47 protein-coding genes and 3 riboswitches (2 of these 50 running past the window's edge) are annotated in these 57282 nt (G+C 61.4%); of the genes, 15 read left to right on the top strand and 32 right to left on the bottom strand.

The features are described 5' to 3' along the window. The 18 genes from ABCS64_RS11415 to ABCS64_RS11330 form a co-directional block, all read right to left on the bottom strand. Positions 1 to 20: the 5' portion of a hypothetical protein gene (locus ABCS64_RS11415; protein ID WP_418892019.1), read on the bottom strand. The gene continues 238 nt to the left of window position 1, outside the view; only the first 20 of its 258 coding nucleotides appear in the window; its start codon is at positions 18 to 20; the stop codon falls past the left edge of the window. Beyond that, complete coding sequence (locus tag ABCS64_RS11410; protein WP_418892018.1) at positions 17 to 385, bottom strand: helix-hairpin-helix domain-containing protein; 369 nt, start codon at positions 383 to 385, stop codon at positions 17 to 19. The genes ABCS64_RS11415 and ABCS64_RS11410 overlap by 4 nt, the downstream gene beginning before the upstream one ends. Positions 386 to 387: 2 nt before the next feature. Continuing rightward, entirely contained in the window at positions 388 to 1707 is a 1320-nt protein-coding gene (gene cbiE, locus ABCS64_RS11405) for a precorrin-6y C5,15-methyltransferase (decarboxylating) subunit CbiE (protein WP_418892017.1), read from the bottom strand. Next, on the bottom strand, positions 1704 to 2876 hold the full coding sequence (locus tag ABCS64_RS11400) for a cobalt-precorrin-5B (C(1))-methyltransferase (protein WP_418892016.1): 1173 nt from the start codon (positions 2874 to 2876) through the stop codon (positions 1704 to 1706). The genes cbiE and ABCS64_RS11400 overlap by 4 nt, the downstream gene beginning before the upstream one ends. Beyond that, positions 2873 to 3553: a precorrin-8X methylmutase gene (locus ABCS64_RS11395; RefSeq protein ID WP_418892015.1), complete on the bottom strand. Its 681-nt coding sequence runs from the start codon at positions 3551 to 3553 to the stop codon at positions 2873 to 2875. Before ABCS64_RS11395 ends, ABCS64_RS11400 begins: the two co-directional genes overlap by 4 nt. Positions 3554 to 3569: 16 nt before the next feature. Then, positions 3570 to 4559, bottom strand: a complete 990-nt coding sequence (locus ABCS64_RS11390; protein ID WP_418892219.1) for a sirohydrochlorin chelatase — start codon at positions 4557 to 4559, stop codon at positions 3570 to 3572. Between the two features lie 202 nt (positions 4560 to 4761). Next, on the bottom strand, positions 4762 to 5541 hold the full coding sequence (gene cobM, locus ABCS64_RS11385; RefSeq protein ID WP_418892014.1) for a precorrin-4 C(11)-methyltransferase: 780 nt from the start codon (positions 5539 to 5541) through the stop codon (positions 4762 to 4764). A gap of 374 nt (positions 5542 to 5915) precedes the next feature. Further along, positions 5916 to 6123, bottom strand: a riboswitch (cobalamin riboswitch). Between the two features lie 359 nt (positions 6124 to 6482). Beyond that, positions 6483 to 7769, bottom strand: a complete 1287-nt coding sequence (pncB, locus tag ABCS64_RS11380; RefSeq protein ID WP_418892013.1) for a nicotinate phosphoribosyltransferase — start codon at positions 7767 to 7769, stop codon at positions 6483 to 6485. 41 nt (positions 7770 to 7810) lie between these two features. Then, a complete protein-coding gene (gene cobT / locus ABCS64_RS11375) occupies positions 7811 to 8851 on the bottom strand; it encodes a nicotinate-nucleotide--dimethylbenzimidazole phosphoribosyltransferase (RefSeq protein WP_418892218.1) in 1041 nt (346 codons plus the stop codon). Positions 8852 to 9166: 315 nt separating this feature from the next. Continuing rightward, a riboswitch (cobalamin riboswitch) is annotated at positions 9167 to 9361 on the bottom strand. Between the two features lie 732 nt (positions 9362 to 10093). After that, a complete protein-coding gene (locus tag ABCS64_RS11370; protein ID WP_418892012.1) occupies positions 10094 to 10903 on the bottom strand; it encodes an ABC transporter ATP-binding protein in 810 nt (269 codons plus the stop codon). A gap of 29 nt (positions 10904 to 10932) precedes the next feature. After that, a complete protein-coding gene (locus tag ABCS64_RS11365; protein WP_418892011.1) occupies positions 10933 to 11934 on the bottom strand; it encodes a FecCD family ABC transporter permease in 1002 nt (333 codons plus the stop codon). Between the two features lie 17 nt (positions 11935 to 11951). Beyond that, positions 11952 to 12854: a cobalamin-binding protein gene (locus ABCS64_RS11360; RefSeq protein ID WP_418892010.1), complete on the bottom strand. Its 903-nt coding sequence runs from the start codon at positions 12852 to 12854 to the stop codon at positions 11952 to 11954. 6 nt (positions 12855 to 12860) lie between these two features. Beyond that, positions 12861 to 13847, bottom strand: coding sequence for a threonine-phosphate decarboxylase CobD (gene cobD, locus ABCS64_RS11355; protein WP_418892009.1), 987 nt, complete (start codon positions 13845 to 13847; stop codon positions 12861 to 12863). Then, a complete protein-coding gene (cbiB, locus tag ABCS64_RS11350) occupies positions 13840 to 14865 on the bottom strand; it encodes an adenosylcobinamide-phosphate synthase CbiB (protein ID WP_418892008.1) in 1026 nt (341 codons plus the stop codon). The genes cobD and cbiB overlap by 8 nt, the downstream gene beginning before the upstream one ends. 452 nt (positions 14866 to 15317) lie before the next feature. Next, the gene (locus tag ABCS64_RS11345) at positions 15318 to 16325 is read right to left on the bottom strand and encodes an ABC transporter permease (protein ID WP_418892007.1); all 1008 of its coding nucleotides are present in this window, start codon (positions 16323 to 16325) and stop codon (positions 15318 to 15320) included. Continuing rightward, positions 16313 to 17923, bottom strand: coding sequence for a sugar ABC transporter ATP-binding protein (locus ABCS64_RS11340; protein ID WP_418892006.1), 1611 nt, complete (start codon positions 17921 to 17923; stop codon positions 16313 to 16315). Before ABCS64_RS11340 ends, ABCS64_RS11345 begins: the two co-directional genes overlap by 13 nt. A gap of 133 nt (positions 17924 to 18056) precedes the next feature. After that, positions 18057 to 19070, bottom strand: coding sequence for a substrate-binding domain-containing protein (locus ABCS64_RS11335; RefSeq protein WP_418892005.1), 1014 nt, complete (start codon positions 19068 to 19070; stop codon positions 18057 to 18059). Between the two features lie 35 nt (positions 19071 to 19105). Further along, positions 19106 to 20218, bottom strand: coding sequence for an ABC transporter permease (locus ABCS64_RS11330; protein ID WP_418892004.1), 1113 nt, complete (start codon positions 20216 to 20218; stop codon positions 19106 to 19108). Positions 20219 to 20458: 240 nt separating this feature from the next. Between ABCS64_RS11330 and ABCS64_RS11325 the strand changes: the two genes are divergently transcribed. Together ABCS64_RS11325 and ABCS64_RS11320 are read left to right on the top strand one after the other, a co-directional pair. Next, entirely contained in the window at positions 20459 to 21970 is a 1512-nt protein-coding gene (locus tag ABCS64_RS11325) for a cobyric acid synthase (RefSeq protein ID WP_418892003.1), read from the top strand. A gap of 254 nt (positions 21971 to 22224) precedes the next feature. Further along, on the top strand, positions 22225 to 22536 hold the full coding sequence (locus ABCS64_RS11320; protein ID WP_418892002.1) for an H-NS histone family protein: 312 nt from the start codon (positions 22225 to 22227) through the stop codon (positions 22534 to 22536). A gap of 489 nt (positions 22537 to 23025) precedes the next feature. Here the strand turns inward: ABCS64_RS11320 and ABCS64_RS11315 are convergent, their stop codons facing one another. Continuing rightward, positions 23026 to 23499 carry a hypothetical protein gene (locus ABCS64_RS11315; protein WP_418892001.1) on the bottom strand — a complete coding sequence of 158 codons (474 nt, stop codon included), beginning with the start codon at positions 23497 to 23499 and terminating at the stop codon, positions 23026 to 23028. Between the two features lie 118 nt (positions 23500 to 23617). Further along, complete coding sequence (cobU, locus tag ABCS64_RS11310; RefSeq protein ID WP_418892000.1) at positions 23618 to 24202, bottom strand: bifunctional adenosylcobinamide kinase/adenosylcobinamide-phosphate guanylyltransferase; 585 nt, start codon at positions 24200 to 24202, stop codon at positions 23618 to 23620. A gap of 225 nt (positions 24203 to 24427) precedes the next feature. On the opposite strand from cobU, the gene cobT (ABCS64_RS11305) reads away from it, so the two are divergent. Genes cobT (ABCS64_RS11305) through cobC form a run of 3 tightly spaced genes read left to right on the top strand, consistent with a single transcriptional unit; the run spans position 24428 to position 26744 of the window. Next, a complete protein-coding gene (gene cobT / locus ABCS64_RS11305; protein WP_418892217.1) occupies positions 24428 to 25474 on the top strand; it encodes a nicotinate-nucleotide--dimethylbenzimidazole phosphoribosyltransferase in 1047 nt (348 codons plus the stop codon). 17 nt (positions 25475 to 25491) lie between these two features. Beyond that, a complete protein-coding gene (locus ABCS64_RS11300; RefSeq protein ID WP_418891999.1) occupies positions 25492 to 26241 on the top strand; it encodes an adenosylcobinamide-GDP ribazoletransferase in 750 nt (249 codons plus the stop codon). After that, positions 26226 to 26744 (top strand): alpha-ribazole phosphatase family protein, encoded by a 519-nt coding sequence (cobC, locus tag ABCS64_RS11295; protein WP_418891998.1) that lies wholly within the window; start codon positions 26226 to 26228, stop codon positions 26742 to 26744. Before ABCS64_RS11300 ends, cobC begins: the two co-directional genes overlap by 16 nt. Positions 26745 to 27523: 779 nt before the next feature. Here the strand turns inward: cobC and ABCS64_RS11290 are convergent. The 3 genes from ABCS64_RS11290 to ABCS64_RS11280 all read right to left on the bottom strand — a co-directional run bounded on the left by ABCS64_RS11290 (position 27524) and on the right by ABCS64_RS11280 (position 31877). Beyond that, positions 27524 to 28570: a YeiH family protein gene (locus ABCS64_RS11290; protein ID WP_418891997.1), complete on the bottom strand. Its 1047-nt coding sequence runs from the start codon at positions 28568 to 28570 to the stop codon at positions 27524 to 27526. Between the two features lie 11 nt (positions 28571 to 28581). Then, positions 28582 to 29814: a multifunctional CCA addition/repair protein gene (locus ABCS64_RS11285; RefSeq protein WP_418891996.1), complete on the bottom strand. Its 1233-nt coding sequence runs from the start codon at positions 29812 to 29814 to the stop codon at positions 28582 to 28584. A 128-nt stretch (positions 29815 to 29942) separates the two neighbouring features. After that, on the bottom strand, positions 29943 to 31877 hold the full coding sequence (locus tag ABCS64_RS11280) for a lytic transglycosylase domain-containing protein (RefSeq protein ID WP_418891995.1): 1935 nt from the start codon (positions 31875 to 31877) through the stop codon (positions 29943 to 29945). A gap of 199 nt (positions 31878 to 32076) precedes the next feature. Here ABCS64_RS11280 and ABCS64_RS11275 point away from each other — a divergent pair, with 199 nt between their 5' ends. Then, a complete protein-coding gene (locus ABCS64_RS11275) occupies positions 32077 to 32727 on the top strand; it encodes a 5-formyltetrahydrofolate cyclo-ligase (RefSeq protein WP_418891994.1) in 651 nt (216 codons plus the stop codon). On the opposite strand, the gene ABCS64_RS11270 is transcribed toward ABCS64_RS11275, so the two are convergent. The 3 genes from ABCS64_RS11270 to rpoH form a co-directional block, all read right to left on the bottom strand. Beyond that, positions 32687 to 33241 (bottom strand): hypothetical protein, encoded by a 555-nt coding sequence (locus tag ABCS64_RS11270; RefSeq protein WP_418891993.1) that lies wholly within the window; start codon positions 33239 to 33241, stop codon positions 32687 to 32689. The two genes, ABCS64_RS11275 and ABCS64_RS11270, sit on opposite strands and share 41 nt — an antisense overlap. A 37-nt stretch (positions 33242 to 33278) precedes the next feature. Further along, a complete protein-coding gene (gene gdhA / locus ABCS64_RS11265; RefSeq protein WP_418891992.1) occupies positions 33279 to 34616 on the bottom strand; it encodes an NADP-specific glutamate dehydrogenase in 1338 nt (445 codons plus the stop codon). Positions 34617 to 35639: 1023 nt separating this feature from the next. Beyond that, positions 35640 to 36491, bottom strand: coding sequence for an RNA polymerase sigma factor RpoH (gene rpoH / locus ABCS64_RS11260; RefSeq protein ID WP_418891991.1), 852 nt, complete (start codon positions 36489 to 36491; stop codon positions 35640 to 35642). A 352-nt stretch (positions 36492 to 36843) separates the two neighbouring features. Between rpoH and ABCS64_RS11255 the strand changes: the two genes are divergently transcribed. After that, positions 36844 to 37137 (top strand): sll1863 family stress response protein, encoded by a 294-nt coding sequence (locus tag ABCS64_RS11255; RefSeq protein WP_418891990.1) that lies wholly within the window; start codon positions 36844 to 36846, stop codon positions 37135 to 37137. A 547-nt stretch (positions 37138 to 37684) separates the two neighbouring features. On the opposite strand, the gene ABCS64_RS11250 is transcribed toward ABCS64_RS11255, so the two are convergent. Continuing rightward, positions 37685 to 38893 carry a multidrug effflux MFS transporter gene (locus ABCS64_RS11250; RefSeq protein WP_418891989.1) on the bottom strand — a complete coding sequence of 403 codons (1209 nt, stop codon included), beginning with the start codon at positions 38891 to 38893 and terminating at the stop codon, positions 37685 to 37687. Positions 38894 to 38916: 23 nt separating this feature from the next. Beyond that, positions 38917 to 40422: a YifB family Mg chelatase-like AAA ATPase gene (locus ABCS64_RS11245; RefSeq protein ID WP_418892216.1), complete on the bottom strand. Its 1506-nt coding sequence runs from the start codon at positions 40420 to 40422 to the stop codon at positions 38917 to 38919. Positions 40423 to 40563: 141 nt separating this feature from the next. Here ABCS64_RS11245 and ABCS64_RS11240 point away from each other — a divergent pair, with 141 nt between their 5' ends. From ABCS64_RS11240 to ABCS64_RS11230, 3 genes are all read left to right on the top strand, one after another. Next, entirely contained in the window at positions 40564 to 40851 is a 288-nt protein-coding gene (locus ABCS64_RS11240) for a hypothetical protein (RefSeq protein ID WP_418891988.1), read from the top strand. Between the two features lie 249 nt (positions 40852 to 41100). Next, on the top strand, positions 41101 to 42654 hold the full coding sequence (locus tag ABCS64_RS11235; RefSeq protein WP_418891987.1) for a hypothetical protein: 1554 nt from the start codon (positions 41101 to 41103) through the stop codon (positions 42652 to 42654). A 120-nt stretch (positions 42655 to 42774) separates the two neighbouring features. Beyond that, entirely contained in the window at positions 42775 to 43419 is a 645-nt protein-coding gene (locus ABCS64_RS11230) for a flavin reductase family protein (protein ID WP_418891986.1), read from the top strand. A 167-nt stretch (positions 43420 to 43586) separates the two neighbouring features. On the opposite strand, the gene ABCS64_RS11225 is transcribed toward ABCS64_RS11230, so the two are convergent. Beyond that, entirely contained in the window at positions 43587 to 43856 is a 270-nt protein-coding gene (locus ABCS64_RS11225; RefSeq protein WP_418891985.1) for an accessory factor UbiK family protein, read from the bottom strand. An 802-nt stretch (positions 43857 to 44658) separates the two neighbouring features. Between ABCS64_RS11225 and ABCS64_RS11220 the strand changes: the two genes are divergently transcribed. The 3 genes from ABCS64_RS11220 (at position 44659) to ABCS64_RS11210 (ending at position 46936) form a co-directional block, all read left to right on the top strand. After that, the gene (locus ABCS64_RS11220; RefSeq protein WP_418891984.1) at positions 44659 to 45324 is read left to right on the top strand and encodes a response regulator transcription factor; all 666 of its coding nucleotides are present in this window, start codon (positions 44659 to 44661) and stop codon (positions 45322 to 45324) included. Continuing rightward, entirely contained in the window at positions 45300 to 46631 is a 1332-nt protein-coding gene (locus ABCS64_RS11215; protein WP_418891983.1) for an ATP-binding protein, read from the top strand. Before ABCS64_RS11220 ends, ABCS64_RS11215 begins: the two co-directional genes overlap by 25 nt. A gap of 134 nt (positions 46632 to 46765) precedes the next feature. Then, entirely contained in the window at positions 46766 to 46936 is a 171-nt protein-coding gene (locus tag ABCS64_RS11210; protein ID WP_418891982.1) for a hypothetical protein, read from the top strand. Positions 46937 to 47000: 64 nt separating this feature from the next. On the opposite strand, the gene ABCS64_RS11205 is transcribed toward ABCS64_RS11210, so the two are convergent. The 3 genes from ABCS64_RS11205 to ABCS64_RS11195 form a co-directional block, all read right to left on the bottom strand. Next, the gene (locus ABCS64_RS11205; RefSeq protein ID WP_418891981.1) at positions 47001 to 47504 is read right to left on the bottom strand and encodes a C40 family peptidase; all 504 of its coding nucleotides are present in this window, start codon (positions 47502 to 47504) and stop codon (positions 47001 to 47003) included. Between the two features lie 1284 nt (positions 47505 to 48788). Then, positions 48789 to 50705, bottom strand: coding sequence for a phosphomethylpyrimidine synthase ThiC (gene thiC / locus ABCS64_RS11200; RefSeq protein WP_418891980.1), 1917 nt, complete (start codon positions 50703 to 50705; stop codon positions 48789 to 48791). Positions 50706 to 50836: 131 nt separating this feature from the next. Continuing rightward, positions 50837 to 50936: riboswitch (TPP riboswitch) on the bottom strand. Between the two features lie 1167 nt (positions 50937 to 52103). Continuing rightward, positions 52104 to 53048, bottom strand: coding sequence for a DUF4392 domain-containing protein (locus ABCS64_RS11195; RefSeq protein WP_418891979.1), 945 nt, complete (start codon positions 53046 to 53048; stop codon positions 52104 to 52106). Positions 53049 to 53823: 775 nt separating this feature from the next. On the opposite strand from ABCS64_RS11195, the gene ABCS64_RS11190 reads away from it, so the two are divergent. Together ABCS64_RS11190 and ABCS64_RS11185 are read left to right on the top strand one after the other, a co-directional pair. Then, positions 53824 to 54792 (top strand): TAXI family TRAP transporter solute-binding subunit, encoded by a 969-nt coding sequence (locus ABCS64_RS11190; protein ID WP_418891978.1) that lies wholly within the window; start codon positions 53824 to 53826, stop codon positions 54790 to 54792. Positions 54793 to 55102: 310 nt separating this feature from the next. Further along, positions 55103 to 57282 carry the 5' portion of a TRAP transporter permease gene (locus tag ABCS64_RS11185; protein WP_418891977.1) on the top strand. Its footprint extends 418 nt past the window's final position, so 2180 of the gene's 2598 nt are visible here — the first part of the coding sequence; its start codon is at positions 55103 to 55105; the stop codon falls past the right edge of the window.

Here is a 57282-nt window from a genome sequence, read left to right as displayed (position 1 = left end):
AATATGCGCGGTGTCGTCATGGCGCATTTCCTGCGGCATGCTGCATGTTGACGTGTGCATGCGGATTGTGCAGATCGCGCCGATCGAGCGGATCGTTCTGGGCGTGCAAATGGCGTTTACGTTCCGCCGTGTAAGCCCACCACGGCCGGGCGGCATCGCCTTCCATGAAGCGGGTAATGGCAATGAAGACGTCGATGACGCACGGGTCGTGGCGCCGGTTATCCAGTGCGCACAGCGTCTCGTAGAGCGCATAGGGGTCGCGTCCAAGCAGATCTTCCGGCGTGCGGATGCCCAAACGCAGCAGGTCGGCCGCACCGGCCGGGCCGATGTTCGGCAGATCGGTCAGTTGCCGCAGGCGGGCGCGGTCGACTTTGTCAGGATGCACGTTCAGCCTGCCTTCCGCGTGGTGACGATCCACACCGGGTTCTGCGCCGCCATGCGCTGCATATTGAGAATCGGCTGGCTGCGGCTGGCTTGCAGCTGCACGACATCCCACTGGATGCTCTGCTTGCGCTGCCGTTCTGCGTTGTCTTCCTGTGTGCTGGCCTGCTTCAGCGTGTCGATGGCAGTGGCCAGATTTTCCAGCGTTACGAAATTCATCACCAGCCGGCCGTGGGGCCTGAGGCGGGCAAGAATCAGCTGGATCAGCGCCGCCAGTTCGCCGCCCGAGCCGCCGATGAACACGGCGTCGGGATCCGGCCAGTCGGCCAGCCCGTCGGGCGCTTTGCCTTCGCTCAAGGTGTAGTTGACGAGGCGGAAGCGCTGCGCGTTGGCGCGGGCATTGGCGGCGTCGTCCGCATTTTTCTCGATCGCCCAGACATGGCCGAATGGCGCCAGCCGCGCCGCTTCGATGCCCATCGAGCCGGAACCGGCGCCGATGTCCCAGACGATGGCATCTGGCTTGAGCGCCAGTTTGGCGAGCGACAGCGCACGCGCTTCCTGTTTGGTAATCAGCCCTTTTTCCGGCGCGCGCTGAAGGTAATCGAGGTCATCAAGGCCGAAGGCCGGCGATCCGGCTTCGGCATCGCGTTCGACCAGTACGACATTGGGGTGCGGGAAACGCATGGTGGCCGCTTTTTCCGGCGGCAATTCCTGGTAGAGGGTCTCATCCGGCAAGCCCAGCCGACAAGCGACCGAGAGACGGGCTGCGCCGAAGCCGGCCGTCATCAGGGCGCGCGCCAGCCGCGCCGGGTCGTTTTCCGGCCCGGTGAAGGCGAAGACGCGGCGGTGCTGCGCAATGGCCTGCATCAGCGGATAAAGCCCGTGTGCGGGGGGCGCGCCGAATGTCCATTCGCCGGCGTCCTTGCTGTGACAGGAGGCGATGCGCACATCCTGCCACGGCTTTTTCCAGCGGGCAAAGGCTTGTTGTAGGGTCGAGGGCGCCGGCAGCGTTTCGATATCGTGTTTGACGTGAGACGCTTCCAGCTTGCCGATCAGCCAGGGCGCCAGGCCGTGGCAAAACGGGTCGCCGGTGGCGAGGATGACGACGGACTGCCCGGCCGCAAGCGCAGACCGTGTCCATTCCGGCACCTGAGCCAGCGCGCCGTCCATATCGAGCAGCCGGGCATCGGTGGCGTGGGGGCGCACGAGATCGAGCGTGCGGGCCGCACCGATGATGAGGCCGGCGTGCCGGATGCGGTCGCGCGCGCGCTCACCCAATTCGCTCCAGCCTTCATCGAGAATGCCGATCAGTGTGCACTGACTCATACCGCGTTCTCCCGAACCTCTTTTTCTGTTGCGGACGCTTCCGGGGCTTCGTCGACGCGGCAGATGAAACGTCCCTCGAAATCGCAGACCAATATCGTTAGCTGATAGTCGCCGGGATAGGAGGACTTGAGGCTGCGCAGGGCGCGCGTGCCTAGCGCACGATGAAAATCGACGGACAGGCCGAGCGCCTGTAGCCGTTCGGCGGCAAAGCGCGCCGTTTCGGCAGCGCGGATTGCTTCCACAAGATCGGGCGCGGCGCCGACTTCCTGCGCGCAGTCGGCGAGTAGATCCCGGTCGATTTCCGCCCGCCAGGCGTGCGTCACGGTCAGCCCCTGTGACATCTTGGTCAGCTTGCCGGCCATGGCGCCGACGTAAACGCGGGACATCCGCGTCTTGATGGCGGCGATGAAGGCGGCCTTGACGAAATCGCCCATCTGCACGAAGCAGGATTCGGTAAGTTCCGGCAACTGCTGCATGGCGAATTTTTCCGAGCGGCCGCCGGTCGTGAATACGACGCTGGTTTGTCCCTGGCGCGCGGCGACTTCGACCGCCTGGACGACGCTGGCGCGGAATGCCGCCGTTGAGTACGGGCGGACAATGCCCGTGGTGCCGAGAATCGAGATGCCGCCGAGAATGCCCAGGCGCGAATTGAGCGTTTTCTTCGCCATGTCCTCGCCGCCTGGCACGGAGATGGTAACTTCCAGTCCATCGACGGCCAGCAGATCGCCAGCGGCACTGCGTACGTTGTCGCGGATGTTGCGGCGCGGTACCGGATTGATTGCCGGGCCGCCGACTTCCAGCCCCAGCCCTTCCCGGGTGACGGTGCCGACGCCGGCGCCGCCCTTGAGTACGATTTCGCCGGCTTGCCCCGGCAGACGGCGCACTTCGGCCGTGATATGCGCGCCGTTGGTGGCGTCCGGATCGTCGCCCGCATCCTTGACGATGACGGCGCGCGCCGCGTCATCTGCCACGGCGCCTTCGAGTATGGCGAAATCAACATCGTGACCATTGGGCAGGTGTACGCATACAGACGCCGGCGTTTCCCCGCTCAGCAAGGCGAGTGTCGCCGCGCGCGCTGCCGCGGCCGAGCAGGCGCCTGTGGTAAATCCGGAGCGATTGCCGCGTTTACGCTTGCCGTCGCCCTTACGGATTTTTTCGCCGTCGCTCATGCTGCCCGCTTGTGTGCGGCTTCCGCGACGGCAAGCAAGGCGTGGATGGCGGCGACAACCAGGGTCGAGCCGCCTTTGCGCCCTTTGATGGCGATCCACGGCACTTCGTTGACGCCCATCAGTTCCTCTTTTGACTCGGCGGCGGAAACGAAACCTACCGGCATGCCGATGACCAGCGCCGGACGGGCGCCTTCTTCGCGGATCAGGCGAATGACTTCGAGTAGCGCCGTCGGCGCGTTGCCGATACCGACGATGGCGCCGTCGAGTTTGCCCATCCGGTGCGCCTTGCGCATGGCCTGCACGGCGCGCGTCGTATTTTCGGCGCGTGCCGCGTCAATGACGTCTTCGTCGGAAATGGTGTGCAGCGTCGTCATGCCAAAGTGCTCGAGGCGCGGGCGGGAAAGACCGACGCAGATCATTTCGACATCGGCGACGATGGGCGTGCCACCCTTGAGTACGGCGTCCAGGCCGGCGCGCATGGCGTCCGGATGGAAAACGGTCAGGCCGTTGAAGTCGAAGTCGGCATTGGCGTGAATCATGCGCCGCACCAACGGCCATTGCTCGTCCGTGTAACGGTCGTGGGGGCCGGCCTCGGCGTCGATGATGGCGAATGAGCCATGTTCAATGGCGCGGCCGGCTTCGGTCAGCTGTTCGGTGATGCTGTTGGTGTGTGTCATGGTCGAGTTCATAGTTTTAACTGTGATGTGAATGGGAGTGGTGAGAAAAATGGTGGGCATGCGCCCGATGGGCATGATGCGCATGATGGGACGGGCGGGCATGATCGTCGTGTTCGCCGCCGCAATCCGCTTCGTCGCCCTGAAGACGGTAGGCCCGGTAGGCGCGGTGTCGGCAGCTGTCGCATTCCAGCAGGGCGCCGATGCCCGCCATGCCGGCGCTGGTCAACTGGTCGACGAGGCGGAAGATTTCCGGCTCAAAGCCGAAATAATCGCCCAGCGCGAACGAAACCTGCGGGTATTGGCTTTGCAGGCGCTTGACTTGCGCCTTGATGCGCTCGATCAGCACGCCGGTGAATAAATACACCGGCAGGATGCAAATCTGCCGCATGCCCAGCCGAACCTGTCGTTGCACGATGGTTTCCAGCCGCGGCCAGGTAACGCCGGTGAAGGCGAGATCGACCAGTTCGTGATCGTTCTCCTCGTACAGCCAGCGCGCCATGCGCGCCAGTTCGCCGTTGGCCTCGGCGTCCGAAGAGCCGCGGCCGAGCAGGACGACGCCCGTCGTTTGCGGGTCGGGCGAATCGAGCGATTTCATGAGCTGCTTCAACTGCCGTTGCAGCACGGTGAACACGTCGCGGCACATGCCCAGATGCGGCACAACGATAAACTCAACGTCCGGATGGCGCTGGCGCGCTTCCTCGACGGCCTCCGGCAGTTCGATCTTGACATGCCCGGCGGCGTTGAGGATGAGCGGCAGCAGCACGACGCGGCGCGCCTGACTGGCCGCCTTGTCCAGCCCTTCCGGCACGAGCACGTCGGCATGTTCGATAAAACAGACTTCAATCTGCCAGTCGGGATGGCGGGTGCGCCATTGTGCGACGAATTTTTCGATCTCCTGGTTGCCCGCCCGGTTGGGCGAGCCATGCCCGGCGATCAACACAACGGTTTCTTTGACAAACTGCGCCATGCCGGCGTCGGCGTCTGTCCTGGTGCTTTCTTCTTTCATCTTCATCGACTTTCGAAACGGTAGCTTAAACGCTGCGTCCTATCGCAGCATGGCCTATGCCGGCGATTGCGCCGCCTCCTCTTTGCGCCAGCAAAAAGCCCAGGTATCGCCGCGCCCTGGCGATGCTGTCGAAAGCGGCGTATAGACTGGGGAAAGGCGCTTCCTGTGTCGCCACGGCGGCAAATTCCTGCACGGCTTGACCTCAGGCGCTTGCCTTGCGGAAGCGGTGCGCAAACCCTGGATCGTAGAGTTTGGAGCGCACGAGGCTTTCCCAGTCGGCGGCGCCCAGCGTCGGGCTGGCGACGATCATCGCCTGGCTGCCGATCTTGGCCTCCTGGCATTTGCGCTTGATATCGGCCAGCGTGCCGCGCACGATTTTTTCCTGCCCCGGCCAGCTCGCCTTTTGCACGACGAGTATCGGCGCATCCTCACACCAGCCAGCGGCGCGCAAGGCGGCTTGGACTTCATGCAGCAGCGTGATCGACAGGTAAATGCACAGCGTGCAGTGGTGTTGGGCGAGCGATTCCAGGTCTTCGCCTTCGGGCATCGGCGTGCGCCCCGCCACGCGCGTCAGGATCACCGTTTGCGTGACTTCCGGCAGGGTAAGCGATTCGCCGGCCGCCGCCATCGAGGCCATGGCCGAAGAAACGCCGGGAACGACCGACCATTCGATGCCCGCTGCGGTCAGCGGCCGCGTCATTTCGATCAATGCGCCGTAAAGGCCGGGGTCGCCGGTTTGCAGGCGGATAACGGTGGCGTGGCGGTGCGCCTGCTCGATCAGCCAGGCGACCATCGCCTCCAGCGTCATGTCTTTTGAATCACGGATGGCGCAGCCGGGCGGCGCGTAGCGGGTCGCCGTCTGATCGACAAGCGAGCCGGCAAACAGAATTGCACCGGCCTGTTCGATCAGGCCGCGTCCCTTGACGGTGATGAGATCGGGATCGCCGGGACCGGCGCCGACAAACCAGATCTTACCGGCCATAGCGCCTTCCTGTGCAAAGGGTATCAGCAATGAAGTTCATAGCTTGCTCAGATTAGGATTCGGATAAAACGTTCAATCTTCCTGGAATGTGGCATGCGGCGCTACGGCTGTGCGCACGCACGCAGGCGTTCCGGCTGCGGAGCCGGCGGAGACAGGCGTTTTCGTGATGTGTATCAAGTTCTCTCCTTTCACACAGCGCTGCAGATATGCGCGCTGGCAAACGTTAAAACACCGGGGCAGGCATCGGCAGAACCAGCACCGCCGCCAACAAGCGTGTGAAAGGGAGTCGAACCGGGGAAGCGCCGCAGGCAGTTCGGACAGATCGAAATGCCGGGCAACGAACCTTCGGAACCTCACCCCTCACCCCGAGGATTGGCGCCATAGGGTTTCAGGCCGGTCTTCTGACTCACCATCTTTCTCTTCCGGCGCCTTCCCCTACGAGCGGGTCGTACAGTGGCATTGAGGCCGGATTCGTCAGGCTTACAGCAGCGGGGGGCTGTGCCGGAATTCCGCAGGTGTGTGGTCACCGGCTTCCCGTTTCACCCGGCGTTGCCGCCAGGCACCTAAAACCGGGCGCTATTTTACGCCAAGGACGTTGTGTTGAGAATGCCGCGCAGTCAAGTGTCGCAAGGCGCTGCCCTCGCAACGCCGCCGCATCTGCAGCCCTCATAACGGTTTTTCCGAAGCACCGCTGAAGCCGGCGTAAACAGGGCGTCTCCGGCCACCCGCTCAGAAACCCGCGTGGATAGGGCGTTTCCGGGCAGGTGCCTCTGGAACCCTTATAAATAAAGGGCTTCAGGGCAGGGTGTCTGGAGGCGCCCTAAATACGCGGGCTGGCGGACAGTCTCTTTGAGGCGCCTCGTTGCACAAGGGGTGCCGGCATGGCGGGCGCGGCGGCGTTGATTACGCTGCCATCTTGCGCCGCGCGCCACATTCGCCGTTTAGCCGGGGTGGTTGAACACCTGGCGCAGATAGGCGAGAAAGGTTTGGTCCTCGCACAGCGTCTTGCCGGGGGAGTCGGACAGTTTGGCGACAGGCTGGCCGTTGCAGGCCGTCATTTTCATGACGATGTTGAGCGGCGGATGCGGCGTATCGTTGGTCAGGTTGGTGCCGATGCCAAAGCTGGTATGGATGCGCCCGCGAAAATGGCGGTAGAGCGCCAGCGCACGCGGGATGTCGAGCGCGTCGGAAAAGACAAGCCGCTTGGCGGAAGGGTCGATGCGCAGCGCGTGGTAGTGGGCGATGGCTTTTTCGCCCCAGGCGATCGGGTCGCCCGAATCGTGGCGCAGGCCGTCGAACAGCTTGGCGAAGTAGAGGTCGAAATCGCGCAGGAAAGCGTCCATGCCGACCACATCGGTCAGCGCGACGCCAAGGTCGCCGCGAAATTCCTGCACCCAGCCTTCGAGCGCCGCTTTCTGAAAATCGCGCAGCCGGAAACCGAACGCCTGATACGCCTGCATGTATTCGTGCGCCATCGTGCCGATCGGCGTGATGCCGAGCTTCTGGGCGAGATAGACGTTCGACGTGCCGCGAAAATGCGCCGGCGCGGCGGCGACCAGCGTGCGCAGCACTTCTTCCTGCCAGGCGCCGGAATAACGCCGGCGCAGGCCGAAATCGAACAACATGAAGGCGGACTCGTCATCGTCGGCAATGGCCGAGACGCCCGCTTCCAACAGCGCAATCTTGGCTTGCAGGCGGCGGCGCGCTTCGTCCAGCACGCCCTGCTGCGGCAGGCGGCGAAAATACAGTTCGTTGATGATGTAGAGGACGAAAATCTCAAACCCCATGACATGCACAAGCGGGCCGTTCGCCACGATGTCCAGCCGTCCGTCGGCATGCGCCTGCACGTCGATGAAGCGGCGCTGGAAGCGGAAGACGGACAGGAAATCGACAAAATCGCTTTTGATGAAGCGCAGCCCCGACAGGTAGTCGAGGTCATCCTGCGTGAAGTGCATCGAGCACAGGTGTTCCAGCTCGTGCTCGAAAGCCTCTTTTAGTTCGGCCAGCGGGAAGGCCGGCGTATTGCGGCAGACGAAGTGGTATTCGGCCTGCGCCCCCGGATTGCTGTGCAACAGCGCCTGCCACATGGTGAATTTGTACAGGTCGTTTTCCAGCAGGCTGGACACGACCGGTGCGGCCGGCTGTGTCGCTGTTTTTGCCATGCGCGGCGTTTCTTTCGTTCGCTTTCCCGAACGGCCGGCCTGCGCTCCCTTGTCGTTTTTCAACATTACCACCTCGTTTTTCGTCCGCCGCAATTTCGCATGCGGCCTTAGTGATCCGACACGCCGGCAGATTCAAAGCTCGCCATTTCATTGAGAAAATTGACGGCCGCCAATACCAGCGGGTACGCCAGCGCCGCGCCCGTGCCTTCGCCCAGACGCAGGCGCAGATCGATCAGCGGGTCGGCATTCATGGCGGCGAGCTGGATGCGGTGTCCAGGCTCGACGGAATGGTGACAGAAAATGCAGTACTCGGCAAAATGCGGCGCCAGGCGCGAGGCGACAAGCGCCGCTGAACCGGCGATGAAACCGTCGATCAGCAGGAGCACGCCTGCCTGCGCCGCGCCGAGCATGGCGCCGGCCATCATGGCGATTTCAAAGCCGCCGAATTCGGCCAGCACCGTCAGCGGCGCTCGTGGCTGGCCTGCTCGCGCCAAGGCCTGCGCCAGCAGCCGGCGCTTGCGTTGCAACCCGGCTTCGCCCAGTCCGGCGCCACGGCCGATGCATTCGTCGAGCGGCGCGCAGGTCAGGCAGTGCGTGATCAGCGAGGCCGACGAGCTGTTGCCGATGCCCATTTCGCCGAAGCCGATGACGTTGCTGCCCGCTGCGACGAGCGAGGCCACGATGTGCGCGCCGCGCTGCATGGCGAGCGCGCATTGCGCCGCCGTCATTGCCGGTTCGTCGACGTAATTGCGCGTTCCGGCCGCAATCTTGGCATCGACCAGCCCCGGCCGCGGGCCGAAATTGTGCGCCACGCCGGCATCGACAATGGTGATGCCCAGGCCGTTCTGGCGCACGAACACATTGATGCCGGCGCCGCCGGCGAGAAAATTTTCCACCATTTGCCAGGTGACTTCCTGCGAGGCGCTTGAAATGCCCAAACGGGTGGCGCCGTGGTCGCCGGCAAAGACGACAAAATGCGGTTGCTTAAATTGCGGCGTCAGCGTGCGCTGGATCAGGCCGATCTGCATCGCCATCGTTTCGATCTGGCCGAGCGCGCCGAGCGGCTTGGTTTTGCGGTCGATCTTGCGTTGTAGTGCGGCGGTCAACGTGCGGTCGAGCGCAGGCACGTTGAACAGGGTTTCATTCATATTCATTCAATGCTCCTGGAGTCGGGTCGGCATGAGGCGGCGGATTGGGTGAAGCCGGTTGGGTGTGCGTGGCACTGTTTCGACTGCCCTTTGCCGGCATGCCATATAGGTTCAGGGGAAGCGTGTTGCTAGCGCGGGCGTTGCGTTGAACACGGACGCGGAGGCGCGTCGGGCAAAAAAGGGGCAATGGGCAAAATGCGGCCGACCGGCCGCGGTGTCATGGTGACGCGCATGATCCGTTCCTCGGGATGAATGCCATCGAATTGCGCGGCTGCGGAAATGCCTGATAGTGCGTCGCCGGCAGATTCAATGCGTTGACAGCAACAGGGTTCGAGACGTCTTCTGGCTCCCGGATCGTCCGAACCGCCGCGCCTTCCCATCGGATGCCGACGGTGGCTCTCTTGCGATAGTGCGGCGTTCGTCCCCGGATACAGCGGCGGGCCCGCCACGGATTGGCACCGTGTTCCGTTTCATCGAACCGAACGAGGAGCCGATTATAGCTAACCTGCGCGCGCGCCTGTCAATTGCACCTTTCCGAAAGGGTGGCCGCAAACCCGCGTAAACAGGGCGTTTCCCGACACCTCCTCCGAAACCCGTGTGAATAGGGCATTTGCGGGCAGGCGCCTCTGGAACACTTGTAAATAAAGGGCTTCAGGGCAATGTGCCCGGAGATGCCTTGTTTACAAGGGCGCTAGAGCACCCACCTTGGAGATTCCCTACATAGTCAGGCTGGCGGGCAGCGCGCCCTGGAAATGCCTTATATCTACACGGTTCTACACGGTTGCTGAGCGTTGGTCGGGCGCAATGTTCCAGTTTATGTTTTTTGATGCCCTGAGGCCCACGTATTTAGGGGGCTTCAGGGCATTTTATGTTTTCTGCCCTGTTTTTATGGATTTCAGAGAGAACTCCGCAAGCGCAAATAGCGGCTCGACTTTGCCAAAAGACAAGGCGGCGAGCCGCAGGCAGTACGAGTAGTACGACAAGGCGAGCCAACGACGTATTTTGGCGAAGAAAGCCGCTATGGCTCGACGTTGCCAAAGACAAGGCGACAAGCCGCTGACAGTACGAGTAGTACGGCAAGGCGAGCCAACGGAGTATTTTGGCAAAGGAAGCCGCTATGGCTCGACGTTGCCAAAGACAAGGCGGCGAGCCGCAGGCAGTACAATTCAGTACGGCAAGGCCAGGCTAACACAGCGGCACCGTAATTTGGCAAGGGAAGTCGTTATTGAAGCCGCTTGCGCGTTACTGCGCGATGAAGCCGGCGTAGCCGCCGCATTCTGTGCGCGCCAGCGGATATTCGAACAGCGCGGATAAACGTTCGGCCGTCAGCATCTCGGCAATGCTGCCGGTATCGACGCATCCATCGCCATACATCAGCAGCGCCCGGTCGCAAAAACGCGCCGCCAGCGCCGGTTCGTGCAGCACCATGACAACGGCGGCCTGACGCTCGCGCGCTTCCCGCGCAAAAATTTCGAGCACGGCGATCTGGTGTTTCAGATCGAGGTAGGTCGAAGGTTCGTCAAGAAAAAACAGGCGCGGCGACTGCGCCAGCAGGGTGGCGACGGCCAGACGCTGTCGTTCGCCGCCGGAAAGCGTCTGCACGTCGCGCCGCTCCATGCCGTCCAGCCCGACGGCGGTCAGCGCTGTGCGGGCAATGCGCACGTCGTCCTCCGTTTCCCAGTTCCAGCGGTCAAGGTGCGGATGGCGGCCGATCAATGCCGTTTCCAATACCGTCGAAGCAAAGGCGTCGCGCTGCGCCTGCGGCAGCCAGCCGCGCAATTGTGCGGCCTGCCGCGCACTGAAGGCGGCATAGGGGCGTCCGGCCAGGTGCACTTCGCCGGTCAGCGGCGCGCGCAGCCCGGTGAGTACGGAAAGCAGCGTCGATTTGCCGGTCCCGTTGCGTCCGAGAATCGCCAGCCGCTCCCCCGGCCGCAAGGTCAGATCAAGGTCGCGGCAAAAACGGCGCTCACCGATGCCGACCGACAGCCGGCGCAGTTGCAGGATCGGCGCGTGCTTGTCGCCGGATAGGGGGGAAGATTCCATCGTTTTCATCGGCTTGCCCTTTGTGCCCATCGCTTCTTTCAAGAATGCGCGGAAGAAGCGTGCGGGTCGCGCGAGAGCAGAAACAGAAAAACGGGCACGCCGATCAGCGCAGTCAGCACGCCGACGGGCAGTTGCTGCGGCGCGATGAGCGTGCGCGCCAGCGTATCGGCAACCACCAGCAAGCTGCCGCCCGCCAGCGCCGAGGCCGGCAGCAGAATGCGCTGGTCGTTGCCGACGGCCAGGCGGGTGAGGTGCGGCACGATCAGGCCGATGAAGCCGACCGAGCCGACCTGTGTCACGGCGGTGGCGGTTGCCAGCGAAGCGATGACGTAAACGGCAAGCCGCAGACGGCCGATTTCGACGCCGAGCGTCTGCGCCAGATCAGCGTTGCGCGCCAGCAGATTGAGTTCGCGCGCAAAGGGCAGCGTTGCCAGAACGATCAGCGCCAGCGCCCCCAGCCCCGGCGCCGGATTGCCTGCCTGCGAAAGATCGCCCATCAGCCAGAACAGCATGCCATGCAGCTTGTAGTCCGGCGCGATCGACAGCATCAGCGCCACGGCAGCGCCGCAGCCGGAGGCGACGATGACGCCGGTGAGCAGCAGCCGCGTCTGTGTCCAGCCGCCGTTGCCGTGCGCCAGGCCGAAGACCATGAACATGGCGGCTAGCGCGCCGCAGAACGCCGCCGCGCCGACGCCGATGCCGCCGGTCAGGCCGAGAAGCATGACGAGCAGCGCGCCGACGCTGGCGCCGCCGGAAATACCGAGTACATACGGATCGGCGAGCGGATTGCGCAGCAGCACCTGCAACAGCGCGCCGGAGACGGCGAGCAGGCCGCCGCAGGCCAGCCCGGCCAGGGCGCGCGGCAGGCGCAGACTGCGCACGACCTCAACCGCCATCCCCTCGCCGCGCCCGAACAGGGCGGCGAGCGCCTCCCTCAGCCCGAGAGGAACATTGCCGAGCGAGAGCGCAAGCAGCAGGCTGATCAAGGTCAATAGGCTCAGAGCGGCGAGAATCAGCAGGGCGCGGCGGCGAGTTTGCATGCGCTGTTCCCTATTCCCTATTGCCGGCTACCCGCCGGCCGCCGGCTGCGCGCCGTTTCGAGGTGCTGGCAGAGCCGCTCGGCGCCGTCGAGCAGGCGCGGCGTGTGGCGCTGGATCAGGTCGGGCGGAATGAAAAAGAGGTTTTTCCGTTGTGCGGCCAGCAGGCCGGGGCGCGCTTGCCAGTCGTCCAGCCATTCGGGGCGCGCTTCGCCCATGCCGCTGGCGATGATGGCTTCCGGGTTGGCGGCCAGCACGGCTTCGACGGTCACATCCGGCGCCGTGGCGGTCAGTGTGCCGAACACGTTTTCGCCGCCGCACAGGCGGATGACGCTGGAAATGAACTGTTGCCCGCCGATCGTTTTCAGCGGCTGGTGCCAGACTTCGTAAAACGTGCGTACCACGGGGCGGCCGGCGTAGCGCGCCTGCAAATCCGCCAGACGCTGGCGGAAGGTGCGCGCCGCCGTATCCGCGCTCTGGCGGGTGCCGGCCAGGACGCCGATCCGTTCGATTTCGCCGGCGATGTCTTCGAGCCGGCTGATCTGCGACAGATAGACCGGCAGCCCCAGGCGGCGCAGTTTTTGCAGGTGCGCCGGCGCATTCCCGCCTTCCCAGGCGATGATCAGATCGGGTTTGAGCGCCACCACGGCTTCCAGATCGAAACGCGAATAACCGCCGACGCGCGGGATGCGACGGGCGGCTTCGGGATAGTTGCTGTAATCGACCGTGCCGACGATCTGCCCGCCCGCGCCGGCGGCAAACACGGTTTCCGCCAGATGCGGCGACAGCGTGACGATGCGTTGCGCCGGCTGCGCCAGGCTGACCGTCGCGCCGGTGTCGTCGCGCACGCTGATGCCGGCGGCCAGCGCGTTCGATGCGGACAGCAGCCAGAGGCAGAGCCAAAGAAGTTTATTCGGCGTCATGCGGCATTACCCTTTCGGACAGGCGGCCAGCGCCGCGTGCAGACGCTGCCATTCGTTTTCGGCGCCCGGCAGACCAAAACGCAGCAGTCCGTGTTCGTCAAAGCGACGGACGAGGATGGCGTGACGAGCAAAATGATCGGCCAGCTCGGCGGTGCGCCGGCTATGCAGGGTACAAAACAGCGCCGTGCGGCCGACTTCGCCGAGCGGCGCGAGCATGCCGGCCAGCCGTTGTGAACCGGCGATCAGGCGGTGTCGCGCGGTCTTCTGCCAGGCGGTATCGCACAGCGCCTGGCGCGCCACCGCCCGCGAGGGATGCGCGAGCGGCCAGGGGCCGAGCATTTCGCGTAGCACGGCGAGTTTTTCGGGCGCGCCGAACACAAAGCCGACGCGCGCCCCCGCCAGGCCGAAGAATTTGCCGAGCGAGCGTAGAACGATCAGGTTGGGCGCCGCGTCGCTCCCAGCCAGGGAAACGATGCTGTTTTCCGGCTCGGCGTCGGCAAAGGCTTCGTCGACGATCAGCCAGCCGCCCCGCCGGTGCAGCTGCTCGGCGGCAGCGCACAAATCGGCGCGCGGCGTCGCCGTCGCCGTCGGGTTGTTCGGGTTGCACAGCAGAACCAGCGGCGTTGCCCCGGCCAGTGCGCGCGCCAGTGTCGGCAGGCGGCGGACCGTGTGCCCGGCGCGTTGCCAGGCATACGGATGTTCTTCGTAAATCGGCGCAACGCAGGCAAGGGTTTGCGCGGGAAACATCGCCGGCAAGCCCATGATGCCGGCCTGTGAGCCGGGCAGGGCAAGCAGGCGCTCGCTGCCGTAATAGCCTGCGGCGGCGGCTTCCAGCCCGTCGTTGTCTTCCGGCAGGCGGTTCCAGCAGGCCGGGTCGAGCGGCGGCACCGGATAGGTGTCGGGGTTGATGCCGGTCGACAGGTCGAGCCAGTCGACGAGCGGAATGCCGTATTGCTGCGCTGCGGCGCGCAGTCTGCCGCCATGTTCAAGCACCGGCCGCGCCTCCGATAATGGCAATCAGGTTACGCAGGGCAATCAACGCCCCGCCGAGCAGGAACAGCCCGACCCACAGCATCAGGCTGTGGCGCACCAGCGCGATAGCGCGGAAAATGTCCTCAGCGCGCGGCGGCCGGCCGACGCCCAGTGGCGGGCGTTCTTCAACATTGCCGTGGTAAATCGCCGCACCGCCGAGCACGACGCCCAGGCTGCCCGCACCGGCGGCCATCACCGGCCCGGCGTTCGGGCTTTCCCAGCCGGAGGCCTGCTGCCGCCAGCAATCGAGCGCCTGCCGCGTATTGCCGCACACAGCGTAGGAAAGCGCCGTCAGCCGCGCGGGGATGAAGTTAAGCACATCGTCAATGCGCGCCGCCGCCCAGCCGAAATGCAAAAAGCGTTCGTTCTTGTAGCCCCACATGGCATCAAGTGTATTGGCCAGCCGGAAGAGCACCGCGCCGGCGCCGCCAAAAAGCGCGAACCAGAACAGCGTGCCGAAGATCGCGTCGTTGCCGTTTTCCAGCGTTGACTCCACCGCCGCCCTGGCGACGCCCGATTTATCCAGATCGTCGGTACGGCGCGACACGATCCAGCCGACGTGCCGCCGCGCCGCCGCCAGATTGCCGGCGGCCAGATCGCGCGCGACGCGCTCGGCGTGCTCGGTCAGACTGCGCCCGCCCAGCGCAAAATAAAGCAGCAGCGTGTCGAACAGCCAGTTGATCGGCGTCTTGCGCGGCCAGGTCAGCCAGGCCGCCAGCGCCACCCACGGCAGCACCGCCGTCCCCCAGGCGAGCAGGCCGATGAAGCGGCTTTCCAGCGCATTGTCGCCCCGCTGCGGCGACGGGTTCAGCAGCTTTTCGAGCAGATCGACGAATGCGCCAAAGCCGACCAGCGGATGAAAGCGCGGCAACTCGCCGAGAAAGCGATCGAGCAGGACGGCGGCCAGCGCCGCCGTCGGCAGCCAAAGCGAGGCGGGCAGCAGCGGAATGGAAAACCACGAAGGAAAAAAATCGGACATGGGAGCAATGAAAAAACAGAAAAGAAAGCGAAAAACAATCGGCGGAAGCTTCTGCCATATTCAATGCAGATGCAATGCCGCCTATTTTAGTGCGATGCCGCCCCGTAGGCCACAGCCCGGCGTGCCGCGAAATAAAGCGCTTCTACGTCCGGCCGGAATACCGCGCTGGCTTGCCTTGCCGTACTGAATGGTCTGCCTGCGACTCGCCGCCTTGTCTTTTGGCAAAGTTGAGCCGCTATAAATTGTCTGGTCTTTAAAAAGGGCTGCCCGCAACCCCGCGTGAATAGGGCGTTTTCGGGTAGTCACCTCTGAAACCCTTATAAACAAAGGGCTGGCGGGCAGCCCTTCGGAAATGCACGTAAATCAAGAACCTCCGGGCGCCTGCTCAGAGACGCCCTGTTTACGCGGGCTCCGGCGCTGGTCTGTGCGGCGTGGCGGCGGGTGAATCAGGCTTACGGGGAGCGGCTGGCGAACATGGCGCCGGCCAGGACGATGAAGGCGCCGACGATGACTTTTTGCCAGGTGCTGGGAACGCCGGCCAGCACGAGGCTGTTGTTGACCAGCGTCACCAGCACGACGCCGAGCAGCGTTCCGAGGACGGTGCCTGTGCCGCCGGTGATGCGGGCGCCGCCCAGAATGACCGCGGCGATGACGTCCAGTTCGCTGCCGGCCAGATCGAAGGGATTGGCCAACCGGTTGCCGGAAACGTGGATGACGCCGGCGATGCCCGCGAGCAGGCCGGCGTAGGCGAAAACGAAGATCTGCACCGTGCGCAGGCGGAAGCCGAGACGCTCGGCGACGGGCAGGCTGCCGCCAATGGCGAACACGGCGCGGCCGAGCAGGGTGCGGTTGAGAATCCACCAGGTGAGCAGCGCGGCGGCGGCCAGCGCGAGCACAAAGGCGGGCAGGACGGCGAGACCGCCGTCCGCTGTCTGGTAACGCCAGAGCGCCAGTTTGCCGAATGACTCCATCGCCTCGGGCACGTTGATGATCAAGGCGGTGCCGACGAACGTCAGCAGCAGGCTGCGGATGACGTATTGCGTCCCGATGGTGACGATTAGCGAAGGCGCGCGCAGTGTATGCACCAGAACGCCGTTGATGGCGCCGAGCAGCAGCCCGCCGCCTGCGCCCAGCGCAAAGATCGCGATGATGGATAGGCCGGGCGCCTGCTCGATGACCAGCCGCGTGATCGAATACATGGTCAGCGCCGCGATCGCCGTGAAGGAAACGTCCAGCCCGCCAGCGGCAAGCACTGCCAGCACGCCGAGCGCGAACAAGCCGAGCACGACGCAGCCGCGCAAAATGTCGAACAGCGTGGCAAGCTGCCAGAAACGCGGATTGATGCTGCCGACGATCAGGCAGACAAGAACGATGAGCGTCAGCGTAAATACCGATGGGTTGCGCGCCAGAAATGCGTAAAAGGCGCGCAGCGTATGGGGGCGCGGATTCAGCCCTGGCATGTTTTTTCTTCCTCTTTTCTGGGGTGTTCGGCCGTCATCGCTTCGTACAGATCGGTTTCCGACACGGTTTCAGCGGCATCGAAAACCTGGCTGATCTGCCCTTTTCGCATGATCAAAATCCGGTCGCAGTTTTGCAGTAGTTCCGGCAGGTCGTCGCTGACGATGAGAATGCTCATGCCTTGCGCGGCGAGCGACTGGATGATGCGGTAGATCGTATCCTTGGAACCCACATCGACGCCGACGGTGGGGCCGTGCAGGATCAGCACCTTGGGGTCGATGGACAGCCAGCGTCCGAGCAGAACGCGCTGCTGGTTGCCGCCGGAAAGGGACTGCACCGGGTGTTCGATATCGGGGGTGGCGATGTGCAACTGTTCGGTCAGACGGTGCGCCAGATTGCGCACGCGGCTTTGATCGAGCAGGCCGAAACGGCGGCACAGCCGGCCGAGCACGGCGGCGGTGAAATTTTCGCGGATGGGCTTTTCCAGAAACAGCCCTTCGGACAGGCGGTCTTCCGGCAGATAGCCGATGCCGGCGGCGATGGCATCGGCCGGACGGCGCAGGACGGCCGGCTGGTTGTCGAGAAAAATCTGGCCGGCATCGGCCGGATGCACGCCGGCCAAGGCGAGCGCCAGTTCGTTGCGCCCGGAATCGAGCAGCCCGGTAATGCCGAGAATTTCGCCCCGATTGACAGCGAAAGAGATTTCCGAAAACGCTGCGGCGCGCGTCAGCCCGGTGACGAGGAGGCGCGATGTTGCGGGGGCTTCGCCGGCCGGTTCGCTGCGGTAACGGTGTTCGTCGAGCTGGCGGCCGGTCATCCAGTAGCTCAAGTCGGCTTTGCTGTAATCGCCGGCGTCGCCTTCCATCACCTTCTGGCCGTCGCGGAAAATGACGACGCGCCCGCCAATGGCTTTGCATTCGTCGAGTTTGTGCGTGACGAACAGCACGGCGACGCCCTGCTCGCGCAGGCGATTGACGACGCCGATCAGGTTGCCGACTTCGCGGCGCGTCAGTGCGGTGGTCGGTTCATCCATGATGACCAGGTGCGCGTCGACGGCAATGGCGCGGGCAATCGCCACCATCTGGCGCGTGGCGATGGGCAGGGTGTCGACGCGCTGCTGCATGAACGCCTGTGTGGACGGCAGACCGATTGCGGCGAGCGCGCGCGTGGCGGTCTGCGCCAGGACGGCGCGGTCCAGACGCCGGAAGAGGCGGCCGCCCGACTGAACGAGCTGTTGGGTCAGGGCGATGTTTTCCGCCACGTTCAGGTTGGGCAGCAGCGAAAAATCCTGATAGACGGTTTCGATGCCGGCGGCCAGCGCCTCGATGGGGGAAAGGCGCGCATACGCGCGCCCGGCGACGATGATCTTTCCTTCATCCGGCGGCTGCGCGCCGGCGATGATCTTGATCAAGGTGCTTTTGCCGCAGCCGTTTTCTCCGATCAGATGGTAAATCTGACCGCTTTCGATCGTCAGGTCGATGCCGCGCAGGGCGTGGACGCCGGCGAAACGTTTGTGGATGCCGCGCACTTCGAGAAAAGGCGGTTGATCGGCAGCTGGCGGCGGGGCGTCGGCTTGCCGGCGGGTGTCGGGCGCATTCATGCGATTACGGGCGGGACGGTGAGGCGATCATGTCATGTAGTGATTGGCCGGCGGCGTGGAACATGCCGGAGAACGCTTCGCTCATGCTGCATGCACGGCGTCCTCCAGCATGCGCTTCAGGCCAGGCTGGGGCTCAGAACGGGTAGTTCTTGTAGTTCGACTTGTCGACGTCGATCCAGGCTTCGCCGACGACGATAATGCCCTTGCCCGGCCCCTTCTTGACCTTAACCTTGTGATAGCCGGGCACGCCCAGATCCATGCCGTCGGTGATCTGCTGGCCGTCGAGCAGCATCTTGGCCACCTTGTTCATGACAACGCCGGCTTCCTGCGGATCCCAGAAGCCGATGCCCTGGATGGCGCCGGATTCGAGGTATTTGCCGGAATCCTTGGGCAGGCCGAGGCCGATCACGCAAATCTTGCCTTGCAGGCCGGCTTCTTCGATTGCGCGGCCGATGCCCAGCACGTCGATGGCCGCACCGCCCTGGAAGCCCTTGATATCGGGGTGTTTGCGCAGAATTTCCTTGGCTTTTTCGTAGGCCTTGTTGGCATCGTTGAATGATTCGTTCTTGGCATCGACAAGTACCATTTTGGGGTATTTCTTGGCGTTTTCGGCGCCGCCGTCAGCCCATTGCACGTGCGTCAGGCTGCCCAGCGAACCCACAAACGAAGTCCATTTGCCGGCCCCGCCCATGCATTTGGCCAGCCGCTCATTGAAGCGCGCGCCGAACGCCTTGTTGTCGAAGGCTTCGATATCCACATGCGTGTTTTTCGCATTGTCCGCTTCATGCGTCACGACCTTGATACCGCGGTCCATGGCGCGCTTGAGCACGCCTTCCAGCGTCGAAGGATCCATGGGGACGACAGTGATCGCGTCGACTTTTTTGGCGATCAGATCGTCGATGATCTTCGTCTGCAAGGCGGCATCAGCCTTGGGTGGCCCGTATTGCGCCGTAGTGACGCCCGGTGTTGAGGCGCCAAACGCCTTGACGCCGTCTTCCATACGGTTGAACCAGGTTTCGCCGGTAATTTTGACGACGGTGGCGATCGTTTTGTTGCCGCTTTGGTTGCCCTGTGCGCCGGCGATGCCTGCCGTACCGACTAGAGCCGCAGAGACGGCGCAGGCGATGGATGCTTTGACGATAGACATGGAATAACCTCCGTGGTGGTGACGAAGCGTTCCCTCTAGACGGTGCGGCCGGCGCGAGGGAGTGACGCCGAGCCGCTGGAACCAGGTCGGTTCCGGAAAAAAGTACGATAGTCGAAACGCGAAACGACGAGGAAAATGAGCAGCATCGTCCCCCAGGCGCAATCGCGGAAAAAGCTGGAAACATCGAGGAAGTTGAACATGCTGGCCAGCAGCTGGAGCGCTGTGGCTGAGAGCAGAACGCAGACCAGCCGTCCGTAGCCGCCTTCCGGGCGGACGCCGGCGGCGACGACGATCAGGATGGAAATCATCACGTAAGAGCTGCCGTAATCCCATTTCACGCTGGAAGTGCGCGCGGCGATGATGGCGCCCGCCAGCCCGGCCAGCAGTCCGCATAGGGTATAGGTCAGGAACAGCATCCGCCGCACGGGAATCCCGGCATAGCTTGCCGCTTTGGCGTTGCTGCCCAACAAGTACAGGCGGATGCCGAAAGGGGTACGCTTGAGCATCAGCGCGAGCGCGGCAGCGACGGCCAGAAATACGATGAAGCAGATAGGCAGTCCGGCCAGCGTCGAGTTGCCGAATGCATCGAGCGGCTCGATGTAGCCCAGGCGCAGCGCGGAACCGTTGGTCAGCACGACGGCGATCCCGGTAAAAAACATTTGCGTGCCGAGGGTGGCGAGAATGGGCGTCAGATGCCCCCAGGCAATCAGAACACCGTTCAGCATGCCGCCGATGCCGCCGGCGAGCAGGGCAAGCGCAATGAAACTTCCCGTGTACAGCAAGGGGGCATCGTCGGCCGCAATGAAATGAGAGGCTATCAGCCCGGCCAAGACCCCCGACAGATTGGCCAGTGCGATGCCCGACAGGTCGATGCCGCCGTTTCCGGAAACCATCGCCAGCATGACGCCCAGCGCCAGCAGTCCCAGTTCCGGCAACTGCGCCGCCATCGATTGGAGGTTGTAGGCGCCGATAAAATCGGTGCCCGCCAGGGCGACGGCCAGCATGAAGCCGAGGAGGTTGGTCAGTGCCAGAAAGACAAACTGGCGGTCGGCCAGAAATCCGGCGGTCAGATTGCGTGCAGCGCTGTGTCGGCCATTGCCGGTATTGTTGCTGGCGGCGCTGTCTGCTGTTTTGGTTTTTCTTTCCATGCCCTGATTGATGAACCCGTGGTGCGTCTGGGCGGAAACGCCTCAGATCGAAAAGCAATATACGTCGAGTCCGGCTCGCAATTCAACCGTTCGTCGCACGTTTTACGGGAAATCGGCAAAAACTCCCCTCAATGGCCGTTGCCGTTTTTCTTTGATGTAGCCTGTTGTGGCGCGCTTCCGGTGTCCGCAGCGTATGAGAAAATAGCCCTGAACTTTTAAGATTTTTTGGAAAAACGGATCATGACTCTGCAAAAAACGCCCTGCCTGATGGTGCAAGGCTGTACTTCGGACGCTGGAAAATCGGTTCTGGGGGCGGCGCTATGCCGCGTGCTGGCGCGTCGAGGCGTGCGCGTTGCGCCGTTCAAGCCGCAAAATATGGCGCTGAATTCGGCCGTAACCGTCGATGGCGGCGAAATCGGCCGCGCCCAGGCGCTACAGGCGCTGGCGGCGCGGGTGCCGGCGCATATCGACTTCAACCCGATACTGCTCAAGCCCTCAACCGACAAGCGCTCGCAGGTCATTATCCATGGCAAGACGCATGCCGATCTCAATGCCCGTGATTATCACGAATACAAGCCGCGGGCGATGCAGGCCGTGCTCGAATCATGGCAACGCCTGTGTGCGGCATACGATGCCATCATCGTCGAAGGCGCGGGGAGTCCGGCGGAAATCAACCTGCGCGCCCGCGATATTGCCAATATGGGCTTTGCCGAGGTCGTCGATTGCCCGGTCATCATCGTCGCCGACATCGATCGCGGCGGCGTTTTTGCCCACCTGACCGGCACTTACGAACTCCTTTCGCCAAGTGAGCAGGCGCGTGTCAAAGGTTTCGTCATCAACCGCTTCCGCGGTGATTTCAGCCTGCTGGAATCGGGGCTGACCTGGCTAGAACAGCGCACCGGCAAGCCGGTGATCGGTGTCCTGCCCTACCTGCACGGCCTGTATCTCGATGCCGAGGATGCGCTACCGCGTGGTAAGCTGGCCAAGACCGGCGCCAGACTCAAGGTCGTTGCGCCCGCTTATCCGCGTCTGTCGAACCACAACGATTTCGATCCGCTGCGTTTTCATCCGGAAGTCGATTTTACGGTTGTCGGGGCGCATGATGCGCCACCGCCTTGTGACCTGATCGTGCTGGGCGGTTCCAAAGCTGTGCAGGCGGACCTCGACTGGCTGCGCAGCATGGGCTGGGAAGAAGCGATCCGGCGGCATCTGCGCTATGGCGGCAAGCTGATCGGCATCTGCGGTGGCCTGCAAATGCTTGGCAAACAGCTCAATGACCCGTTGGGGTTGGAAGGGGCGCCTGGCAGCCAGCCCGGCCTGGGACTGCTCGATTATGAAACGACGCTGGCACCGGAAAAACATCTGGAGAATGTCAGCGGAACGCTGACGCTGAATGGAACGCTGAGCGCCCCGCCGTTACTGCGCGGCTACCGTATTCACATGGGCGTGACGCATGGGCCGGCGCTGGCGCGACCGGCGACCTGTCTGGAAGGGCTGCCGGAAGGCGCACTTTCAGCGGACGGTCAAGTGCTTGCCACCTATTGTCATGGCCTCTTTGATTCGCCGGATGCGCTCAATGCGCTGATTGCCTGGGCCGGCCACACACCGGAAGCGCGGTTCGATCCGGCCGAGCGGCGCGAACGCGATCTGGACCGGTTGGCCGACGCCGTTGAGCAGCATCTGGATTTGCATCGCCTTGCCGAATGCATTCCGGCTTTTGCACTTCCCGCGTGCGTTGCCGATACTAAATGAACTGAATTAATCCGTATTCATTCGCGCAGCATCAATACCGAATACCGGTGAGTTACAGGGAATTGCCCTAATGCCGGGCAGATAATAACCAAGCGCTCAATAGCAATGATATACAACATATTAAAAGGCTGAATGGATCGTTATATTGCATTCGATTGTTTTTTCGCCCAGTTAATTTATAATGCCTCCCACAAATAGGGTGGGGCGTTGATGGTTGGTGGACGCCGGACTTTTTATTTTAACTGGAGGAAGCAATGACTATTAGCTACAAGGAAGCGCTCGAAAATCTGAAAAAGGCTCAGTTCGAAGTGGAACAGGCTCGCCTGGCCGAACTTAGCCTGGTCATAAAAGGAATCAAGGAAAAAATTGCTGAATATCATTTGACGGCCGAAGACCTTGGCCTCAAATCGGGCGCAAAAAAAGGAGCTGCCAAAAAAGGCGAAGCGAAATACGCCAACCCGACGAATAGCGCCCAAACCTGGAGCGGCAAGGGACGTAAGCCCGCGTGGGTAGAGGAATACCTCGCACGCGGAGGCAATATTAACAGTCTGTTAATTCAGAGATAATGCAAGCCCTATAGAAACTGTAACCTGCATATAGCAAAAGCGCCATATCATATATGGCGCTTTTTATTTGTACGGCAACTATGACGTTACATTGAAACTTTATATCGCCATTAGATGGGAGCTAAACCTTGCCGATTATTTATGGAAAAGATTGGGTATGGCGCAAAAGATTTTAGTATCTGCGCATTGATCCTGAGGGTTCTGCGACGGTATATCATACCGACAGTAATGCGGAAGTAAAAACCAGCTTGCTGTATGTAAGGCCATACCCTGTTGATACCTGGCATGCCCAATTGATCCATCCTTCGATTCTTGCCACGTACTGTTTTGCAAGCTATGAGTGCATTTGAGTCGTTAGGATGCGTATCAATCGTCAGCCAAAGAAATAGCGGCTAAAAATAAAACTGCCCGGAAAACCGGGCAGTTCAGAAATGTAACTATTTAAACTAATTAAATAGTTAACCCAAAGAATTTAGGTCAAAACGACAATCAACCGTAGTTGATCGGGTGGCTGCTCAGCCAGTGGCGGTCGCGCGTGTGGCCGATGCGCTTGCCGGCTTCACGGGCCATGGCAGAAGTCAGCGGACGGGTTTTCCAGGCAAAGCTGACGCCAAACGCCAGGGCGGCGCCTAAAATGCCGCCTGCGACGACGCCGCGTACCGGCTTGCGATCGTCGGCCAATGCGCCCAGTACGGCGCCTGTCAGCACGCCGAAGCTGGCGGCCTGCCACGACTGTTCGGCGGCGACGGCCAGAATGTTCGAAGTATCCTCGGTGGCGAGCACGGCTTTACGCGCTTCCCGCGCGCCTTCCAGCCCGGACGAAACCAGCTCTTTGCCGTATTCGTACTGGGAACGGACTTTTTTCTTGCCGTGATCGAAGTTTGATTTGAGGCGTTCCGTACCCTGTTCGAGGCTCGATTTAACCTGCTCAAGATTTGCTTTGACGTGTTCGCTGATGCTCATTTTCTGCTCCTGATCGATAAAGCCGAAACTCGACGATAACGCCCGCCCGGCAAGGGATGGCTTCTGGCGCAGCAGTGTGCCGGACTGCCGACGGCTAGTGTATCACCTCATCGATTCGCTATGGTGCCTCATGTGCATTGCCGATGGGATTTCGTGCATCTTTGAGCACGAGCGGCAGACCTGCGGCGACGAGGGTGACCCGATCGCAGACGGCGGCGATCCGCTGATTCAGTCGCCCCTGCTCGTCGGCAAACAGGCGCGACACCGGGTCCATCGGCACGATCCCGCTCCCGACCTCGTTGGAAACCAGAATGATCCGGCCCGGCAAGTGTTGCAGGCCTTCGGCCAGCGCCTGGGTTTCCCGCAGAAATAGCGGGCAATTGATCGCCTGGCCGGCCTCCGCCTGTTTGGCCGCTTCCCCGGCGAAGAGGAGGTTGGACAGCCACAGCGTCAGGCAATCGACAAGCAGGCAAGTATTCGGCGCAGCGTTGCGTGACAACGCCGCGTATAGGTCAAGCGGCGCTTCGACCAGCCCCCATTGTGCCGGCCGGCGCGCCTGATGCGCGGTAACCCGGCGCGCCATTTCATGATCGAGTACCTGCGCCGTGGCGACATAGACGACATGCAGACCGCTTGCCTGCGCCTGTTTTTCTGCATACGCGCTTTTACCGGAGCGTGCGCCGCCAATAATCAGTTCTTTCATGCCGCGAGATTAACATGGAACACTGCGTCTATAATGGCGTCGTTCGTGTTTCATGGCCTCTACTGCCCTATCCGCCGGACCTGGCGGGCTGGTCTGGAGCACATAGAACGATGCCGGCATGGAAGCCGCGAACGCCCGGCAGAACGGCGCATGCTGCGCGGCCACGCGGCCACGTCCACACCTCGGTTCACTTGGCTAATCGACAAGACAACAAGACAAGACATGATGCATTTTTCCATCCCTCCGGTTGATTTTTCGCTGGCGCAGGCCTTGCAAGAGAAGATCGACAACAAGACCAAACCCGTCGGTTCGCTGGGTAGGCTCGAAGAAATTGCCGTGCGGATCGGCTGCATCCAGCACACATTGTCGCCGCAGTTGCGCGATCCGCATATGCTGATTTTTGCCGGCGATCACGGTGCCGCGCACGCCGGTATTTCGGCCTATCCGCAGGATGTGAGCTGGCAGATGCTGGAGAATTACTTAAAAGGCGGCGCAGCGGCCAATGTGTTTTCGCGGCTCAACGGAATGACCATGCTGGCGATCGATGCGGGGGTCGCGCATGACTTCGGTCCGCGCGAGGGGCTGATCGACGCTAAAATCGACCCGGCCGGCACGCGCAATTACCTGGAAGAACCGGCCATGACGCGGGCGCAATGCCTGGCGGCAATTGCCAAAGGGGCGGAAATTGCCCGTGCGGTGGCCGATCGGGGCTGCAATATTATGGGGGTGGGGGAGAAAGGCATCGGCAATACCGGCTCGGCATCGCTGATTACCCACCTGCTGACCGGCGCTTCGCTCGACGATTGCGTCGGGCGCGGTACCGGTCTCGACGATACCGCGCTGGCGCATAAGAAAGCATTGATGAAGCAGGCCATCCAGCGTGCCGGGCTGCCGGCCGATGCCGATGTGACGGAGATTCTGAGCGAGTTCGGCGGCTTTGAAATTGCCATGATGACCGGCGCCCTGCTGGCGGGCGCGGAACGCGGTATGGTGCTGCTCGCAGACGGTTTTATTGCCACCTCGGCCCTGCTGGCGGCGCATCGCATCGCGCCGGCGATTGGCGATTACTGCATTTTTTCGCATTGTTCCGCCGAGGCGGGGCATCGCGCACAGATTCGCTTTCTTGGCGGTAATCCGCTGCTCGACATCGGCATGCGTCTGGGCGAGGGAACGGGCGCCATGGTGGCGTTTCCGATTGTCCGGGCTGCCGTCGCTTTCCTGAACGAAATGGCCAGTTTCGCTTCTGCCGGCGTCAGCAAACACATCCGATAACTCCGCGATCGATGGCTTTGAGTTCCCGATTTGAGACCTTTATCGGCGCGCTTCGCTTTTTTACGCGCTTGCCGATCCCCGGACAGCTGGGCTATAGCAGCGTTGCGCTGGAAAAGGCCATTGTCTATTTTCCGCTCGCCGGCGTGCTGCTCGGTGCGATCTGCGCGGCGTTGTTCATGGTGTGCGCCCTATTCTGGCCGAAGTCGCTGGCCGTTCTTGTCGCCATGGCCGCCACCATCCGGCTGACCGGCGCGCTGCACGAGGACGGCTGGAGCGATGTGGCCGATGGCTTCGGCGGCGGTTGGGACAAGCAGCGTATTCTCGACATCATGCGCGATTCACGGCTGGGCAGCTTTGGCGCGGTCGCACTGACCATGCTGCTGCTGGCGCGTTATGTCACGTTGGTTGAAATCGAAACCGCCTGGCTGCCTTTTGCATTGATTGCCGGCCATGCCTTTTCCCGTTTGTGTGCGACGGGCATCATGGTTTCTATGGAATACGCGCGCACCGACGGCAAGGGTAAACCCTTCAGCAATCACCTGAGTATCGGTGAACTGGCTTTTGTCGTGCTGACGGGCGTCGCGCCGCTGTTCTGTCTGCCGTGGCGACAGGCGGCATCCGCCGCCGTTCTGGCGTTACTGGCCACGCTATGGCTGGCGCGCCTGTTCAAGCGCAATATCGGCGGCTATACCGGTGACTGCCTTGGGGCAACACAGCAGTTTGCCGAGGTGGCCTTTTACGCGGGGCTGTTGTGCAGGTTTTCCTGATCCGCCATACACGTCCGCAGCTTGCCGCCGGCATTTGCTATGGCCAGCTTGACGTAGCGTGTGAAGATCCGCTGCCTGTTGCCCGCCAATTACGTGTGCAGATTCCTTGCGACACGCCGATTTTTTGCAGCCCGCTCAAGCGCGCCCGCGTGCTGGCCGAAGCGCTCGGCAAGCCCTATGGCGTGACGCCATGCATCGATGCGCGCCTCAGCGAAATCAGTTTCGGTGCCTGGGAAGGCAAGCCCTGGGAAGATATTGACCGGGCGGCGCTGGATATGTGGGCTGCCGACGTGCTTCATTTCGTGCCGCCCGGCGGGGAATCCGTCGCCCAACTGCGCGCCCGCGTCATTGCCTTTGCCGAAACACTGAGGCTGCCGCGCGTTGCCATCGTTGCCCACGCCGGCGTGATGAAAACGCTGTGCGGTTACTGGCAAAAGCTGCCCAGCGAGGCGTGGTCGCAGCTGGAGTTTTCCTTCGGCGGTTTGGTTGAGATTACGGTTTGAGACCGCGCGCACCGCGCCTGTTTTATCGCATTTACCTGACACCTGCCGGGAGTGCCTTTATCCACGGGCATCTCCGGGGTCGATCGCGTCTTCCTTTGCCAAGATACGGCGTTGCTGTATTGGCCTTGCCTTTTGGCAAAGTCGCGTCGCTATTTAAGCTTGCGGAGTCCCCTCTAAAATCCATAAAAATAGGGCAGAAAACATAAAATGCCCGGAGGCCCTTTAAACACAAGGGCTTCAGGGCATCAAAAAACATAAAACCTCTCAGCCATTCGGGCTGACCCCTTTACGGGCTGCTCCCTTTTAAAAGGGGGGCGAGCGGGCTGCCTTGTGAGCCTTTATCCACGCGCATCTCCGGGGTCGATCGCGTCTTCCTTGGCCAAGATACGGCGTTGCTGGCCTGGCCTCGCCGTTCTGTGTGTACTGTCAGCGGCTTGTCGCCTTGCCTTTTGGCAAAGTCGCGCCGCTATTGGGCGGTGTTGCAAAAGGGGTGCCCGGGAACCCGCGTCAACAGGGCATTCCAGAGGTGGTGCCCGGAAGTCCTTTATCTACGCGGGTTTCAGAGCATATGCCCGGAGATGCCCTATCCACACGGGGTTCAGAGGCGCCTTTAGGGAAGGCGTTCGGCAATGCCCGGCAGCGCTTTTTGTGTTTATCGCGAATTCACTTAACTTTTGCTACGGCGTTGCTGCGCCTTGCCGTACTCCTTGTACTGTTTGCAGCTTGCCACCTTGTATCGAAAATTAATTCAATCCGCTATAGGACGTCTGGACGCTTTTTCACCAGGCGGTGCGGATCATATCCAGCAGCAGGCTGCTTGTCGCAACCAACACCCATAAAATTCCGCCCAAGGCAATCGGGCGCCAGCCGGCTTGCCGGATGGCGGCGAACGAACTGGTCATGCCAACGGCGGCCATTGCCGCCGTCGTGCCGAAATGCGCCATCAGCTTGATCGTCCCCTGCCAGGATGGCGGGATTGCGCCGAATGAATTGAGCGCCGCCGCCAACAGGAAGAAGCCGAGGAACGGCGGCGCCAGCTTGTACCAGACGGGTCGGGCCGCTTGCTCTGCACCCGACGCTGAACGGTATCGCCGCCAGGATTCGAAGACGGCCAGCGGAATGATGGCCAGCGTTCGCGTCAGTTTGACGACGACAGCGTAAGATGCCGCCGCTGCGCCGTAGACCGTGGCGGCGGCAACGACCGAGGAGGTGTCATTGACGGCCGTGCCCGCCCAGAGGCCAAAGGCTTCCTGCGACAAGCCAAGCAGGTGGCCGAGCGGCGGAAAAAGCAGTGCGCCGAGCACGTTATAGATGACGATGACGGTAATCGAAAAGGCAATGGCCGAGCTCGATGCGCCGATAACGGCGCTCATCGTGGCAATGGCGGAGGCGCCGCAGATTGCCGTGCCGTAGGTGACGAGCACGCGCATCTGACGTTCTACGCGCAACATGCGGCCGAGCAGGGCGCCGCCGCCAATCGCGATTGCCAGCGTGCCGATCATCACCGGCAGGCCGTCGCTGCCGATCTGGGCAACCTGACCCAGCGACATCCCTGCGCCGAGCAGGACGATGGCGCTTTGCAGGACTTTCCTGGAACAAAAAGCCAGCCCGCTTTTCCATTCCGGGCGCAAGCCGAATAGTTGCCCGACAAGCAGGCCAAGCAGAATGCCGATGACGGGCGCGCCGAGAACCGGAACCCATGTGCCCAGTTGCCAGGCGATCAGCCCCAGTCCCAGCGGAAAGGCGAATCCCTGCCAGACGCGCTTTCCGGGAAAACCGTCAGCAGGCGGGCGTTGCGGCGGGAGAGATGGGGGCGGCGTGCGCATGTTTTCAGATGTCAGTTCGGTGGCTGATCGAGCGCGGCGATGGCGTGTATGCGCGCAGCGGCAATCCGCTCGGGGATTTTGCGCGGGTCGGTGCAAGCACGGGCGATGCCCGCCGCATCGACGGACAAGGCGGCGGCCAGCGCACGCGGAAAGTAATCCGCGTCGGGAATCGTTTTGTCTTCCCAGCCGAGACGGCCGTGGAAATCGCAATCGCAGGCTTGCAGGATCTGCGTAAAACGCTGCGGGCGGCGCAAGGCATCGCAGCTTTGCAGCAGTTTAAGTACCGTGGCGGGACGAAGCTGCCTGCCGCGCCGGATGTCGCCGTGGTAGCGGGCGACCAGCAGCGCCAGATCGCGTGACTCGGCCGGCGCCTTGAGGCGGGCGCAAAGCGTTTCGGCAAGGCGGGCGCTGCGCCCTTCGTGTCCGGGATGGCGCGGCAGATCGGCTGCGGGCGTTGTTCCTTTGCCCAAGTCATGCAGCAAGACGGCAAAGCGCACCGGCAAAGCGTAGCCTCTGGCGGCCGCGTAATCGAGCGCCAGGGCGACGTGGATGCCGGTATCGACTTCCGGGTGATAGTCGGCGCGCTGCGGCACGCCGAATAGCCGGTCGACTTCGGGCAGCAGTCTGGCCAGCGCCCCGCATTCACGCAATACGCAGATCATGCGCGAGGGCTTGGCTTCCATCAGGCCGCGCGCCAGCTCTTGCCAGACGCGCTCGGGAACGAGGTGATCGACCTCCCCTTCATCGACCATGCGGCGCGCCAGCGCCAAGGTTTCAGGCGCAATCGTGAAGTCGGCGAAACGGGCGGCAAAACGCGCCAGCCGTAAGATGCGCACCGGATCTTCGGCGAACGCCGGACTGACATGACGCAGGATACGGGCGCGCAAATCCGCTACGCCGCCGAAGGGGTCGATCAGTACGCCGTCAATCGTGCCGTCGAGCGTTCTGGCAATGGCGTTGATCGTCAGGTCGCGGCGTGCCAGGTCGTCTTCCAGGCGAACGTCGGGCGAGGTGTGAAAGACAAATCCCGTGTAACCGCGCCCGCTTTTTCGCTCGGTGCGCGCCAGCGCGTATTCTTCGTGCGTTTGGGGATGCAGGAAAACGGGAAAATCGCGGCCGACCGGCTGGTAGCCCTGCGCCCGCATGATTTCCGGCGTTGCGCCGACGACGACGTAGTCGCGGTCTTTGACCGGCAGGCCGAGCAGTTCATCGCGGACGGCACCGCCAACCAGATAGATTTGCATGATTCGTCCCGACGCTCGCGACTATCCGGCGAATACGGCTTGGGCCAGTGCCGCCGCGCTGTGCGCCGGCGCGGATCGGGGAGATGGGCGGGTTGGGTGAATGAACATAGGTGGCTGAGCCCGCGTGCCTAGGGCAGGTCGGGATTGACCGGATCGGTACGCGGACCGACGGTGCCCAGCCGTTGCGTCAGCGTTTGCGCGCTCTGACCAAACAGCAAGGCGTAATACGCCGTATTGCTCATGACCTTTTTGACGTAGTCGCGGGTTTCGCTGAAGGGAATGGTTTCGGCGTAAATCGCGCCTTCCAGCGGAGCTGCGGCACGCCAGCGGCGCGCCCGCCGCGGCCCGGCGTTATAGGCGGCGGAAGCGAGCACCGGATGATTGTCGAGATCTTCAAGCACCATGCGCATATAGCTGGTGCCGAGCAGCAGGTTGGTGTTGGTATCGGTCACCATGTCGGGGCTGTAGTCGGTCAGCCCGATTTTTTTCGCCACCCAACGCGCTGTCGCCGGCATCAACTGCATCAGTCCGGAGGCGCCGGCCGAAGAGCGCGCGTCAGTGACGAAGCGGCTTTCCTGACGCATCAGTCCATATACCCAGGCATCGTCGAGCATCTGCTCCTGGGCGGCGGGGCGGACCTGTTCGAGGAAAGGCGCAAGGTAGCGCAGCGCGTAGTCGTGTTCTCCTTTTGTCCGGTCGGCGGCGGCAATCGCCCGGTCGAATACCTGGGTTCGCCGCGCCAGTTCTGCGGCAGCCAGCAGGCCGCGATCGTCCAGCCCGCGCAGGCCCCAGTTGAATTCGCGCACGCCTTCTAGGCGCAGACCGGCGCGCAGTAGCGCCAGCCCGCGGCGGAGGCCGGATATCCCGGCCACCCGGTCGATCTCTTCATTTGTGACCGGCGTTGCCCTGGGCGGCATATCAATGCGGCGGCCGAGCGCTTCGTCCGCCAGATTGCCGTAGAAGTTGGGTTGTCCGGAAATCATGGCGTACAGCCCTTGGGCGGTTTCGGCCTTACCCGTCGCCGTATAGGCGCGGCCAAGCCAGTAGATCCAGGTCGGTTGCGCCGCCAGTTCGGGCGGCAGCGCTTCGATCGCGGTACGCACGCTTTCCCAGTCCTGCGCACGCAGGGCAGCGCGGGCTTTCCACTGGCTCACTTCGTCGGAAAGTGCAGCCTGGCCTGTCTGGCGGAACCACAATACGGCTTCCGGCAGATGCTGCTGCGCCGCTTTCCAGCCGATCTGCCCCCATGCCCAGCTTCTTGCTTCGGCGGGCAGTTTCGCTTCGATGCGTTCCATCTGCGTTGCCGCCGCGGCCGGGTCTGTGCGCGCGATGCGGCCGACGGCCAGCGCCGCCAGCTCCTGATATCTCCGCTCGGAGAGTGTGCTGGCAGGCAACTTGACGAGCCACTTCACGGGCGATTTGTTAAATGCCTGCATCGTTTTGGCGTCCGGCATCTGGCTTTCGGGCAGATAGTTCATGGTGTAGCGCGCGCCGCTCAGCCGGTTGGTTTCAAACTGACGGCGGATGCGCGCCCAGACATCGTCGATCTGCACGCGCTTATTGATGATCAGCGCCTCTAGTACGGGATAGCAGGCATCCGGCGTATCGACGAGCTTGAGCCACAAAGGCATCGCTTCATCGAGCGCCGCGACCTCGCTCCGCGCCAGCCGCCGTTGCAGCGCGTAGCAGGTGATTTCCTGGTCCGTTTGTTGCAAGCCCGGATAGTCGGCGTCAAACACCTCCCATCGCGCTTCCTTGCCCATCGCGCGCAGCCAGTCGCCACGCAGTTTGTCGGCAATGTAGCTGCCGTTGTTGCGTTGCAGAAAGTCGCGTATTTGCGCCGGATCGACGTCTTTCAGCCCGGGCTGAAAGCGCCAGTAGTCGAGATAGACGGAGAGTTCGTCCCCCTGAAATCCGGGCGCAAGGCGCTCAAGCGCATCCTGATCGCCCGCTTTGGCGGCATCGCGTGCAGCCAGCAAGATTTCGGGGGCAACGTCGGCTATCGCGGAAAAAGGCGAAAACAGGCAGACACAGGCAAAAACGAGAGCAGGCAGTGATTTCATGGTAGGCTGGACAGGCAAGTGCATCAGGCAAGACAAAGAGAGGGTGAAGTTTAAATCGCCTCGGCAAACGTCAGGAAAAACGGCAAGGCGATGAAACAGCCGCATTACGCAGAGAACGGGATCCGGGCCGCCAGACGGTGACTTCGGTACGTTTGGTACGTTTCCGTTTCCGGATAACACAGCGTTTTGAGCATACCACATGGATGAGTGCTTCACGCCGCAGGGTGCGCCCGGGATCGATTCCGGCGCCACGGGGGCAAAGATAAAAGATCGGCGGCGGCAATTGCGTTTACAGGCGCTGGCTGCGCGCGAGGCCTTGTCGCAGGCGCAGTGTGCGCAGTATTCCGAAGCGATTTGCCGCCATGTGCAGGCGGCTTTTCCGCGCCTGGCCGCACAGCGCGTGGCCTTTTGCTGGCCGATCCGCAACGAGCCGGATTTGCGGCCGCTGATGGCGGCTTGGTCGACCGCGGGAGTGCCCGGGTTCATGGCGCTGCTGCCGATTGCGGAGGCGCCGGCACGGCCGCTCTCTTTTCGCGCCTGGACGCCGCAAAGCGTCATGACTACGGATCGTTACGGCATTCCTACGCCGGTTTGCGGGGAAGCCGCCGTGCCGGAGGCTTTGCTGATTCCCGTCAATGCCTTTGATGCGCAAGGCTACCGGATCGGCTACGGCGGCGGTTTTTTCGACCGCACGCTGGCCGCTTTGGCGCAATCGTCGGAGCGGCCGCTGGCGATCGGCGTGGGCTACGCGCTGGCGCGCGTTGAGACGACTTACCCGCAGGCGCACGACGTGCCGCTCGACGCCGTGGTTACGGAAGTCGGCGTGCATTGGCCGCCCCCTCTGAAATAGCGGTTTCCCTGTAAAAATACGGCGTTGGCTGCGCCTTGTCTTTGAGCAAAGTTGCGCCGCTATTTAAGCTTGCGGCGTTTCCTCTGAATTCCGTAAAAATAAGACAGAAAACATAAAATGCCCGGAAGCCCTTTAAATACGCGGGGTTCAGGGCATCAAAAAACATAAACCAGAAAAATAGCGGTTGCCTTGTAAAGTTAAACCGCCATGTAAAAACGCCCCGGCGCATGGCGCGGGGCGTTGGCGCTGGATGCTTGAACGGCAGGTCAGACCACACCCTGCGCCAGCATGGCGTCGGCGACTTTTTTGAAGCCGGTGATGTTGGCGCCATTGACGTAGTGGATGTAGCTAAGCTTGCGGCGTTTCCTCTGAATTCCGAAAGAACAGTTAAGAAAACATAAAATACCCTGAAGCCCTTTAAATACGTGGGGTTCAGGGCATCAAAAAACATAAACCAGAAAAATAGCGGTTGCTTCGTAAAGTTAAACCGCCATGTAAAAACGCCCCGGCGCATGGCGCGGGGCGTTGGCGCTGGATGCTTGAACGGCGGGTCAGACCACACCCTGCGCCAGCATGGCATCGGCGACTTTTTTGAAGCCGGTGATGTTGGCGCCATTGACGTAGTTGATGTAGCCGTTATCGGCGCCGTTGCTCACACAGTTCTCGTGAATATTGCCCATGATCTCGAACAGGCGCTTGTCGACTTCCTCGCTCGCCCAGGACAGACGCATGGCGTTCTGGCTCATTTCAAGGCCGGATGTCGCCACGCCGCCCGCATTGCTGGCCTTGCCCGGCGCGTACAGAATCTTGGCGCCGATGAAGGCATTGATTGCGCCCATGGTCGAAGGCATATTCGCGCCTTCCGCCACGCAGGTGCAGCCGTTGGCGAGCAGGGTTTTGGCGTCCTCTTCGTCGAGCTCATTCTGCGTCGCGCAGGGCAGGGCAATGTCGCAGGGGATGCCCCAGGGCTTTTTCCCGTCGAAGTATTGGATGCCCTGTTCCTTGGCATAGACGGAGAGGCGCTCGCGGCGTTCGTTCTTCAGCTCCAGCAGCGCGGCAAACTGCGCTTCGCTCATGCCTTGGTCGCCAAAGAGAACGAAGCCGTTGGAGTCGGATACCGTCAGGACTTTCGCGCCTTTCTGAAGCGCTTTTCCCGCCGCATATTGCGCCACGTTACCGGAGCCGGAGACGAGGACCTTTTTGTTGGCGATCGAATCGTTGCGGGTTTTCAGCATGCTTTCGGTAAAGTAGACGACGCCGTAACCCGTTGCCTGCGTGCGAACCAGGCTGCCGCCGTAGGTCAAGCCCTTGCCGGTGAGCACGGAGGTGAATTCGTTGGCGATGCGCTTGTATTGGCCATATAGATAGCCGACTTCACGAGCGCCGACGCCAATGTCCCCGGCCGGCACGTCGAGATCGGCGCCGATATGGCGGTACAGCTCAGTCATGAACGCCTGGCAGAAGCGCATCACTTCGGCGTCGCTTTTGCCTTTGGGGTCGAAGTCGGAACCGCCCTTGCCGCCGCCCATCGGCAGTGTGGTCAGCGCGTTCTTGAACGTTTGCTCGAAGGCCAGGAATTTGAGCACATCGAGATTGACGGTCGGGTGGAAGCGCAGGCCGCCTTTGTAAGGGCCGATGGCGGAGTTCATCTGGATGCGGTAGCCGCGATTGACCTGTACCTCTCCCTGATCATCCGTCCAGGCGACGCGAAAGGAAATGACACGCTCCGGTTCGACGAGGCGCTCCAACAATTTATCTTTGGTGTACTTGGGGTTCTTGGCGATAAACGGGGCAAGGCTGCCGAAAACTTCTTCGACCGCTTGGTGAAAGACCGTCTGATGCGGGTCACGCTGCTTGATTTTCTGGAATAAAGTGTCAAAACCGCTCATTTCAATGCTCCTATGGCTGAGGTTGTAAAAATGGATGAGGCTGGGAGGGTTGCCGACAAAATCAGTACGCGTTGACGCGCGATGACCATGACGTATGAAGCATGCCGGCAGTCTCGGGGATCTCGTTTGCTATGCATCCCGCGGCGGCGGGACGGGCAGAATGCATTCGATCCACGCGTCGGGCCGGCAGACTGCGATTGCAGGGATAGGCAGCATCCGGTGTGACCGGCGTTGGGGGAAGCACAGCAAAAAGAACGGAAAACGTGTGGATAAGACGCTGATGGCGCGAACCTGGAACGGGTTCGCGCCAAAATGCTCTGCGGTGTCGATTCCTGCCGTTTCTGCGTCGGGATTCTGCATGGTCTAAAGTCGAATGGCGCTATGCCACAACGGCGACGGATTATGCCTGAATTAGATGGTGTTTGTATAGAACATTGTGCTGACAAACACGAATCAAATTGCGCCTTCGTTGGTATGCCGCCGCGTGCTTTCGCGCATGATCGCGCACAGCAGACACTGGCAAGGTGGAAATTCTGCCGAAATCTGACCGCTAGAAGACGACGAGTGCGTCGTGAGAGCGTATTGGCGGTGGCCGTGCCGACGGGCTGAGCAGGCATCCGGTTGATGGCGCAAATGGCCCGATACATCGCAAATGGCCCAATACATTGTTCCAAAATTGTTGTGCCTCTTTGGGATACGCGTATCGACAATGATCCGCAGAGACTGTCAGGCCCTGTTGTCCGTGGTAAGAACGATGGACGAATTTGTCTTCGTTGGCCTCATCAGGGCTGTATGCGCCGGTGAGGTGAGGCTGATACCGATGCGGGTGATTTGACGATCTGTACGCCAGGGATGTGGAGAGCCGTTACAAAATTGGCGGATATTTGTGTCGCCGGAGAACGTAAAAAATAACTCGCCGGAGGTAGTCATCCGGCGTAGTTAAATGAGCGTCTGGGTGAAATGCCGGCCCTGCCATGCATGGCAAACCGGCGGGAAGATGGGCGGAGAATAAGGTGATTGATGTTAGGCCGCCAGCGGCGTCAGATGCTCACGCATTTTCTGCATGGCCTTGCTTTCGATCTGGCGGATACGCTCTGCCGACACGCCAAATTGAGCAGCCAGTTCATGGAGGGTCGCGGGGTCGTCCGCCAGCCAGCGCGCCTCGACGATCCGCCGGCTACGTTCATCGAGTATGCCCAGGGCCGCCTGCAAGCCTTCGCCCTGCAAGTGATCAGCTGCCTGGCGTTCGAGCACGCGCATGGGCTCGTGACGGCTGTCTTCAAGATAAGCGATGGGGGCGACAGCGTCGTCTTCATCATTGCCGGCATCGAGTGCCAAATCGCGGCCGCTCAGCCGCGTTTCCATTTCAGCGACTTCTTCCGGTTTGACGTTCAATTGTTGCGAAATGTCGGCAATCTGCGCCGGGCTTAGGGCTTCGCTGCCCGATTTGAGACTGCGCAGGTTGAAAAACAGTTTGCGTTGCGCCTTGGTCGTGGCAACCTTGACCAGACGCCAGTTACGCAGCACATACTCGTGAATCTCGGCCTTAATCCAGTGAATGGCAAACGATACCAGCCGCACGCCCTGCCGCGGGTCGAAACGCTTGACTGCCTTCATCAGGCCGATATTGCCTTCCTGAATCAGGTCGGCGTGCGGCAAGCCATAGCCCAAATAGCCGCGTGCGATCGAAACTACCAGCCGCAGGTGAGAAAGCACCAGTTGACGCGCCGCTTCCAGATCGTTTTCCTCATGAAAACGGGTGGCCAAGCTGAATTCTTCCTCTTCCGTCAGGATCGGGAACTGTTTGGTCGACTGAATGTAGGCGTCGATGCTGCCTGTCGAAGCGATCACCGGAAGCGCCAGAGTTTGTGTCATAAAGTTTGCTATCTCCTTGAAGAACAATAACTACAGCTTCATAAGCAATGCGTCGCGCACATTTAAATGCGCGCACGTTCATTGAGGACGCGATGAAGTTTAGCACTCTACGCATGAGAGTGCTAAATCAAATGAAAGTTCCGTGTAGCAATATGTAATCAGGTGCCAGAAATCCCCGAAGGCATAGAGAAACCCTAAGAAGAATTATGAAATTCACCTTGTAGATCAATGGGCTGTGCGATGTTTTCGACGAGTACGAAGCTGCTTTTCCAGCACGCTTCAACATTCCTCTTTCGTCATGAGCTATAAAGAAAATAGGTAAAAGCCGAAGAAGGCAAGCAAGGAGACAGATATGGTCACAAAAGAAGCGTTCGTGCGGGGGATGCACGTCCGGCTCAATGAGGCGAATCTTGAAATCGAACGGTTAATTACTCGGGAAGACCGAATTGATGCCGCCGCCTACGCTGAATACACGCACCATATCAATGTGTTGCGGCATCGCTGCAATGCTTTGCATTGTGCCCTGGAAAAGTTTCAGGCCTGCCATGACAGTGGCGATGAAGCGAAAATTCTGAAATCCAGCGTGGATACGGCGTGGGAAATTCTTGCGCAAACCTTGGCTTCGGCGCAGGAACGTTTCTTTTAGGCGTCTAGCGCGGGGGTATGGCCTGACCATGCGAAGTCCGAGGCGCAAAAAGCGTTTCGCTACTATTCATTTACGTGAGGACGTGATCTGAGGACGCGCTGCCTTGCGCGAGGGCGTCAAGAAATTCCGCAACATTGCGCCTTAAAACTGTTTGCCGGATCGACATCATGTCTGATGGGCGCCGTCGGGCAGGATAATTTTACGGTTGGTCGGTACGTGCCGAGGCATTCGGTGGTGACCTTGGCGCAATGACTGCGCGATCGTCCCGCACGGGGTATGCCGAATCCGTGTAAAAAGCGACACGTCTTGGCGATATGGCGCCCGAAATCTGGGGAAGCCGCCTTTTCGATGCGTATCGTTCCGTTCCGTGCCATTCGTAGGCGCTGCGCAATCACAGGCATCGCTAGCCTATGCGCGCCAGAGTCGGAGCGATTACGCTTGCCTTTGTTGCAGTACTTTCTTGCCTTGAAGGTCGCCGTGCGAGCCGGTGTTCAGGATCAATCCGGCGAAGATCAGCGGGGAGATGGGGGTATATAGAGTAGCGGGGTTATGCGGGGTGATGGCGCGCCATGATGAAATAGCCGGCAGTCGCCAGCGCGGCCAGTCCGGCGCAGGCGCCCATGGCGAGGGCCAGGCCGAGCGTCGATTGCCAGGCGATTGGTGCAATGACGCCGGCGATGAAGCTGCTGACCAGCGACTGGATGAAATTCTGGCATGAAGCCGCCGTGCCGCGCTGCTGTGGAAAATGGTCGAGCGCCAGCAAGGTCAGGCTGGGCATGATCAGCGCCATGCCCAGTGTATAGATAGGGATGGGTAGGATGCTTAGCGGCAGCGAAGGCGGCCAGATGAAGTTGATGCCAAGGTTGATGAGCGCGGCCAGTCCGACCAGCAGATAGCCATACGCGATGGTGCGTCGGAGCGAGATCCGTCCGGCGGCCTTGCCGGAAAGCCACGCCCCGCTCAGCATGCCAGCCATGGCCGGACCGAACAGCCAAAGAAAGGCGGTGGCCGGAATGCCAAGATGGCGCACCAGAAATTCCGGCGCCGACATGATGTAGACGAAAAAGCCGGAAAAAATGCAGCCCAGCCCCAGACTGGCGGCCAGGAATACGGGCGAGGTCATGATGCGCCAGTAGGCGCGCAGCAGATAGCCGGGGCGCAGGCTCTGCCGCTGTTCAACGGGCAACGTTTCCGGCAGGTGGCGCCAGCAGGCGAAGATCAGCGCGGCGGCCAGCAGCATCATGAAGGCGAAGACCGAGCGCCAGCCGAAAGCGGTTTGCAGGTGGCCGCCAATGACCGGCGCGGCAGCTGGCGCGATGGCGAACATCATGGTCATGTGCGACATCATGCGCTGCGCCGCCGGACCGTTGAACAGATCGCGCACAATGGCGCGGCTGAGGATGACGCCGGCGCCGGCAGACATGCCCTGAATGGCGCGCAGCAGCCACAGATGTTCGATGCGCGTGGCAAATATGCTGGCGGCGCAGGCAAGCATGAAGATGGAAAGCGAAACGAGGATAACGCGGCGGCGCCCTAGCGCATCGGAAATCGCGCCGTGCCAGAGCGACATCAGAGAAAACATGAACAGATACGCCGTCAATGTTTGCTGGACTTCCAGCGGCGTGGCGTGCAGCGATTCGCCGATGCTGTGCAGCGAAGGCAGGTAGGTGTCCATCGCAAACGGGCCGATCGTCGACAACGCTGCCAGCAGCAGGGCAATACCGCCGATGTCGTGCGCGGAACGGCAATTCTGCATCAATGTATCCTGCCGTTTTCCTGCTATTCGCGGGCGAGGCGGCGATACTGGACGGCCTCGGCCACATGCGCGGCGCGAATGCTGTCGCTGCCAGCCAGATCGGCGATGGTGCGCGCCACCTTGAGGATGCGGTGATAGGCGCGCGCCGACAGTCCCAGTCGCTGCATCGCCTGCCGGAGCAGGTCGGCGCCGGCCGGATCGGACTGGCAGTAACGTTCGATTTCCTGGTTTCCCAACCGGGCGTTGGCCTGCCCCTGCCTTGCCAGCTGCCGTTCGCGTGCCGCGCAGACGCGCCCGCGCACGGTGGCGGAAGACTCGCCGTCGGCCGGGCCTTGCAGCGCTTCCGGCGGCAGGGCGGGCACTTCGATGTGCAGGTCGATGCGGTCGAGCAGCGGGCCGGAGAGTTTTCCGCGATAACGCGCAATTTGGTCGGGCGTGCACCGGCATTGACCGCTTGTGCTGCCCAAATGCCCGCAGGGACAAGGGTTCATTGCCGCGATCAGCTGGAATTGGGCGGGAAATTCGGCTTGCCGACCAGCGCGCGCAATGTGAATGCGGCCGTTTTCCAGCGGCTCACGCAGCGCTTCGAGCACGCGGCGATCGAATTCCGGCAGTTCGTCCAGAAACAGCACGCCGTGATGCGCCAGTGAAATTTCGCCCGGGCGCGGCACCGTACCGCCGCCGACCAGCGCCGCCGAAGAAGCCGTGTGATGCGGCGCGCGGTAGGGCGGCCAGGCGAAGCGTTCGGCATGGAACTGCCCGTTGAGCGAGAGCATGGCGGCCGATTCGAGCGCCGCCTGCCGTGTCATCGGTGGCAGCAGGCCGGGCAGGCGAGTGGCCAGCATCGATTTGCCCGTGCCCGGCGGGCCGACCAGCAGCAGGGAATGTGCGCCGGCGGCGGCGATCTCCAGTACGCGCCGGGCTTGTGTCTGACCGCGCACGTCGGCTAAATCGGCCAGATCATTCGTCGATAAGGCCGGTGCGTGTTCGGCCTCTGCCGGGCAGGCGGTCAATGCGGTCTCGCCGCGCAAATGCTGGCAGACCTCCAGCAGGCTATGGGCGCCGAATACGGGCGCATCGTGCACCAGTGCGGCTTCAGTCGCGCTGGCCGCCGGCAGGATAAAGCTGCGGCCGGTGTGACCAGCGGCCAACGCCATCGCCAGCGCGCCGCGGATGGGACGCAACATGCCGGAGAGCGAGAGCTCGCCGGCAAATTCATAATCATTCAGCGCTGTATCCGGAATCTGCCCGGACGCGGCGAGGATGCCGAGGGCGATGGGCAGGTCGAAGCGCCCCGATTCCTTGGGCAGATCGGCGGGCGCCAGATTGATGGTGATGCGTCTGGCGGGGAATTCAAAGCCGGAATTCTGCAAGGCCGCGCGCACGCGGTCACGCGCTTCCCGAACCTCGGTGTCGGGCAGACCCACCAGCGTCACACTCGGCAGCCCGCCGGCTAGATGCGCTTCGACGGCGACTGACGGCGCGTGGATGCCGTCGAGGCTGCGGCTATGGACGATGGCGAGCGACATGGACGGGCGTTGTTTTGCAGGAGACAGAAGGGACGGCGGATGCGGTTGGGCAGAGGTTTCGGCCAAGGGACGCAGTCTAAACAATCTGGCCGGAAAAGTGGGAGGGAAGTGGGCAGAAAGAGGAAAGAATCGCGGAGGAATATGGAAAAAAGCACGAAAAAGAAAAGGAACGAAAAAAGTCAGAAGAACAAAAAGCAGCCACGCCGGCGGTGTGGGAAGACGGTGACTGCATCGGGCGTCGATCTATTGGCTGCGGTCGTTATCGTCGTGGTCTTTTGCATTGTTTTTTATCACCCACGCGCCGTGCCCGCCGGGTTTCATGCTTGCCATGCGCAGGCTGCTCGATCGCCGGGAGAATCGGCGCGCCGGGGATATATTTCCTATGCGAGTACGAAAAAAACCACGGATAACGAACGGCGCACTGTTTAACTCATCGAGGAGGCTTCCTGCGCGGGCACGAAAGACCCATAGCTGCTGCGGTACGCACCGATAAAACAGGCGAACGATGCCCGTCCGGAAAGGCCGAAAAATTGGCGGTGCCTGGTGGGCGGCGCAGGTATAATGCAACCGGTTACTTTTTGGTTTCACCGGCATGCCCGCCATGCTATTTGCGGCAGTTGATCTACGAGCTTTTCAATCCCGACTTCACCCGATTTTTTTACTTCCGACGAGGGCGTCATGATTAAGCGTATTCTCTTTCAGGACACTACTTTCCGCGATGGATTCCAGTCCATATTCGGCGCGCGCGTGCTGACCAAAGATTTTATTCCCGCCGTAGAAGCGGCGGTAGACGCCGGCATTACGCATTTCGAGTCGGGCGGCGGCGCGCGCTTTCAGGCGCCTTTCCTGTATTGCGGTGAATCGGCCTTCGACATGATGGACGCGTTCCGCAAGGCGGTCGGCCCGGATGTCCGCCTGCAAACGCTGGCGCGCGGCATCAACGTCGTCGCGCTCGAGCAGCAGCCGGCCGACATGATCGACCTGCATGCAAAGATGTTCAAGAAACACGGCATTACCCGCATCCGCAATTTCGATGCGCTCAACGATGTCAATAATCTGATTTATTCCGGAAAATGCATCGTTGACGCGGGCCTGGAGCACGAAGTCGTCGTGACCATGATGGAACTGCCGCGCGGTTGCTCGGGCGCGCACGATCCGGCGTTCTACATCAAGGTGCTGCGCCAGATTCTCGATGCCGGCGTGCCCTATACCAGCGTCTGCTTCAAGGATGCCTCGGGGACTTCGAACCCACGCAAGGTATACGAAACCTTCAAACAAGCGCGCAAGCTGCTTGGCGACAAAGTCGAGCTGCGCATCCATAGCCACGAAACCTGCGGCACCGGCCTGGCGCAATATCTGGCGGCCATCGAGGCCGGTTGCGACGGCGTCTGTGTGGCGCGCGCGCCGCTTTCCGGCGGCACCTCGCAGCCGGATCTATTCTCGCTTTGGCACGCGCTCAAGGGGACTGACTACGATCTCGGCATCGATATCGATAAGCTCATGGAAGCCAACCGCATCGCCAAGGAATGCTTTAAGGATTATGAGTTTCCGCCGGAAGCGCTGGGCGTCGACTCGGAAGTGATCTTCAGCCCGATGCCGGGCGGCGCGCTCACCGCCAACACGCTGATGATGCGCAAGGACAAGACCTTCCACCTGTATCCGAAAGTGATCGAGGCGATGTCCGAATGCGTGGCGCGCGGCGGCTTCGGCACTTCGGTGACGCCGGTGTCGCAGTTCTACTTCCAGCAGGCGTACGCCAACGTGCTGATGGGCAAGTGGGAAAAAATGACCGACGGCTATGGCAACATGGTGCTCGGTTATTTTGGCAAAACGCCGGTGGCGCCCGATCCGGAAATTGTCAAGATCGCCTCGGAGCAGCTTAAGAAGCCCGTGTTTACGGGCGACCCGATCAAGGATCTCGAACCCGGCATTCCCAAGGCGAGAAAACTGCTTGAGGAAAATGGCCTGCCGGTGACCGACGAAAACATCTTCATCATCGGCGCTTTTGCCTCCAAGGCGGGCAACAAAGGACTGGATTTCCTCAAAGGCAACTTCAAGGTTGACGTGCCGAAGAAAGACCCGAACAAGGCGTCTGCCCCTGCCGCCGCGCCCGTTCCTGCGCCTGTGCCGGCACCCGCTCCCGCTCCCGCGCCGGCAGACTTTGGCGGCAATCTCTACCACGTATCGATTGGCGGCCAGGCATTCGATGTGCGTGTCCGGTCAGAAGACTAAGCAACGTTCCGGCCGGGCACATCGGCGGACGTTTTATCTTCATTTCGCGGCGTTTCTGGAACACCGCGCCGCTCAACAAGGCTCCCCCTGCGGGAGCCTTTTTTCCAGGAACCGTTTCCTATGCAGATCGACCCGTCCCAACATACCGCGGCCGACAATTACAAGCTGTTGAGCAATCTGATTGTGCCGCGCCCAATTGCCTGGGTAAGCACCCTGGGCGAACACGGCCTCGTCAATCTTGCGCCGTTCAGCTTTTTTAATGCCGTCAGCGCCGCGCCGATGTATGTGATGTTCAGCGTCATGCAGAACGAGTCCGGCGTGCCGAAGGATACGGAACGCAACGTGCGGGCGCGGAAGGAATTCGTCGTCAATCTGGTGACGGAAGATCTGCTCGATGCGATGAATCTCTCGGCCGCCGACTTTCCGCCGGACATCAGCGAGGTGGACGTGGCCGGCCTGCATTGCGCGCCGTCGGTCAAAATGGCGACCCCGCGTATTGCCGAGGCCAAAGTGAGCCTGGAATGTTCGCTGTACAGCGAGCAGCCGTTGGGTCATTACACGATGTTCATCGGCGAGGTGCTCATGTTCCATGTCGCCGATGAGCTGCTCGGCCCGCGCCTGCGCGTCAATGGTTTTGCGCCGCTGGGCCGTATGGGATCGCCGTCGATGTACTGCCGCACGACGGATGCCTTCAATACAGCGCGCATCAGCTACGCGCAGTGGCTGGAGAAAAATGCCGGCACGCCGCCGGCGGGCGGGAACTGATTGGAGGGATGCGCGGGCTGCCGGCACCTGCCGCTGTGCCTGTCCGGGCGGCGGGTATAAGCCGTGTCGGGTGGTGGGCTGGAGCCGTCGGGCAGGTTGCCTGGCGCGCTGGATGAGGTATCTGACAAGGTGTCAGACAAAGTATCGGACAATATGTCGGAAAGGCGCTATTCCGGGTTATGGGCGAGAACCGTTTTTTCTTCTCCCACGGCCCGCTCCATTTGCGCCACGCGGGTTTCCAGCGCCTGGAGGTTGGCGCGCGTGCGTTGCAGTATGTTCGCCTGCACGTCGAATTCCTCGCGCGTTACGAGGTCGAGTCGGGTAAACACGCCGGAAAGCAGGGCGCGGATGTTTTTTTCGATATCGGCGGCGGGGCTGGCGGCAATGACGGCGCTCAAGTGCTTGCTAAGTTCGTCGAAGAATTTGGAGTCGATCATGGCGGCGCTTTCAGTGGGGAGCGGAACGAAAAGAGTCGGAAAAGCAGCGGCAAAGAGTCTAGCACACGCCTTCTTCCGGCCGGCGACACGCCGGCTACTGGCTGGCAAGTATCGCCGGCGTCCGCATGGATAAAGGGTTTCAGGGCACCCTTCGGAACCCGCGTGGATAGGGCGTTTGCGGGCAGGCGCCTCTGGAGTCCTTATAAATAAAGGGCTTCAGGGTAGGGGTGTCGAAGATGCCCTGTTTACAAGGGCTCCAGAGCATACCCCTCGGAGATGCACTAAATACACGGGCTTCAGGCCACCTCTTTTTGGAGATACACCTGCGCTTCCGTCCCCCGCGTTTTTCCAATTCTCCCCCTGTTGGGAAGATGCCCCAAACCCGCGTGGATAAAGGACTTCAGAGCATGAGTTTTTTTATCGGCGAGGACGGGGGAAGTGTTACCCATGTTTTCGCACGCTGTTACCTATGTGTCCGGTCTATGCATGGGAAAGGGCAGGAGAGAGGGCAAGGCGAGTGAAAAGAGCGAAAACCCCTCCGCCCTTTGGGCGGCGCCCCCTTTAAAAAGGAGTGCGAGATGCACGGCGGCAGAGCGTAATTTTCTAACTTATATTTTTTGATGCCGTGAGGCCCTTATTTTTAAAGGGGTTCCGGGCATTTTATGTTTTTTGCCCTGTTTTTTTAAGAGCGGGTGGGGGCTAATAAAGCGCCCTAATGCGCGGCTAAGTTTGTCTGCGTATCATGCGCTTTCGCGGGCAGCCTTGCCGCAGCTTGTCTTTTTTCGTGATAGAGGAGTTTTTCGTGCGTGTGCTTCTGGTTGAAGATGATGCCATGATTGGCAGCGCCGTACAGTCTGCGCTGAAGGATGCGGCCTATGCGGCTGACTGGGTGCGGGATGGCGTGGCGGCACTGTCCGCGCTGGCGGTGCAACGCTACGATCTGGTGCTGCTTGATCTGGGGCTGCCTGGCAAGGACGGCCTGGAAGTGCTGCGCGCGATCCGGCGCAAGGATGATCCGATGCCGGTGCTCATCATGACGGCCCGCGATGGGCTGGATGACCGTATCCGCGGATTGGACGACGGCGCCGACGATTACGTGCTCAAACCGTTTGCCATGTCTGAATTGCTGGCGCGCATGCGCGCCGTACTCCGCCGCAAGGGCGGCCGCGCTGCGCCGGTGCTGGTCAGCGCCTGTTTGACGCTCGACCCGGCAACGCATGAAGCGACGGTTCGCGGGGGTGAGGCCGTGCCGCTGTCGAGCCGCGAATTTGCGCTGTTGCAGGCGCTGATGGTGCGGCCGGGGGCGATCCTCTCGCGCGCCGATCTGGAGGAGCGCGTCTATGGCTGGGGCGAAGAGGTGGAAAGCAATGCCATTGATTTCCTGATTCACGCCCTGCGCAAGAAACTCGGCAGCGATGCCATTAAAAATGTACGGGGTGCGGGATGGATGGTTGCAAAGAACGCCTGAAGCATTCCATTTACTTCCGCCTGGCGCTGGCCTTGTCGGCGGCCATTGTCTCGATGGCGCTGGTGGCGGGGGCCTTTTCCTTCTACAGCGCGTTTGAGGAAGCCCATGAATTGCAGGACGACATGCTCTCGCAGGTTGCGGCCTTTGTGCAGAACCAGCCTGCGGCGGCGCTGGCGCTGATGGAGCTGAACGGCAAGCGCGACGACGACGATTCGGATCTGGTCATCCAGCTGCTTGCGCCGCGCGGCAAAGCGGCCAAACGCAGCTTGCCGATTCCGGATCATCTGAAAGACGGCAAGCATACCCTGAAGCTGCGTGGCGACACCTACCGCGTCCTGATCCGGACACTGCGTGACGGGCAGCGTATCGCCGTCGCCCAGGAAACCGAAGTGCGCGATGAAATTGCGCAGGACAGCGCCTTTCTGACCGTCTTGCCGCTGCTGATTCTGGCGCCCACCCTGCTGCTGGTCGTCACCTACCTGCTGCGCAAGATGCTGCGCCCGGTCGCCCAACTGGCGGCGGAAGTCGATGCGCGCAATGAGCAGGCACTACATCCCTTGCAGACCGTCAATCTGTCGTCGGAAATCCAGCCCTTTGTCAACGCGATCAATCGCCTGCTTGGGCGCGTTGGCGAGGCGATGGAAAGTCAACGCCGCTTTGTCGCCGATGCCGCCCACGAGCTGCGCTCGCCGCTGACGGCGCTTTCCCTCCAGGCGGAACGCCTCAATGCCGCTGAAATGTCCGACGAAGCGCGACAGCGCCTGGCAACGCTGCGCCAAGGCATCGAGCGTGGCCGCAAACTGCTCGAACAACTGCTCAGTCTGGCGCGGGCGCAAAGCGCCGTGCCGGCGCCGGCGCAGGCCGTCTCCGTTCGCGGCGTGTACCGGCGCGTGCTCGAAGATCTGCTGCCGCTGGCCGAGGCCAAATCGCTGGACATCGGCATGGTCGACGGCCCGGACGCCAGGGTGCTGGCGCACGAAATGGATTTGTTCACCCTGGTGCGCAACCTGGCGGATAACGCCATCCGCTATACCCCCGATGGCGGGCGGGTGGATTTATCCGTCCGGCAAGCAGGGCGGCAAGTCATCCTGGAGGTGGAAGACAACGGCGTCGGCATTCCCGCCGCCGAGCGCGAACGCGTGCTCGACCCCTTCTACCGCGTGCTGGGCAGCGGGCAAACAGGCTCAGGACTCGGGCTATCCATCGTCCAGGCGATCGCCCAAAGACTTGGGGCGCGGCTCGAGCTGGGCGACGCGACGCAGTTCCCGAAAGGATTGAAGGTGAGGCTGGTTTTTGAATCGGCATGATGCGCGCCCCGTCTTTTGGCGCGTCGTCTTTTAGCGCGCCGTTTTTTGAGGCTTCGTCTTCTGACGCCGCCCGCACGGCTGGCAACATCCGCGTGGATTATCGATTCATTTCAATATCAGCGAGGATTCTGCGCATGCCGGGAGCACCTGCTTTTGGCGATAACGCGGCGGCCGCTGCCCGGAGGCCTTTCCCTCACTGGCATCCGGACGATGAAAGGGAAGTGCGCGGCAAGCGCATGAACATCGTCGTTAATACCGGCAATGCCGATCTAAAGCGTTTTCCCGAATTGCTCGCGGAAGGCTAAGCATATCCGCCGGACGGGCAGATCGCCCGGAGATCTGCCGTATCACTTCTCCCGCGATGGCGCTTTAGTCGAAGTAGCTGCGCGCCGTTTCGTAGCGCTGGGCGAAGTAACGGCTGTGCATGCTGTCGATGCGCACCCGTCCGTTGGTGGAGGGGGCATGTACGAAACGGTTGTTGCCGATATAAACGCCCACATGCGAGAGCGGCGCATTGCGCGTGTTGAAAAAGACCAGATCGCCGGGGCGCAACTGGCTGCGGTCGATGGGCTGGCCGCGGCGGGCGATGTCAGCGGCGCTGCCGCTCACCTTGAGGCCGAGAGAGCGGTCATAGATGTAGGCGACCATGCCGCTGCAATCGAGTCCCGCTTCCGGGTTCTTGCCGCCAAAGCGATAGCCGGTGTCGATAAGCCCCAGCGCGAATAGGACAACTTCGCTGCCTTTGCCGCTTTCCGGGCCGCGCGGCTTGTACCGTATCGTGGACAGGCTGCTGCAAGCGCCGAGCAGGAAGCAGACCAGCAGTACCGCCAGCAGCGGCAGCCTGCGCAGAGAGGGAGAGAACGATTTATGCATGGGCGGAGTATAGCGAAACCGCCGCCATTTTCCTTGCCGCGGCGGTATCGGCGGAATGAACGTCGCCGGCGTTTCCCGCTGGCGCCGCTGTAGCCCGCGTGGATAAAGGCGCTCTGAACCCCGCGTGGATAGGGCGTTTCCGGGTGGGCGCCTCTGGAAACCTTGTAAATAAAGGGCTAGCGGGCAGGGTGCTCTGAGATGCCCTTTTTATAAGGGGTTCAGAGCACCTCTCTCGGAGATGCCCTAAATACGTGGGCTTCAGGCCACCTCTTTCTGGAGATGCGCCTGCGCTTCCGCCCCCTGAGTTTTTCCAATTCTCCCTGTGGGGGAGATGTCCAGAAACCCGCGCGGATAAAGGACTGCAAGGCAGGTGCACTAAAACTAAAAAACAAGAATCGCTACAGCATTACAGCATGCGCGTTGATTTCTGCCCACGAAACTCCTTTTGATGCCGTTGCGCTGAGCGGCAGCGCGCCCCGCTGACTTTCCTACCTTCTTTCTTTATCTCGCCAAAGAAAGTTAGCAAAGAAAAACGACCCCGAGGCGCAGAAGACTCCTTGTCGCGGGTTTGCTTGTCGGCGGGCTTGATTAACTCGCTGCGCTCAAACAATCAAGCCCTTGCTTCCGCCAAGCTCCCCCGCGCCTGCGGCTGCGCCTAAGGGGTTTTTTGGTACTTCGTAGTGATCGAATACGTAAAGGGATATGCCCGCAACCCCTTATAAATAAAGGGTTTCAGGGCATACCCCTCGGAGATGCCCTAAATACGCGGGCTGGCGGGCAGCCCCTTTTGGAGAAGGCGTCACGGAACCGTCGCATCGGCGGTCGATGGGTTTTTAATTCTCCCCCTGTGGGGGAGATGCCCCAAAGGGGCAGAGAGGGCAACACGCCAAAGGCTTGGCTTCTGTTACTTCAGATGGGATTTGATTTTTCTCCTGCGCTTTATTTGCCTTTTTATCCTCTCCCAAAGGGTAAGGGGTTTTTGGGGTGCTCCGAACCGTGTAGATAAAGGTGCTCTAGGCAGGTGCTCGGAACCCCGTGTAGATAGGCTATTTCCGGGCAGGTGCCTCTGAGACACTTATAAATAAAGGGCTTCAGGGCAGGGGTGCCGGAGATGTCCTAAATACGCCGGGTTCAGGGCACCCATATTTGAGACGCCCTAAATATAGCGGCTCGATTTTGCTAAAAGACAAGGCAAGCCAACGCCGTATTTTGGTAAAGGAAGCCGCTATCAATCACCCCGGAGATACCCTAAATACAAAGGCTTCGGGGCAGGGGTGTAGCCGCTTACACTTTGCGATAAATCTCGGCGCCGCTTTTGACGAACTCGATTGCCTTGGCTTCCAGGCCTTTGGCGATGGCTTCGTTTTCCGCAATGCCTTGTTCGGCGGCAAAGTGGCGGACTTCCTGCGTGATTTTCATCGAGCAGAAATGCGGCCCGCACATCGAGCAGAAATGCGCGATTTTGGCCGATTCCTTGGGCAGGGTTTCGTCGTGAAACTGGCGCGCCCGGTCAGGGTCGAGGCCCAGATTGAACTGGTCTTCCCAGCGAAATTCGTAGCGCGCCTTGGAGAGGGCGTTGTCGCGGATCTGCGCGCCCGGATGGCCTTTGGCGAGGTCGGCCGCATGGGCGGCGAGCTTGTAGGTGATGATGCCTTCCTTCACATCGTTTTTGTCGGGCAGGCCGAGATGTTCCTTGGGCGTGACGTAGCAGAGCATGGCTGTGCCGTACCAGCCGATCATTGCCGCGCCGATGCCGCTGGTGATGTGGTCGTAGCCGGGCGCGATGTCGGTCGTCAGCGGGCCGAGCGTATAGAACGGCGCTTCCCGGCAGTATTTGAGTTGCAGGTCCATGTTTTCCTTGATGAGGTGCATCGGCACATGGCCGGGACCTTCGATGAATACCTGGCAGTCGTGCTTCCAGGCAATGTCGGTGAGTTCGCCGAGCGTCTTCAGTTCAGCCAGCTGCGCGTCATCGTTGGCGTCGTAGATTGAGCCGGGGCGCAAGCCGTCACCGAGGCTGAAGGCGGCATCGTAGGCTTTCATGATTTCGCACATCTCCTCGAAATGCGTGTAGAGAAAGCTTTCCGTATGGTGGGCGAGGCACCATTTGGCCATGATCGAGCCGCCGCGCGAGACGATGCCGGTCATGCGGTGGGCGGTAAGCGGGATATAGCGCAGCAGGACGCCGGCGTGGATGGTGAAATAATCCACGCCCTGTTCGGCCTGCTCAATCAGCGTGTCGCGGAAGATTTCCCAGGTCAGCGCTTCGGCCCGGCCATCGACCTTTTCCAGCGCCTGGTAGATGGGCACGGTGCCGATCGGCACCGGCGAATTGCGCACGATCCATTCGCGCGTTTCGTGGATGTTCTTTCCGGTAGACAGATCCATGACCGTGTCGCCGCCCCAGCGGATCGCCCAGGTCATTTTTTCGACTTCTTCCTGGATCGAGGAACCCAGCGCCGAATTGCCGATATTGGCGTTGATCTTGGTCAGAAAATTGCGGCCGATGATCATCGGCTCGGCTTCCGGATGGTTGATGTTGGCCGGGATGACGGCGCGCCCGCGCGCCACTTCGCTGCGCACGAATTCCGGCGTGATGTCCTGCGGAATCGATGCGCCGAAGCTTTGCCCCGGATGCTGGCGGGTCAGCAGTGCCGCCATTTTGCCGCCGTTCTCGCCGGTTTTGCGTAGCGATTCGAGGTAGGCGGCGCGGTTGAGATTTTCACGCAGGGCGACGAATTCCATCTCCGGCGTGATGATGCCCCGGCGGGCATAGTGCAGTTGCGTGACATTGCACCCCGTGCGGGCGCGCAATGGCTGGCGGCGCAGGCCGGGAAAACGCAGCGCGTCGAGCGAAGCATCGGCAGCGCGTTGCCGGCCATAGGCCGATGAAGGGCCGGGAAGCGTTTGCGTATCGCCGCGTTCGGCAATCCAGCCGGCGCGCAGGGCGGGCAGCCCGCGCCGAATGTCGATGTCGGCCTGCGGGTCGGTGTAGGGGCCGGAGCAGTCGTAAACAAAAATCGGCGGATTCTTTTCGCCGCCAAATGCCGTCGGCGTATCGTTCTGCGCAATTTCGCGCATCGGCACGCGAATGTCCGGGCGGCTCCCCTCCAGGTAGATTTTGCGCGAATTCGGCAACGGTTCGATGGCGGCCGCATCGACGCGGGCGGCGGCGGCGATGAATGGTTCCTTGGCGTTCATGGCGGCTCCTTGCGGTTCGTGGTGGAAAAAGCATCGCTCGATGCGCGATGCCGGCAAGGGGCGCCCCGGCTGAGTGATCCGGACAGCTTGGAAATAGAGTGAAAACAGGGTGAAATCGGGCCGGTCGAACCATGATTCCACATCGGCTTCCCTACGACGGCATTATCCGTACAGGTTCAAAGGGACTCTCTCAGCCGCGTCAATTCAGGCGCAGCACCCCATACCTCGCCACGCTACTGGAATTGCCGCGGCAAGGCAAGCTGTTGCGGTTTACTTTGCCGGAATACGGAGAATACGGCGCTGGCTCCACCCGCGAGGCTTCTCTTGATGCCGTTGCGCTGAGCGGCAGCGCGCCCCGCTGACTTTCTTTGCCTCGCCAAAGAAAGTCAGCAAAGAAAGGCGACCCCAGGCGCAGAAAACCCCTTGTCGCGGGTCGCTTGGCGGCGGGCTTGATTAACTCGCTGCGCTCAGACAATCAAGCCCTTGCTTCCGCCAAGCCGCCCCGCGCCTGCGGCTGCGCCTAAGGGGTTAGGGTGCTCCGTGCTTACCTATCTGGAAGGGGTGCTTACCGAAAGGTGCCGCTAGAGTCCGCGTAAACAGGGCATTTCCCGTCACCTCCTCTAAAACCCGCATGGATAAAGGACTTCCGAACAGGTGCCTCTGGAACCCTTATAAATAAAGGGCTGGCGGGTAGGGTGTCCGAAAATTCCCTAAATACGTGGGCTTGCGGGCACCTCTTTGGGAAAAGACGTAACGGAGCCGTCGCGTCGGTGGCCGATGGGTTTTTAATTCTCCCCTTGTGGGGGAGATGCCCCGAAGGGGCAGAGAGGGCAACACGCCGAAGGCTTGGCTTCTGTTATTTCAGATGGGATTTGATATTGCCCCTGCGCTCTTTTTATCTTTTTTACCCTCTCTTCAAATTCCTCTCCCAAAGGGCGAGAGGATTTTCGGGTGCTCTGAACCCCACTTGGATAAAGGTGCTCTAGGTAGACACCCGGAAACCCGCGTGGATAGGGCGTTTCCGGTCAGGCACCTCTGTAACCCTTATCAATAAAGGGCTGGCGGGCAGGGTAACCGGAGATGCCCTAAATACGCGGGCTTCAGGCCACCTCTTTTTGGAGATGCACCTGCGCTTCCGCCCCACGCATTTTTCCAATTCTCCCCTGCCGGGAAGAGGTCCCGAACCCCGCGCGGATAAAGGCGCTCCGGGTAGGCACCTCTGAAGCCCTTATGAATAAAGGGCTAGCGGGCAGGGTGCCCGGAGATGGCCTGTTTACACGGGCTTCAGGGCATCGTCTCCGGGATGACCTCAATCGCCGCCTGGCGAGGTATGGCGAGGCGCTTGGTGGCGAAGGTCGCGCGTGCTTTTGTGCTCGCGGCCCTTGTCCTTGCCCGCGTTTACGTCGCCTGCAACGCTGCGTCGACCGCGCGGTGCAGCGCCGTCAATATCTGCGCGTATTCATGCCAGCCGATGCCATCGACGGACAGCGCGCGCCGGCGCAGGCTGCCATCGACCGCGCCGGCGGCAAGCAGGGTTTCCAGCACGCGCTGCTCATGCATGACCGGGCGCAGCAGCGGCCGGCCGGAAAGCACGGAGAGCGCGGCGACCAGGGCGTGGCCGCCCCAGTTGGAAACCCCCGCCGGAATCACGTAATCGGCGGGCGTTGCGCAGAAAATCAGTTCGCCGTGGGCAACCCGGTTTTTCAGACGGCTGCGCAGCGCACCTAGCCCCAGTTCGTTGCCGCCGTCGCCGATGGCGATCGTCGTGTAGTTCCGCCGTTCCGCCGGTGGCATCAGCCGGTCGGCGGCGGGGACGATGTCGTCGAGCCGTTCGCCGCGCATTGAGTAGCGATGCCCATCCAGGGCGCTGCCCGGCCGCTCGATGGCGAGAACGTGTGTCGGGCGATGCGTCCGGATGATTTCGTCGATCTGGCGGTCGGCCAGGCGCTGCGCGTCGGGCAGGGAGATGATCGGAAACGGCTGGGATGAGGCGGGGCAGCCGTCGTCTTGGGCCTTGAACAATGGCTCGGCGGCAGCCAGCAGCCCCGCGCTGTGCCGGTCGGTGATCAGTGTGACTTTTTTGCCAAGCCGGTGCAGCGCGTCGGCCAGCGCCAGCGCGCCGGGCGGGCCGTCATTCTCGCCGATCATCGCTGCCCGGATGCAGAAACCGGTCACGATGAGGATGCGCTCGCCGCGCAGCAGGCTGGCAGCCGCCGGCGGCAGATCGTCCGCCAGCGCCAGGCTGGATAGCCCGCGCTGGCCGGGATCGTGCCGGATCAGGTGGGCAATGCGTTTTAGGGCGGCCATGCACTCTGGGGCGGTGTGTGCCGCAACGTCGCTCATGCCGTGAGTCTCCGAAGTTTCATGAAGTGCGCCATACTGCCACAAGCCGCGTATTTACGGGGTGGTGGCCTCAATGTCGCTGGATTGTCGGGTGTCGCCAAAAGACCGCAAGAGCGCCATTTCTGGGTGTGGGTAATGGGCATGGCTGCTGGACGCGGGCGGCAGTGATGATCTGTCGCCCGCCTGTGATGTGGAACAACCTCGGTGATAACGTCATCTGTGCCCAAGGGCGGAAATGCTCTTCGTCCGCCCGTGATGCGGAACGCCACGCCGCCTGATCGGCGCGGCGGCCCGGCTTGTGCGGGTGATCAGTGTTCTCCCGCAGCTCCGCGCGCGACCGTACAGTTTCAGGAGGGCCGGTCTGCGCGGGCGATCAGCCCGCATCACCGGCATTCCCCGTGGGTTGCCCGGCTGGCGCGGGCGATCAACTTTTCGGGATTTAAGCGCCCATTTTTTATGCAGACTAGCGCCGAGATGTGTTCTGTTACAGAATAATGTTGTGCGCACAGCTTGAGTGATTGATTTCGATCTGCGTGCAGACGCAAACGGTGCGCTAGGAAGGGAGGCAGCACGCCGGCAGGCAGGTAAGTGTGTCGCCGGGGCGTGCCGGTTCGAGTCAATGATCCGGTGTTTTCAGCGTCGCTGCATCGGTGTCTGGGCGCCGGAAGCCTGATGGAGTGGGGCTGTTCGAGTCGGGCGTCCGGTTCTGGGGCGGTTTGCGCTGAAAACTGATGTATGAATCATGATGAAATTTTTTACAGAGGAGCGTTTGACCATGAAGAAACTGACCTTTGTTGCAACAGCCGCATTGTTGGGTTCTGTGCTGGCCAGCCCGATGGCCGTCGCGCAGCAGAAATTCGTGACGATCGGTACGGGCGGCGTGACGGGAACGTACTACGCCGCCGGCGGCGCCATCTGCCGCCTGATGAACAAGGAGCGCGCCAAGCACGGTATTCGCTGCTCGGTGGAAAGTACGGGCGGTTCCGTCTATAACGTCAATACCATCAAGGCGGGCGAGCTGGATTTTGGCGTCGCCCAGTCGGATATCCAGTACAACGCGGTCAGAGGGTTGGCGCAATTCAAGGACAGCGGCCCACATGCCGATTTGCGTGCCGTCTTCTCGGTCTATACGGAGTCGTTTACGGTTGTGGCGCGTAAGGAAGCCAATATCAAGACTTTCGAGGATTTCAAGGGCAAGCGTTTCAATGTCGGTAATCCTGGGTCGGGAACGCGCTTAACGACCGATATGCTGATGAATGCGTTGGGGATGAAGACCAGCGATTTTTCGCTGACCTCGGAGCTGAAGCCGGATGAACACGGCGCGGCGCTGTGCGATAACAAGATCGACGGTTTTGCCTTCGTGGTCGGCAGCCCGACGGCCAATATCCAGGACCCGACGACGACCTGCGGCGCCAAGCTGGTGTCGATTACCGGCCCTGCCGTCGACAAGCTGATCAAGGAATATCCGTATTTTGCGCTCTCGACGATTCGCGGCGGCATCTACCCGAACAACCCGGATGATGTGAAGACTTTTGGTGTCATGGCCAGCTTCGTTACCTCTGCCAAGGTGCCGGATAACGTCGTTTATGCCATGGTGTCGGCCGTCTTCGATAATCTGGAAGAATTCAAGAAGCTGCATCCGGCGTTTGCCAATTTCGATCCGAAGACGATGATCAAGCAGGGGATTTCTGCGCCGCTGCATCCCGGCGCCGTCAAGTACTACAAGGAAAAAGGCTGGATGTAATCACCGAGAGCTGACCGTGTGTTGATGCTTCGTCGATACGGTGCGCCGTATGGGCGGGGCATGCCGGCCAGCCAGAACGCCGGCCGCACGAGCATACGGAATGTGCGGGTAAGAGGCGTGCCGGAAAATGGGCAAAAAGCAGATAGAAAGCGGGCGGAGAAAGCCTCCCGGAAAGTTGTTCCGAAAAGCGCTTGGGTGCGCAGAAGTTTGTCATCAGTGTGGCGTACCTGGTGTACCGAGCACTAATCGGCGCCGGTGATATGGGCGGTGGTAGGGGCAGTAATACGGGTATTGCAAGCGGAGAAAGCGAGTGAGCGAAAAGATAGAAAATACAAAAAGCGCGCCGGGCATGACGGACGAGGAAGTCCGGCAATTCGTCGCCGATTCCGATACCGGCAGGCGTCGTCCGCAGGGCGTAACGGCGCAGATCATGCTATGCGTGGCCTTTGCGTGGTCGCTGTTCCAGTTGTGGATTGCCTCCCCCCTGCCGTTCTCGCTGGGTATTTTCGTCCTCAACGACACCGAGTCGCGCGCCATTCATCTGGCGCTGGCAATCTTCCTCGGCTTCATGCTGTTTCCCGCCTTCAGGCGTTCGCCGCGGCAATGGATTCCGTTGCCGGACTGGGTGCTCGGACTGGCGGGCGCTTTCTGCGCCGCCTATCTGTGTCTGTTCTACGAGCAACTGGCGCATCGCCCCGGCCAGCCGAATACGATGGATATCATCGTGGCGTGTAGCGGGCTGGTGCTGCTGCTGGAAACCACGCGCCGTGTGGTCGGCGTGCCGATGGCGGTCATGGCGATGATTTTCATCGGCTATATTTTCCTCGGTCCGTATATGCCTGACGTGATCGCCCACAAGGGCGCGTCGTTTTCCAAGGCAATGTCGCATTTATGGCTCTCCACCGAAGGGGTTTTTGGCGTTGCGCTCGGCGTTTCGTCCGGTTTCGTTTTTCTTTTCGTTCTCTTCGGCGCGCTGCTCGATACGGGCGGCGCCGGCAATTACTTCATCAAGTCGGCGCTGTCGCTGCTTGGGCATATGCGCGGCGGCCCGGCCAAGGCGGCGGTCGTCTCCTCCGGACTGACTGGAGTGATTTCGGGCAGCTCGATCGCCAATGTGGCGACGGTCGGTACCTTTACCATTCCGCTGATGAAACGCATCGGCTACAAACCCCACGTCGCCGGTGCGATTGAAACGGCCGCCTCGGTCGACGGGCAGATCATGCCGCCGGTGATGGGGGCGGCCGCCTTTCTGATGGTCGAATACGTTGGTATTCCCTATACGCAGATCATCAAACACGCCGCGCTGCCGGCGCTGATGTCCTACATCGCGCTGTTTTATATCGTCCATCTCGAAGCCTGTAAGTCGGGCTTGCAGGGTATTCCGCGCCGGCATATCCCGCCGGTCGGGCGGCGAATCATCAACATCATCATGACGGTCTGCGGCGTCGTCATTCTGGCGAACGCCATTTATTACGGGCTGGGCTGGATCAAGACAGTCGCCGGAGAGGCCTCCCTATTCGTCATTGGCGCGCTGATGCTGGCGATGTATCTCGTTCTGCTCAAGTTCGAGGCGCGCTATCCGGAGTTGCAGTTGGACGATCCCAATCAGCCGATCATTGAGCTGCCCGACCCCGGGCCGACGCTCAAGAGCGGCATCCATTTTCTGCTGCCGGTGGCGGTGCTGATCTGGAATCTGATGATCGAGGAGCTTTCGCCCGCGCTGTCGGCCTTCTGGGCGACGGTTTTCCTGATCTTTGTTTTACTGACGCAACGCCCTCTCCATGCCTGGTTTTTGGGTCGGAACGATGTGGCGGCGCAGGCCAGGCAAGGGGTCGTTGACGTGCTCGTCGGCCTGACGATGGGCGCGCGCAACATGATCGGCGTGGCGATCGCCACGTCAACGGCAGGCATCATCGTCGGTACGGTGACGCTGACCGGCGTCGGGCTGGTGCTGGCGGAAGTCGTCGAGATGATTTCGTCCGGCAATCTGATCGTGATGCTGGTCATGGTTGCCGTCGCTTCACTGATTTTGGGCATGGGCGTGCCGACGACGGCCAACTACATCATCGTCTCTTCGCTGATGGCGCCGGTGGTGGTTGAGCTGGGCGCGCAGAGCGGCCTGATTGTGCCGCTGATCGCCATACATATGTTCGTTTTCTACTTTGGCATCATGGCCGACGTGACGCCGCCGGTGGGGCTGGCGGCTTATGCCGCCGCCGGCATTGCCAAGACCGACCCGTTGCTGACGGGCTTCACGGCGTTCTGGTACAGCATCCGCACCAGCGTGCTGCCGTTTATGTTCATCTTCAATACGCAATTGCTGCTGATCGATGTGGAAAGCATCGGCAGTTTTCTGCTGACCTTCATTTCGGCGACGGTTGCCAGCCTGCTTTTTGCCGCCGCCTCGCAGCTATGGTTTCTGACCCGTAACAAATGGTACGAAACCCTGCTGTTGCTGGTCGTGGCTTTCAGCCTGTTCCGTCCCGACTT

The sequence above is a fragment of the Dentiradicibacter hellwigii genome (assembly GCF_041770905.1).
GTDB classification, from domain to species: domain Bacteria; phylum Pseudomonadota; class Gammaproteobacteria; order Burkholderiales; family Rhodocyclaceae; genus Propionivibrio; species Propionivibrio hellwigii.
The sequence above is the reverse complement of the archived record's forward strand: the minus strand, read 5'-3'. Positions and strand labels throughout refer to the sequence as shown.

Excerpts from the sequence above, each read along its gene's own strand:
- cbiE (WP_418892017.1), bottom strand. The coding sequence starts at position 1,707 with ATGAGTCAGTGCACACTGATCGGCATTCTCGATGAAGGCTGGAGCGAA.
- ABCS64_RS11400 (WP_418892016.1), bottom strand. The coding sequence starts at position 2,876 with ATGAGCGACGGCGAAAAAATCCGTAAGGGCGACGGCAAGCGTAAACGC.
- ABCS64_RS11395 (WP_418892015.1), bottom strand. The coding sequence starts at position 3,553 with ATGACACACACCAACAGCATCACCGAACAGCTGACCGAAGCCGGCCGC.
- ABCS64_RS11390 (WP_418892219.1), bottom strand. The coding sequence starts at position 4,559 with ATGAAAGAAGAAAGCACCAGGACAGACGCCGACGCCGGCATGGCGCAG.
- cobM (WP_418892014.1), bottom strand. The coding sequence starts at position 5,541 with ATGGCCGGTAAGATCTGGTTTGTCGGCGCCGGTCCCGGCGATCCCGAT.
- pncB (WP_418892013.1), bottom strand. The coding sequence starts at position 7,769 with ATGTTGAAAAACGACAAGGGAGCGCAGGCCGGCCGTTCGGGAAAGCGA.
- cobT (WP_418892218.1), bottom strand. The coding sequence starts at position 8,851 with ATGAATGAAACCCTGTTCAACGTGCCTGCGCTCGACCGCACGTTGACC.
- ABCS64_RS11370 (WP_418892012.1), bottom strand. The coding sequence starts at position 10,903 with ATGAAAACGATGGAATCTTCCCCCCTATCCGGCGACAAGCACGCGCCG.
- ABCS64_RS11365 (WP_418892011.1), bottom strand. The coding sequence starts at position 11,934 with ATGCAAACTCGCCGCCGCGCCCTGCTGATTCTCGCCGCTCTGAGCCTA.
- ABCS64_RS11360 (WP_418892010.1), bottom strand. The coding sequence starts at position 12,854 with ATGACGCCGAATAAACTTCTTTGGCTCTGCCTCTGGCTGCTGTCCGCA.
- cbiB (WP_418892008.1), bottom strand. The coding sequence starts at position 14,865 with ATGTCCGATTTTTTTCCTTCGTGGTTTTCCATTCCGCTGCTGCCCGCC.
- ABCS64_RS11345 (WP_418892007.1), bottom strand. The coding sequence starts at position 16,325 with ATGCCAGGGCTGAATCCGCGCCCCCATACGCTGCGCGCCTTTTACGCA.
- ABCS64_RS11340 (WP_418892006.1), bottom strand. The coding sequence starts at position 17,923 with ATGAATGCGCCCGACACCCGCCGGCAAGCCGACGCCCCGCCGCCAGCT.
- ABCS64_RS11335 (WP_418892005.1), bottom strand. The coding sequence starts at position 19,070 with ATGTCTATCGTCAAAGCATCCATCGCCTGCGCCGTCTCTGCGGCTCTA.
- ABCS64_RS11330 (WP_418892004.1), bottom strand. The coding sequence starts at position 20,218 with ATGGAAAGAAAAACCAAAACAGCAGACAGCGCCGCCAGCAACAATACC.
- ABCS64_RS11325 (WP_418892003.1), top strand. The coding sequence starts at position 20,459 with ATGACTCTGCAAAAAACGCCCTGCCTGATGGTGCAAGGCTGTACTTCG.
- ABCS64_RS11320 (WP_418892002.1), top strand. The coding sequence starts at position 22,225 with ATGACTATTAGCTACAAGGAAGCGCTCGAAAATCTGAAAAAGGCTCAG.
- ABCS64_RS11315 (WP_418892001.1), bottom strand. The coding sequence starts at position 23,499 with ATGAGCATCAGCGAACACGTCAAAGCAAATCTTGAGCAGGTTAAATCG.
- cobU (WP_418892000.1), bottom strand. The coding sequence starts at position 24,202 with ATGAAAGAACTGATTATTGGCGGCGCACGCTCCGGTAAAAGCGCGTAT.
- cobT (WP_418892217.1), top strand. The coding sequence starts at position 24,428 with ATGCATTTTTCCATCCCTCCGGTTGATTTTTCGCTGGCGCAGGCCTTG.
- ABCS64_RS11290 (WP_418891997.1), bottom strand. The coding sequence starts at position 28,570 with ATGCGCACGCCGCCCCCATCTCTCCCGCCGCAACGCCCGCCTGCTGAC.
- ABCS64_RS11285 (WP_418891996.1), bottom strand. The coding sequence starts at position 29,814 with ATGCAAATCTATCTGGTTGGCGGTGCCGTCCGCGATGAACTGCTCGGC.
- ABCS64_RS11280 (WP_418891995.1), bottom strand. The coding sequence starts at position 31,877 with ATGAAATCACTGCCTGCTCTCGTTTTTGCCTGTGTCTGCCTGTTTTCG.
- ABCS64_RS11275 (WP_418891994.1), top strand. The coding sequence starts at position 32,077 with ATGGATGAGTGCTTCACGCCGCAGGGTGCGCCCGGGATCGATTCCGGC.
- ABCS64_RS11270 (WP_418891993.1), bottom strand. The coding sequence starts at position 33,241 with ATGCGCCGGGGCGTTTTTACATGGCGGTTTAACTTTACGAAGCAACCG.
- gdhA (WP_418891992.1), bottom strand. The coding sequence starts at position 34,616 with ATGAGCGGTTTTGACACTTTATTCCAGAAAATCAAGCAGCGTGACCCG.
- rpoH (WP_418891991.1), bottom strand. The coding sequence starts at position 36,491 with ATGACACAAACTCTGGCGCTTCCGGTGATCGCTTCGACAGGCAGCATC.
- ABCS64_RS11255 (WP_418891990.1), top strand. The coding sequence starts at position 36,844 with ATGGTCACAAAAGAAGCGTTCGTGCGGGGGATGCACGTCCGGCTCAAT.
- ABCS64_RS11250 (WP_418891989.1), bottom strand. The coding sequence starts at position 38,893 with ATGCAGAATTGCCGTTCCGCGCACGACATCGGCGGTATTGCCCTGCTG.
- ABCS64_RS11245 (WP_418892216.1), bottom strand. The coding sequence starts at position 40,422 with ATGTCGCTCGCCATCGTCCATAGCCGCAGCCTCGACGGCATCCACGCG.
- ABCS64_RS11240 (WP_418891988.1), top strand. The coding sequence starts at position 40,564 with ATGGAAAAAAGCACGAAAAAGAAAAGGAACGAAAAAAGTCAGAAGAAC.
- ABCS64_RS11235 (WP_418891987.1), top strand. The coding sequence starts at position 41,101 with ATGATTAAGCGTATTCTCTTTCAGGACACTACTTTCCGCGATGGATTC.
- ABCS64_RS11230 (WP_418891986.1), top strand. The coding sequence starts at position 42,775 with ATGCAGATCGACCCGTCCCAACATACCGCGGCCGACAATTACAAGCTG.
- ABCS64_RS11225 (WP_418891985.1), bottom strand. The coding sequence starts at position 43,856 with ATGATCGACTCCAAATTCTTCGACGAACTTAGCAAGCACTTGAGCGCC.
- ABCS64_RS11215 (WP_418891983.1), top strand. The coding sequence starts at position 45,300 with ATGGATGGTTGCAAAGAACGCCTGAAGCATTCCATTTACTTCCGCCTG.
- ABCS64_RS11210 (WP_418891982.1), top strand. The coding sequence starts at position 46,766 with ATGCCGGGAGCACCTGCTTTTGGCGATAACGCGGCGGCCGCTGCCCGG.
- ABCS64_RS11205 (WP_418891981.1), bottom strand. The coding sequence starts at position 47,504 with ATGCATAAATCGTTCTCTCCCTCTCTGCGCAGGCTGCCGCTGCTGGCG.
- thiC (WP_418891980.1), bottom strand. The coding sequence starts at position 50,705 with ATGAACGCCAAGGAACCATTCATCGCCGCCGCCGCCCGCGTCGATGCG.
- ABCS64_RS11195 (WP_418891979.1), bottom strand. The coding sequence starts at position 53,048 with ATGAGCGACGTTGCGGCACACACCGCCCCAGAGTGCATGGCCGCCCTA.
- ABCS64_RS11190 (WP_418891978.1), top strand. The coding sequence starts at position 53,824 with ATGAAGAAACTGACCTTTGTTGCAACAGCCGCATTGTTGGGTTCTGTG.